50 protein-coding genes, 1 tRNA gene and 1 pseudogene (1 of these 52 running past the window's edge) are annotated in these 57,671 nt (G+C 34.9%); 35 read left to right on the plus strand and 17 right to left on the minus strand.

What is annotated here, in order from left to right; all coding sequences use genetic code 11:
- Nucleotides 1-601 precede the first annotated feature (601 nt).
- Nucleotides 602-1,294, plus strand: a complete 693-nt coding sequence (locus FS935_RS10555) for a TerC family protein (RefSeq protein WP_146948456.1) — start codon at nt 602-604, stop codon at nt 1,292-1,294.
- Nucleotides 1,295-1,367: 73 nt separating this feature from the next.
- On the opposite strand, the gene FS935_RS10560 is transcribed toward FS935_RS10555, so the two are convergent.
- Nucleotides 1,368-2,510 carry a glycerate kinase gene (locus FS935_RS10560; RefSeq protein ID WP_146948302.1) on the minus strand — a complete coding sequence of 381 codons (1,143 nt, stop codon included), beginning with the start codon at nt 2,508-2,510 and terminating at the stop codon, nt 1,368-1,370.
- 420 nt (nt 2,511-2,930) lie between these two features.
- Here FS935_RS10560 and FS935_RS10565 point away from each other — a divergent pair, with 420 nt between their 5' ends.
- Both FS935_RS10565 and FS935_RS10570 read left to right on the plus strand, forming a co-directional pair.
- Nucleotides 2,931-3,458: a hypothetical protein gene (locus FS935_RS10565; protein ID WP_146948304.1), complete on the plus strand. Its 528-nt coding sequence runs from the start codon at nt 2,931-2,933 to the stop codon at nt 3,456-3,458.
- 368 nt (nt 3,459-3,826) lie between these two features.
- Entirely contained in the window at nt 3,827-4,555 is a 729-nt protein-coding gene (locus FS935_RS10570; RefSeq protein ID WP_158638592.1) for a YwaF family protein, read from the plus strand.
- A gap of 39 nt (nt 4,556-4,594) precedes the next feature.
- Here the strand turns inward: FS935_RS10570 and FS935_RS10575 are convergent, their stop codons facing one another.
- The gene (locus FS935_RS10575; RefSeq protein WP_146948308.1) at nt 4,595-4,780 is read right to left on the minus strand and encodes a hypothetical protein; all 186 of its coding nucleotides are present in this window, start codon (nt 4,778-4,780) and stop codon (nt 4,595-4,597) included.
- Between the two features lie 242 nt (nt 4,781-5,022).
- Between FS935_RS10575 and FS935_RS10580 the strand changes: the two genes are divergently transcribed.
- Entirely contained in the window at nt 5,023-5,649 is a 627-nt protein-coding gene (locus FS935_RS10580; RefSeq protein ID WP_146948310.1) for a metal-dependent hydrolase, read from the plus strand.
- Nucleotides 5,650-5,747: 98 nt separating this feature from the next.
- The gene (locus tag FS935_RS10585; protein ID WP_146948312.1) at nt 5,748-6,602 is read left to right on the plus strand and encodes an AraC family transcriptional regulator; all 855 of its coding nucleotides are present in this window, start codon (nt 5,748-5,750) and stop codon (nt 6,600-6,602) included.
- Nucleotides 6,603-7,003: 401 nt separating this feature from the next.
- On the opposite strand, the gene FS935_RS10590 is transcribed toward FS935_RS10585, so the two are convergent.
- The gene (locus FS935_RS10590; protein ID WP_146948314.1) at nt 7,004-7,729 is read right to left on the minus strand and encodes a 3D domain-containing protein; all 726 of its coding nucleotides are present in this window, start codon (nt 7,727-7,729) and stop codon (nt 7,004-7,006) included.
- A gap of 320 nt (nt 7,730-8,049) precedes the next feature.
- Here FS935_RS10590 and htpG point away from each other — a divergent pair, with 320 nt between their 5' ends.
- The gene (htpG, locus tag FS935_RS10595; protein WP_146948316.1) at nt 8,050-9,930 is read left to right on the plus strand and encodes a molecular chaperone HtpG; all 1,881 of its coding nucleotides are present in this window, start codon (nt 8,050-8,052) and stop codon (nt 9,928-9,930) included.
- A 371-nt stretch (nt 9,931-10,301) separates the two neighbouring features.
- On the opposite strand, the gene FS935_RS10600 is transcribed toward htpG, so the two are convergent.
- The 3 genes from FS935_RS10600 to hxlR all read right to left on the minus strand — a co-directional run bounded on the left by FS935_RS10600 (nt 10,302) and on the right by hxlR (nt 12,618).
- On the minus strand, nt 10,302-10,970 hold the full coding sequence (locus FS935_RS10600) for a GNAT family N-acetyltransferase (RefSeq protein WP_146948319.1): 669 nt from the start codon (nt 10,968-10,970) through the stop codon (nt 10,302-10,304).
- 27 nt (nt 10,971-10,997) lie between these two features.
- Complete coding sequence (locus tag FS935_RS10605) at nt 10,998-11,855, minus strand: carbon-nitrogen hydrolase family protein (protein WP_146948321.1); 858 nt, start codon at nt 11,853-11,855, stop codon at nt 10,998-11,000.
- A gap of 394 nt (nt 11,856-12,249) precedes the next feature.
- A complete protein-coding gene (hxlR, locus tag FS935_RS10610; RefSeq protein ID WP_146948323.1) occupies nt 12,250-12,618 on the minus strand; it encodes a transcriptional activator HxlR in 369 nt (122 codons plus the stop codon).
- Nucleotides 12,619-12,813: 195 nt separating this feature from the next.
- Between hxlR and hxlA the strand changes: the two genes are divergently transcribed.
- Both hxlA and hxlB read left to right on the plus strand, forming a co-directional pair.
- Entirely contained in the window at nt 12,814-13,446 is a 633-nt protein-coding gene (gene hxlA, locus FS935_RS10615) for a 3-hexulose-6-phosphate synthase (protein ID WP_146948325.1), read from the plus strand.
- A 6-nt stretch (nt 13,447-13,452) separates the two neighbouring features.
- Nucleotides 13,453-14,010 carry a 6-phospho-3-hexuloisomerase gene (hxlB, locus tag FS935_RS10620; RefSeq protein WP_146948328.1) on the plus strand — a complete coding sequence of 186 codons (558 nt, stop codon included), beginning with the start codon at nt 13,453-13,455 and terminating at the stop codon, nt 14,008-14,010.
- Between the two features lie 123 nt (nt 14,011-14,133).
- Here the strand turns inward: hxlB and FS935_RS10625 are convergent, their stop codons facing one another.
- Nucleotides 14,134-14,472: a DUF2642 domain-containing protein gene (locus FS935_RS10625; protein WP_240050877.1), complete on the minus strand. Its 339-nt coding sequence runs from the start codon at nt 14,470-14,472 to the stop codon at nt 14,134-14,136.
- Between the two features lie 223 nt (nt 14,473-14,695).
- On the opposite strand from FS935_RS10625, the gene FS935_RS10630 reads away from it, so the two are divergent.
- Nucleotides 14,696-15,064 (plus strand): hypothetical protein, encoded by a 369-nt coding sequence (locus tag FS935_RS10630; protein WP_146948332.1) that lies wholly within the window; start codon nt 14,696-14,698, stop codon nt 15,062-15,064.
- A gap of 114 nt (nt 15,065-15,178) precedes the next feature.
- Here the strand turns inward: FS935_RS10630 and FS935_RS10635 are convergent, their stop codons facing one another.
- The 3 genes from FS935_RS10635 to FS935_RS10645 all read right to left on the minus strand — a co-directional run bounded on the left by FS935_RS10635 (nt 15,179) and on the right by FS935_RS10645 (nt 20,360).
- Nucleotides 15,179-16,735 carry a response regulator transcription factor gene (locus tag FS935_RS10635; protein WP_146948334.1) on the minus strand — a complete coding sequence of 519 codons (1,557 nt, stop codon included), beginning with the start codon at nt 16,733-16,735 and terminating at the stop codon, nt 15,179-15,181.
- Nucleotides 16,736-16,745: 10 nt separating this feature from the next.
- Nucleotides 16,746-18,476, minus strand: a complete 1,731-nt coding sequence (locus tag FS935_RS10640; protein WP_158638593.1) for a sensor histidine kinase — start codon at nt 18,474-18,476, stop codon at nt 16,746-16,748.
- A 201-nt stretch (nt 18,477-18,677) separates the two neighbouring features.
- The gene (locus FS935_RS10645) at nt 18,678-20,360 is read right to left on the minus strand and encodes a methyl-accepting chemotaxis protein (protein ID WP_240050885.1); all 1,683 of its coding nucleotides are present in this window, start codon (nt 20,358-20,360) and stop codon (nt 18,678-18,680) included.
- A 346-nt stretch (nt 20,361-20,706) separates the two neighbouring features.
- On the opposite strand from FS935_RS10645, the gene FS935_RS10650 reads away from it, so the two are divergent.
- The 8 genes from FS935_RS10650 (at nt 20,707) to FS935_RS10685 (ending at nt 41,175) form a co-directional block, all read left to right on the plus strand.
- Nucleotides 20,707-21,726: an ABC transporter substrate-binding protein gene (locus tag FS935_RS10650; protein ID WP_146948340.1), complete on the plus strand. Its 1,020-nt coding sequence runs from the start codon at nt 20,707-20,709 to the stop codon at nt 21,724-21,726.
- 220 nt (nt 21,727-21,946) lie between these two features.
- On the plus strand, nt 21,947-23,470 hold the full coding sequence (locus tag FS935_RS10655; RefSeq protein WP_146948343.1) for a sugar ABC transporter ATP-binding protein: 1,524 nt from the start codon (nt 21,947-21,949) through the stop codon (nt 23,468-23,470).
- 1 nt (nt 23,471) lies between these two features.
- Nucleotides 23,472-24,494, plus strand: coding sequence for an ABC transporter permease (locus tag FS935_RS10660; RefSeq protein ID WP_146948345.1), 1,023 nt, complete (start codon nt 23,472-23,474; stop codon nt 24,492-24,494).
- Nucleotides 24,491-25,486: a galactofuranose ABC transporter, permease protein YjfF gene (gene yjfF, locus FS935_RS10665; protein WP_240050878.1), complete on the plus strand. Its 996-nt coding sequence runs from the start codon at nt 24,491-24,493 to the stop codon at nt 25,484-25,486. Before FS935_RS10660 ends, yjfF begins: the two co-directional genes overlap by 4 nt.
- Nucleotides 25,487-25,529: 43 nt before the next feature.
- Entirely contained in the window at nt 25,530-32,096 is a 6,567-nt protein-coding gene (locus FS935_RS10670) for an immunoglobulin-like domain-containing protein (protein WP_158638594.1), read from the plus strand.
- Between the two features lie 94 nt (nt 32,097-32,190).
- On the plus strand, nt 32,191-35,016 hold the full coding sequence (locus FS935_RS10675) for an immunoglobulin-like domain-containing protein (protein WP_146948349.1): 2,826 nt from the start codon (nt 32,191-32,193) through the stop codon (nt 35,014-35,016).
- A gap of 111 nt (nt 35,017-35,127) precedes the next feature.
- Complete coding sequence (locus FS935_RS10680) at nt 35,128-37,332, plus strand: family 43 glycosylhydrolase (RefSeq protein ID WP_146948351.1); 2,205 nt, start codon at nt 35,128-35,130, stop codon at nt 37,330-37,332.
- 36 nt (nt 37,333-37,368) lie between these two features.
- Nucleotides 37,369-41,175 (plus strand): family 43 glycosylhydrolase, encoded by a 3,807-nt coding sequence (locus tag FS935_RS10685; RefSeq protein ID WP_146948353.1) that lies wholly within the window; start codon nt 37,369-37,371, stop codon nt 41,173-41,175.
- A gap of 409 nt (nt 41,176-41,584) precedes the next feature.
- On the opposite strand, the pseudogene FS935_RS10690 reads toward FS935_RS10685, so the two are convergent.
- A pseudogene (locus tag FS935_RS10690) lies at nt 41,585-42,116 on the minus strand (oxidoreductase dimerization domain-containing protein); the annotation flags it as partial.
- Between the two features lie 317 nt (nt 42,117-42,433).
- Between FS935_RS10690 and FS935_RS10695 the strand changes: the two are divergent.
- From FS935_RS10695 to FS935_RS10715, 5 genes are read left to right on the plus strand one after another with little or no spacing between them, the layout of a single operon-like run.
- Complete coding sequence (locus FS935_RS10695) at nt 42,434-43,006, plus strand: sulfurtransferase TusA family protein (RefSeq protein WP_146948355.1); 573 nt, start codon at nt 42,434-42,436, stop codon at nt 43,004-43,006.
- A gap of 12 nt (nt 43,007-43,018) precedes the next feature.
- A complete protein-coding gene (locus FS935_RS10700) occupies nt 43,019-43,408 on the plus strand; it encodes a DsrE/DsrF/DrsH-like family protein (RefSeq protein WP_146948357.1) in 390 nt (129 codons plus the stop codon).
- A 45-nt stretch (nt 43,409-43,453) separates the two neighbouring features.
- Nucleotides 43,454-44,590, plus strand: coding sequence for an MBL fold metallo-hydrolase (locus tag FS935_RS10705; protein ID WP_146948359.1), 1,137 nt, complete (start codon nt 43,454-43,456; stop codon nt 44,588-44,590).
- Between the two features lie 14 nt (nt 44,591-44,604).
- Nucleotides 44,605-44,832, plus strand: coding sequence for a sulfurtransferase TusA family protein (locus tag FS935_RS10710; protein WP_146948361.1), 228 nt, complete (start codon nt 44,605-44,607; stop codon nt 44,830-44,832).
- Between the two features lie 58 nt (nt 44,833-44,890).
- Nucleotides 44,891-45,673, plus strand: coding sequence for a sulfite exporter TauE/SafE family protein (locus FS935_RS10715; RefSeq protein WP_146948363.1), 783 nt, complete (start codon nt 44,891-44,893; stop codon nt 45,671-45,673).
- Here the strand turns inward: FS935_RS10715 and FS935_RS10720 are convergent.
- The gene (locus FS935_RS10720) at nt 45,666-45,842 is read right to left on the minus strand and encodes a hypothetical protein (RefSeq protein ID WP_193559360.1); all 177 of its coding nucleotides are present in this window, start codon (nt 45,840-45,842) and stop codon (nt 45,666-45,668) included. The two genes, FS935_RS10715 and FS935_RS10720, sit on opposite strands and share 8 nt — an antisense overlap.
- Nucleotides 45,843-46,035: 193 nt before the next feature.
- On the opposite strand from FS935_RS10720, the gene FS935_RS10725 reads away from it, so the two are divergent.
- The 10 genes from FS935_RS10725 to FS935_RS10770 all read left to right on the plus strand — a co-directional run bounded on the left by FS935_RS10725 (nt 46,036) and on the right by FS935_RS10770 (nt 51,296).
- A complete protein-coding gene (locus FS935_RS10725; RefSeq protein WP_146948366.1) occupies nt 46,036-46,416 on the plus strand; it encodes a rhodanese-like domain-containing protein in 381 nt (126 codons plus the stop codon).
- A gap of 13 nt (nt 46,417-46,429) precedes the next feature.
- The gene (locus FS935_RS10730) at nt 46,430-46,693 is read left to right on the plus strand and encodes a metal-sensitive transcriptional regulator (protein ID WP_146948368.1); all 264 of its coding nucleotides are present in this window, start codon (nt 46,430-46,432) and stop codon (nt 46,691-46,693) included.
- A gap of 85 nt (nt 46,694-46,778) precedes the next feature.
- A complete protein-coding gene (locus tag FS935_RS10735) occupies nt 46,779-47,006 on the plus strand; it encodes a sulfurtransferase TusA family protein (RefSeq protein ID WP_146948370.1) in 228 nt (75 codons plus the stop codon).
- 47 nt (nt 47,007-47,053) lie between these two features.
- Complete coding sequence (locus FS935_RS10740) at nt 47,054-47,533, plus strand: DsrE/DsrF/DrsH-like family protein (RefSeq protein WP_146948372.1); 480 nt, start codon at nt 47,054-47,056, stop codon at nt 47,531-47,533.
- A 45-nt stretch (nt 47,534-47,578) separates the two neighbouring features.
- Entirely contained in the window at nt 47,579-47,941 is a 363-nt protein-coding gene (locus FS935_RS10745) for a rhodanese-like domain-containing protein (RefSeq protein ID WP_146948374.1), read from the plus strand.
- 15 nt (nt 47,942-47,956) lie between these two features.
- Nucleotides 47,957-48,253 (plus strand): rhodanese-like domain-containing protein, encoded by a 297-nt coding sequence (locus FS935_RS10750; protein ID WP_146948376.1) that lies wholly within the window; start codon nt 47,957-47,959, stop codon nt 48,251-48,253.
- A gap of 49 nt (nt 48,254-48,302) precedes the next feature.
- Complete coding sequence (locus FS935_RS10755; protein WP_146948378.1) at nt 48,303-48,878, plus strand: sulfurtransferase TusA family protein; 576 nt, start codon at nt 48,303-48,305, stop codon at nt 48,876-48,878.
- 200 nt (nt 48,879-49,078) lie between these two features.
- Nucleotides 49,079-50,206: an MBL fold metallo-hydrolase gene (locus tag FS935_RS10760; protein ID WP_146948380.1), complete on the plus strand. Its 1,128-nt coding sequence runs from the start codon at nt 49,079-49,081 to the stop codon at nt 50,204-50,206.
- Between the two features lie 32 nt (nt 50,207-50,238).
- Entirely contained in the window at nt 50,239-50,466 is a 228-nt protein-coding gene (locus tag FS935_RS10765) for a sulfurtransferase TusA family protein (protein ID WP_146948382.1), read from the plus strand.
- A 53-nt stretch (nt 50,467-50,519) separates the two neighbouring features.
- Nucleotides 50,520-51,296, plus strand: coding sequence for a sulfite exporter TauE/SafE family protein (locus FS935_RS10770; protein ID WP_146948384.1), 777 nt, complete (start codon nt 50,520-50,522; stop codon nt 51,294-51,296).
- 161 nt (nt 51,297-51,457) lie between these two features.
- On the opposite strand, the gene FS935_RS10775 is transcribed toward FS935_RS10770, so the two are convergent.
- A tRNA-Ala gene (locus FS935_RS10775) sits at nt 51,458-51,530 on the minus strand.
- Nucleotides 51,531-51,723: 193 nt separating this feature from the next.
- On the opposite strand from FS935_RS10775, the gene FS935_RS10780 reads away from it, so the two are divergent.
- The gene (locus FS935_RS10780) at nt 51,724-52,857 is read left to right on the plus strand and encodes a restriction endonuclease (RefSeq protein ID WP_146948386.1); all 1,134 of its coding nucleotides are present in this window, start codon (nt 51,724-51,726) and stop codon (nt 52,855-52,857) included.
- Nucleotides 52,858-53,140: 283 nt separating this feature from the next.
- Here the strand turns inward: FS935_RS10780 and FS935_RS10785 are convergent, their stop codons facing one another.
- The 4 genes from FS935_RS10785 to FS935_RS10800 form a co-directional block, all read right to left on the minus strand.
- Nucleotides 53,141-53,659 carry a CarD family transcriptional regulator gene (locus FS935_RS10785; protein ID WP_439116633.1) on the minus strand — a complete coding sequence of 173 codons (519 nt, stop codon included), beginning with the start codon at nt 53,657-53,659 and terminating at the stop codon, nt 53,141-53,143.
- Between the two features lie 192 nt (nt 53,660-53,851).
- Complete coding sequence (locus tag FS935_RS10790; protein WP_146948390.1) at nt 53,852-54,214, minus strand: DUF2188 domain-containing protein; 363 nt, start codon at nt 54,212-54,214, stop codon at nt 53,852-53,854.
- A 14-nt stretch (nt 54,215-54,228) separates the two neighbouring features.
- The gene (locus FS935_RS10795; RefSeq protein ID WP_146948392.1) at nt 54,229-55,125 is read right to left on the minus strand and encodes a mechanosensitive ion channel family protein; all 897 of its coding nucleotides are present in this window, start codon (nt 55,123-55,125) and stop codon (nt 54,229-54,231) included.
- A 25-nt stretch (nt 55,126-55,150) separates the two neighbouring features.
- Nucleotides 55,151-55,438, minus strand: coding sequence for a thiamine-binding protein (locus FS935_RS10800; protein WP_146948394.1), 288 nt, complete (start codon nt 55,436-55,438; stop codon nt 55,151-55,153).
- Nucleotides 55,439-55,665: 227 nt separating this feature from the next.
- Between FS935_RS10800 and FS935_RS10805 the strand changes: the two genes are divergently transcribed.
- Nucleotides 55,666-57,393, plus strand: coding sequence for an ABC transporter ATP-binding protein (locus FS935_RS10805; RefSeq protein WP_146948460.1), 1,728 nt, complete (start codon nt 55,666-55,668; stop codon nt 57,391-57,393).
- A protein-coding gene (locus FS935_RS10810) for an ABC transporter ATP-binding protein (protein ID WP_146948396.1) crosses the window boundary here: on the plus strand, nt 57,390-57,671 show its 5' end (the start). 1,545 nt of this gene lie beyond the right edge of the window; 282 of the gene's 1,827 nt are visible here — the first part of the coding sequence; the start codon lies at nt 57,390-57,392; its stop codon lies beyond the right edge, outside the window. The genes FS935_RS10805 and FS935_RS10810 overlap by 4 nt, the downstream gene beginning before the upstream one ends.

Genomic DNA, 57,671 nt, shown 5'->3' on the forward strand with positions numbered 1-57,671 from the left:
TAAAAAGGGTGACGATAAATCATAAAACATAGATTCGATGAAAAAATACCTATATATTCATTTTAATACTAAATCTGATTAAATAGACTTCTTTTTTGAAAATTCATTTGTTTAGGGTGTTTTGTATAATGTTGTAGTTTCTAAGGTGTGGGCTAATTATTAATCATTTCGTTTTTTCGCTCCATAGTGGAATGTAGCAGTCGATAATTGATTTCGATGGGTGCTAGGAAGGGTGCGATGGGGCAGGCGAATTCTGTGTCTGGCAATGAAACGAACTCGGTACATCTAAAAATTCAAAGATCCTAAAAAGACCTTCCAAAACTTTTAATCTAAGAAAATATACTAACTAGATATAATAGACATATACTAGGCAGTTGCAGTATAATAAAAAACATCATAAACAATCCTAAAGTATCTTCCAACGTAAAGGGGAGTAGCGTCAGGTAATTACCTGAAACAACGTCGTCATCACATGAACAGTAGTTCATCGGCTTTGTTGGCATATTTTGTGCTCAGCGAGACCTTTGCCTATATGGCAAAGGTCTCTTTTGTGGGATTTTTGAAAATTTGATATAGGTTATAGGGGGCATATATTTTGGAAATGGAATTTCTGAGTGCGCTTTTGGCAATTGTCGTAATTGATTTAGTTTTAGCAGGAGATAATGCGATCTTAATTGGACTAGCTGCAAGAAACTTGCCAAAGCATCAACAAAAGAAAGTAATCTTATGGGGATCAATCGGAGCAATCGTTATACGTATTATTGCAACATTAGCAGTTGTATGGCTGTTGGAAATACCAGGTTTACATTTAGTAGGTGGTCTTTTATTAGTTGTTATCGCTTATAAGCTACTTGTTGATGATTCAGATCATGGTGATGTTAAAGCGGGAGATAACTTTTGGGCAGCAATTCGAACTGTTATTATAGCAGATGCTTTAATGGGTCTAGATAATGTACTAGCAGTAGCAGGTGCATCACATGGTAATATGACTTTGGTTGTTATCGGATTATTAATTTCGGTACCAGTTGTAATGTGGGGAAGTACGCTTATTCTTAAGTGGATTGATCGTTACCCTATCATTGTTACAATTGGATCGGCTGTACTTGCATGGACAGCATCTAAGATGATTGTTGGAGAACATTTCTTAAGTGGATTCTTTGCAAACAGCTTTGTAAAGTACGGTTTTGAAGTACTAGTTGTTGCCGGAGTTATTTTAGGAGCTCGATATGTGAAGTCTAAAGCAGCTGCAAAAAAAGAAGAAGCGGTTCTCTTAAAAACTGGTTCATCTAACTAAAAATATATAGTTAAAGGATCAAATCCAGCTTAATAGTGGATTTGATCCTTTTTTATTACGTGTCTATAAAATCTTACTTAAGAAGATCCAACTTTATGATGGAAGCAATATTTCTTGCTGTGATTGTTGTATATATTTCTGCTTGATCTAAAGCCTGAGCTATTGTCACGGCACCTGGAACAATACTAAATAAGGCATCAATTCCATAATCCTTCACTACTTCACTTTCATTTGATAATGCCCCTGCAATAGCAATAACAGGAATATTGTATTTCTTAGCAGCTCTTGCCACCCCAATCGGCGTTTTGCCGTGTATTGTTTGAGAATCAATTTTCCCTTCGCCTGTTATAACAAATGTTGCATTCTTTACATGTTTATCAAAATCAACCTTCTCTAATACAATATCAACACCACTTTTTAATTTCGCTGATGAAAAAGCTGCCAATACTCCAAATCCAAGGCCTCCAGCAGCACCGGCACCAGGTGTATTTCTTAACTTTAATTTTAGTGTTGTTTCAATAAGATCTGCAAAATGTTCTAAGTTTTTATCGAGAATCTTTATCGTTTCAGCTGTTGCTCCTTTTTGAGGACCAAAGATTGCTGAAGCACCTGAAGGTCCAGTCAGAGGATTATCTACATCACAAGCAACTTCTATTTTAGTTTTGTGTATCCTTTCGTCGATCATTGTTAAATCTATTGTTGATAAATCAAGTAAACTAGCTCCACCAAACTCGATTTGCTGGCCTTTAGAATTTAGTAGTTTTCCCCCTAATGCTTGAATCATACCAGCACCTCCATCGTTTGTGGCACTTCCACCAATTCCAAGAATAATGTGTTTTGCTCCACAATCTAAGGCAGCAGAGATAAGCTCACCTGTTCCATAGCTGGTTGTTAAAAGTGGGTTTCTTCGTTCAGGGGGAACATGGTGCAGACCAGATGCGGCAGCCATTTCAACAACGGCTGTTTGACCATCACCAGATAAACCAAAAAAAGCTGGTACTTTATTACCTAACGGATCAGTAACTTGGCACTCAATGATATTACCGTTTAATGCATCTACAATTGATTGAACAGTTCCTTCACCACCGTCAGCCATTGGTATTTTAATGTATTCCGCATCAGGAAGAACTTCTTTAAAACCCTTCTCAATTAAGCTAGCCACTTCTAAAGCAGTTAAACTTTCTTTGAAAGAGTCAGGGGCAATAACAATTTTCATTATTAGTCACTCCTATTCCTCATTAATTTATGTGATAAATGAAATGATAATATTTTTCTTGAAAAATTTTTAAAGAAAACTTGAAACCTTTTGTGATCGGCAATCGACTAATACATGTAGAACAAATTTATTAAGCTAACTATCATAATAATCTGAAAAATCCATCTATTTAATTGGCTTCCCAAGATGAAATATAAATAATATTATAAGATAAAATGATGCTAAATTGCTGTAATATTGTTAAAGAGCTTATATGCTATGAACCTATTAAATTTTTCTAAAATAATAGTTGAAATTCCTTAAAGTAAAATCTATAATACTATAGATGAACCGACATTTCTATTATTTACTATAAATGGTTTTGTTTGTAAATAACGAATGTCTTCATACATACATAACAAAAAAACGGAGGATTATTACATGAAAAAGATTTGGTTTTTAATTTCCACTTTGGTATTATCTATTGCTCTAACAGCTTGCTCAGAAGAAAGTAATGGTGCAAAGGATGAAAAGGATTCAACAAATGAAGAAGCTGAAGCCGAAACAGAGGATGCTGCAAAGAATGCTAAGAGTGCAATGATGCAATTTTATATGAGTGTGTCAAAAGCAATTAATTCACAAGATGGGGATCTAAATACTTATGAAGCTTCAGAAGAAGAGCCAACAGCAGAAATGAAAACAAGTGCTGAGGCATCAGCTACAGCTGTAGTTGCTGAATTAGAAAAGGTAGAAATTCCGGAACAACTTAAAGATCAAAAAGCTGATCTTGAAGCAGCTTTAAAGGATCTAACAAATTCTTATCAAGCAAAAGCTGATGAACTAAAAAAAGACACACCTTCACTAGAAGCTGCTAATGAAACATTTACAAAAGCAGAAGATCAAATTGGTAAAGCATTTGAAAGTGTAGGATTGAATGCTTCAAGCTTAGGTACAGAGGTTAACGGATAATAATTATATGAAAAAGCCAGTCTTGTGTTTTGAGACTGGCTTTTATTTAGGCTCTTTTCTGAAAATTGTTGCTTTTAGACGTCATTATCTGTTGTAACCAGTGTGTTACGTATAAAAGGGTGCAATTTGTAGAAGAAAAGATGCCACTAGATTTTATACAGAGTTGTTTCCTCCATGATTCTAAAAACAACAAAGTTTACGAAAATAGCTTTTATTTATCATGAAAAGGTAGGATTAGGGAAGAATGATCTTGAATAGGTTACTATAAGGGACAATGAAAAAGAATATTGTTTTACAATTTCTCTTTTCTATTAATATAATTATTCTAAATAAACGATAAGAGTATGCAGGAATTATGGGGGGTACTTATGGAAGAGCTTTTTTTGCCACAAGGTAATAATGAGTTCACTTTATTTTCTCTTGAGCATTTGCTTACTTTATCTGTATTTATAATCTTAGGAGCTTGTATATTTTTATATCGAAAAACACTCAGAAAAAAACGGTATAACTTTACTGTTCGACTTTTAATATTTATTATCATGATAATCTCGGAGATTAGCCTTCATATATGGTTGTATTGGTATGATTCTTGGACGTATAGACATTCCCTTCCATTACATTTGAGCAGTATTACACTTTTGCTATCAGCAATTATGTTGCTAACAAAACGGTATTCCTTATTTGAATTCACATATTTCGCTGGAGTTGGTAGTGCATTACAAGCGATGATCACACCAGATATCAGTCACTACACATTTCCCCATTACCGCTATGTTCACTTTTTTATCGCCCATGGACTCACAATTATTGCGAATCTCTTTATGGTTTTTGTAAATGGATTTCTTCCAACATTTAAATCAATTTGGAAGGCCTTGCTATGGTTAAACGCTTATGCAACTCTTATTTTTATCATTAATCTTTGGGTTGGTGGAAATTATATGTATATTTCACGAAAACCTCTTAATCCTACAATGATCGATTTTTTTGGCCCATGGCCATGGTATATAATTCCATTAGAATTTGTGGCAATAGCAACGTTTCTGCTATTATATCTTCCTTTTGCCTTTAAAAATTCAAGACGAAAAAAGTCCTTGTAATGTCCTGTTCATAGGTTTACAAGGACGTCTTTACTTAATTTAAGAACGTTGAATGGTACTTGATGAAAACCCCTTTACTAATTTTTGTAAATTCCGATGACCTTCTCTTAACTTTATTGTTTCTTCAATTATTTGTTGAAATCCTTCTAAATCTTTATCAGATGCATTTAATACTGATTTAGGTATACCTTCTGCAATTTGCTGTAATGTTAAATCATCTCTCATAGTAAAACACCCTTTCTTTCGTTTCGAATCTCTACCTATAGTTTTTTAGAAAGGTGCTTCAATATCCTGCTCTTTGTGGGTAAAATTTATCTACATTTCTCGGCAATTTTTCGAATATCTACATAGAATTCTCCATCATCATCAAAAATATGACATAAACTGCTAGAACACATCATTTTTCTCCCTTTTAATCGTGTATACTTAAAATCTAAATTTATATAAAAATAGAAAAAGGTGAAAAAATGAAAGGAACAACACATGCTATTTTAGGCGGTGTAGGAGGCTTAGTTGTTAGTCAGGCGCTATTAACAGATCCAACACAAGCAACAATATTGATAGGAATTGGTTGTGTGGCAGGTCTTGTACCAGATATGGATATTGACGGTAAGTTAAGCAACAGAATTACGTTTTCCCATAAATTAGTTCGAACCATTGTCCAGTTAATAGGGTGTTTTCTTGTCTTTCAAGGATTATTTTTTGAGGCAAAAGATGAGCAGATCATCAGTGTACTCATTGGAATTAGTTTATTTGTACTTTCAACATTTATTAAACAAAGGCATATGTTAACTGTTACAGGAATTGGAGTTTTTGTAGCAGGGGCTTCAATAGAAGAATTATGGTTGACTTTGCTTGGAATCTACATATTAATAGCTTCAGTTGTTTCTCACAGAAGCTATACGCATTCACTTATAGGTCTTTTATATTTTGCTTTCATTGCATACTATTTGGAAGAAGCATATAAAATAGACGGAATTTTTTGGACCTGCATGTTAGGATATAGCAGTCATTTAATAGCTGATATGAAGCTTTTACCTTTAAATAAAAGGGGAGTAAAGTTATTTTTGCCATTTTCAAAAAGAGAAATTTAATGAATATTTTTACTTATATAAACCTGTCACACTTGTGCAGAAAATGACAGGGAATTCTTTTCATTGATTGATATTGTATATATGGGAGGTGGAAGCTTATGGAAGGGCTGCAAAGAATGAATGATTCTCTTCAATTTATTGAGGAGAATTTAGATTCTACACTTCAAATTGAAGAAATTGCTAAAGTTGCTTGTATGTCAAAATATCATTTTCAACGTATGTTCCAAATGATAACAGGGGTATCAGTAGCTGAATATATTAGAAAGAGGAAATTGACATTAGCTGCTCAAGAATTAAGTCACTCAAGAGCACGTGTACTAGATATCGCTTTAAAGTATGGCTATGAAAGTCCAGAATCTTTTTCAAAAGCATTTCGTAAAGCACATGGAATTAGCCCAGTGGAAGTAAGAAGAACTGGAATAAATATAAAGGCCTTTCCAAAGTTATCCTTTCAAATTCAATTAAAGGGAGAACAAGAAATGAATTACAAGATCATTCAAAAGGATGAATTTAAGGTGGTTGGTAAGGGGATTGAAATTTCGATGGGTGAGAACAACAAAGAAGTTCCATTGTTTTGGGAGCAGTCAAATAAAAGTGGATGGACTAAAGTTTTAGCTGCTCAAGCTGGTGTAATGGGATTAATGGGTATTTGTTTAGATCATAATCACAAACAGGAAAATATGACTTATTTTATTGGGATAGAAAAGAACAGTGAAAAAATCATTCAAGATTGCGAAGAGAGAATCATACCAGCATCTACATGGGCAGTGTTTGAAGTAGTTGGTCCAATGCCGCATTCGATACAAAACATATGGAAGAGAATCTTCTCAGAGTGGTTTCCTTCAACTGGCTACGAGCATGGAAATGCACCTGAAATAGAGGTATACCCAGATGGTGATCCAAATGCTGAAGACTACCGATCTGAAGTATGGGTTCCGATTATCAAGAGATAATTTTATTTCAGGTTTTTTGAGATGTATGGTGTTTTGTTAGTTTTTTGAGGAAAGTCTTCATCGAGATGATGGAGACTTTTTTTGGGTAGGAAAAATGAACCCCTTTAGTGAAGGAGATTAAGAATGTTAAAGGGTGTAATGAAGGACATTAGAAAAGCAGAACCGATATGAAATGTCCATCATAGAGCGGATGAATGACATTAGAGAAGCAGAACCGATATGAAATGTCCATCATAGAGCGGATGAAGGACATTAGAGAAACAGAACGGGTATATAAAGGTCCTCATCAAGCAGATGAAAGACATTAGAGATGAAAAAGGGTCTTCATTCAATAATGAAGACCCACACGATCTATTAAAATATTAATTGGTTAACTAGTTACTATACTCTAGCACTTCAACCTAGTCCAACACCTTTATTCTAACTTCTTTCCTACCCCAATCCAATGCTGCAGATTTACTAGGAATGAATAGATCAATTTTATTTCCTTTAATCGCACCGCCTGTATCTCCTGCGATTGCCTCACCATAGCCTTCTACATAAACTTTTGAGCCAAGTGGAATAACGGAAGGATCAACTGCAATCACTTTCGCATTTGGATTTTTATGTAAATTTATACCTGTAGCAGTTGTCCCAGAACATCCTTCACAATTTGCTGTATAGGCCGTTGCTGTGACAGTTAGTTCTTTACTGTTAGATTTTGGTGATGTTGTTGTCTGCTTTACCTTTGTATCTACTACTTGTTTTTTTGAAGATGATTTCGAGCTATCTATATTTTTTGCATTTTGAACGATTAGTTCTTCACCAGGTTGAATAGTCGTGGAATCTAATTTATTCCAATTTTGCAGCTCATCTATAGTAACATTATATTCTTTTGCAATATCCCAAAGAGACTCACCTGCTTGTACTACATGTGTATGATGTACAATTAATTTATCATTTGGACGAATTAGGTCACCTGATAAATTGTTTAACTCAATCAAAGAATCAACTGTGACATTTTCTCTTTCTGCAATTGTCCAAAGGGTATCACCTGCAATTACCTCTACTTCATGTGCTGAGGCACTTGTCGCAAATCCAGCACTAATTGCTGCAGCAGCGACGAAACCTAGTATTCTTCTTTTCATAAAAATTACCTCCTTGTTAGCTTGTTGCTAATCAATGCACCAATCTTAACACGAAAAACTAGCTTTAAAAGAACAAGCAGTTAACAGTTTGTTTACGTTGTTACGATCATGTAATAGAAACATTACAATCTGTTCCGGTTATTTGAATAATAGTGATATAATGGTTTTGTTTACATAAAAAGGAATTTAAATGATAGTTTTTTGTTAAATTATTGACAGTTCTTTTTCTATATGATATTTAAAATATAGTGTTAGCACTTGAAAGAGTTGAGTGCTAAAATTAAAGAATAAGCAGTTAATATTGAAAGGAGAAATTGATCATGGCAAAGCAACAATTTAAAGCAGAATCCAAAAGACTATTAGAAATGATGATTAACTCTATCTATTCTCAAAGAGAAGTATTTTTAAGAGAGCTCATCTCAAATGCAAGTGATGCAATTGATAAAATTTACTACAAAGCATTAACAGATGAATCATTAACCTTTGATCAAGAAAACTATTACATAAAAGTAACACCTAATAAGGAAAACAGAACATTAACAATTACAGACACTGGAATTGGGATGACGAAAGAAGAGTTAGAGAATAATCTTGGTGTGATTGCTAAGAGTGGTTCTTTAGCTTTTAAAACGGAAAATGAACTGAAAGATGGACATGATATTATTGGTCAATTTGGCGTAGGTTTTTATGCAGCATTTATGGTAGCGGATGTTGTAACTGTTGTAAGTAGAGCATTAGGCAGTGATGAAGCATATAAGTGGCAATCAGAGGGAGCAGAGGGCTATACAATTGAACCTCATGAAAAGGACACTGTTGGTACAGAAATTATTTTACAAATAAAAGAAAATGCTGAAGAAGAAAACTATGATGAGTTTTTAGAAGAATATTCTCTAAAAACTATTATCAAAAAGTACTCTGATTTTATTCGTTATCCAATTAAGATGGATGTTTCTGGTCAAAGACCTAAAGAAGATAGTGATGATGAGTTAGAGTCATATGTTGAAGAACAAACAATAAATAGTATGGTCCCAATTTGGCGCAAAAATAAAAGTGAATTAACAGATGAAGATTATGAAAAGTTTTATCAAGAAAAGCATTATGGATTTGATAAGCCATTAAAGCATATTCATATTAGCGTAGATGGAACGATAAGATATCAATCGATTTTATATATTCCAGAAAATATGCCATTTGATTATTATTCAAAAGAATATGAAAAAGGTCTAGAGCTTTACTCTAATGGTGTATTAATTATGAATAAATCTGCGGATCTTCTTCCTGATTATTTTAGTTTTGTCAAAGGTATGGTAGATTCTGAGGATTTATCATTAAACATTTCTCGTGAAATGCTACAGCATGATCGCCAGTTAAAATTAATTGCAAAAAATATAAATAAAAAAATCAAAAATGAACTCCAAAGCCTTATGAAAAATGATCGTGAAAAATACGAAACATTTTATAAAGCCTTTGGTAGACAGTTAAAATATGGAGTTTATAGTGACTTTGGTAGCAATAAAGAAGTGTTACAGGATTTATTATTATTCCACTCATCAAAAGAAAATAAGCTTGTTTCACTAGATGAGTATGTATCAAGCATGCCTGAAGATCAAAAATATATTTATTATGCTTCTGGTGAGTCGATTGATCGAATTGAAAAATTACCACAAACAGAGTTAGTATCTGAAAAAGGCTATGAAATTTTATACTTTACTGAGGATATTGATGAATTTGCTATCAAAATGCTTATGAATTATAAAGAGAAGGAATTTAAGTCTGTTTCAAGTGGTGATCTTGGCATAGAATCAGATGAAAATGAAGCTCAAACAGAAACAGAGAGAGCTGAAAACAAAGATCTTTTTGACTTTATGAAAAATGTTCTTTCTAGCAAAGTTAAGGACGTAAGAATTTCAAAACGTTTAAAATCGCATCCTGTATGTTTAACAACTGAAGGTGATGTGACAATTGAAATGGAGAAAATTTTGAGTGCTATGCCTGATAATCAAAATGTGAAGGCAGATAAGGTACTTGAAATTAATAGTAGCCATGAAGTATTCCAGTCATTGAAAAATGCGTTTGAAAATGATAAAGACAAAGTGACTCTTTATACAAATCTTTTATATAACCAAGCTCTGTTAATTGAAGGATTACCAATTCAAGATCCTGTTGAGTTTACAAATGATATGTGTAAGGTCATGGTTTAAAAATATAATCCATATAAAACAGGTTGGGACATAAGGAGTTTTGCTAATGATAAACCCGAATAATTAGGTGATACTTCAATTAATCATTCGCCTAATAGTTCGGGTTTTTATTTGCTGTCTTCAATAGATTTTTTGATTTTATATAATATTTTTAAGAACTAGTGGAATGTAGCGGAAGACATTTGACTCCTGCGGGTGCAGAGGAAAGGCTGAGACCCCACAGGCGCTTGCGCCGAGGAGGCTTAGCTTCCTCCCCGCGGAAAGCAAATGTCTGCAGCGCAATGGAACGAACTTGTTTCTTTCAACTTTACTGGATTTAAATTTATTCGTCTATTTGTATGACATCTTTAATTTGTCCCAGCCTCTTCACTTTAAAATGCAACAAGCTGAAGTTTGTCCTTACCTGCCAATTCATTAATCATCTTAATCCAAGATTGAGGCTTATTTGGTAAAACTGTGTAATATCTTTCTAAAAATACCTTAACTAATTCAGCTTGAATCTCTGTTCTTCCGTCCATAGGTAAAAAGCAAAGATCTAAACCAGTTACCTCTTCTCCGTCATTGTTCCAAGAAGGATGAACATATGTGAAATCAATGCGCTTGTAGCCAAGGTGCGCCAGTACTTCACGACGTACGAAAGGGTCCATTGGTTTTATGCCACCAAACTCATGATTTTTTACTTTATATGGATCATAAATTTCCGCAAACATTCCAGATAGTTCCTGACCATTTGCTTTAGCTAATTCGTTTAAATCTTGTTGTCTTTTATTAGCTAAAAATGGACCAACTCCCAAGCCAGCTTTGCCAATGATCGTAAAATCTGTCATCGCAACGTTAAAATCTTCGTAATAACGATATTCTGTTGCTCCAACAACTTTACCATCATGTACTGCAACAAAAACGCGAATACCTGGATCTTCAAGAGGTTCTTTCCACAAATCAAACTCTAGAACTTCCTCAGGTGGAAATATATCCTGCATTAACTGGTGCATTTGTGTAAAAAGTGGATCTTTAATGTTTGATATTCTTGTATAGTTCATCGTTTTAATCTCCTTTTGCAGTGTATTTTACGACCAATCTGGATATAAATCTGTTCGTCGATCACGCCATGTTGTAACAGAGCCATTTTGACGGACTTTATAGAGAGGTTCTAAATCAAGATCTGCAGTAACAACCATATCTTGATTTATTTCACCTTCAACAAGTATTCCACGAGGAGGAAATGGAATATCATTTGGTGTAATAATGGCTGCTTGTCCAAAATTAGAACGCATAAAATCAACAGTTTGAAGAGAGCCAACTGTACTTGCTGAAACTACATATAGTTGATTTTCTATTGCTCTTGCATGACTCGTATAACGGACACGATAATACCCATGACGATCATCCGTACATGTTGGACAGAAAATAACATCGGCACCTTTTGCTTTTGCAATACGTACAATTTCCGGAAATTCAATATCATAGCAAGTTAACATAGCTACTGTTCCCTTTTCTGTTTCAAACACTTTCAGATTTTCCCCTGGAGTCATATTCCATTCTTCAATTTCCGTTGGAGTTAAATGCAATTTAGCTTGCTCAACTACACGACCATCAGGATAAAACATATGAGCCACATTATATAGTTTTCCATGTTTTTGAATAACATGTGTACCACCAATAATATGCATCTTTGTTTTCATAGCCAAATTTATAAACAAAGAACGATATTGTTCTGTAAAATCCGGTAGATCCTGTATTGATAATGTTTTACCATCCGAGTCACCGATTGACATTAATTGTGTTGTTAAAAACTCTGGAAATAACACAAATTCTGCATCAAATTCTTGAGCGGTTTTTATATAATGTTCCACTTGATCTGCAAATTCATCAAAGGATTGGATAGTATGGAGGTGATATTGTACGGCAGAAACTCTTAGCTTCATCCAAAAAACCTTCTTTCTTATGGAAATTTAATAAATGTGAATTAAGGTGAAGAAATGTAACAATCCTTTTCTTAATAATGACATTATTGGTTAGTATGAGAGATTTAACAAGTAGACACTTTGAAGTTACTAAGTGTCCAAAAGTATACTGTGATACATGAAAATGTTAGTTTTTTAAACTTTGAGTTTAACACACTCATTTTAAAAAAGTGCCTTTTTGATGCGCTTAGCTAAGGAGAAGTCTCATATTTTTCTACCGATTAAACACATTCACAAAAAGCCAACACTGAGCATTAATATAGCCAAAATTTCAAAAATTAACATAGAAAAAAACCACAAATTCGTGGTTTCTATTGATTGAATATAGGAAAAATAAATGAATTGGTAAGTATACCTATTGATTAGAGGATGATTTATTTTCATCTAAGTTTGGAATTACATTTGCCATATAATTTTTTCCCCATTCATACATCGAATCGAGAATCGGCATCAAGCTTTCTCCTTCTACTGTTAAAGAATATTCCACTTTTGGAGGTACAACAGGATATACCTTTCTTTTTACAATCATATCTTCTTCTAATTCACGTAATTGATTAACGAGCATTCTTTGTGTGATACCAGGGATAAGTGATTTTAATTCACTAAAACGCTTTGTACCTTCTTTCCCCAAGTGCCATAGGATAATCATTTTCCACTTTCCACCAATCACAGAAAGAGTTAGCTCTTTTTCACAATTAAATGTTTTTTCTTCAAAACGTGACATATCTTTCACCTCAATTTTTATGTTCTTCACTTTCACTTAGTATACTTTTAGACACTATGTAAAGAAAAAGTGCGTACTTTCAGTCGATGAATATACAAAGTATACTACACATAACACATGATTTGTGTATGTTTGTGTTGTGAAACATTTATTTTTAATTAAATAGTTGGATTATAAAAATAGGAGGGAATATTAATGGAATTACAGTTAGCGCTAGATTTAGTGAATATCCCAGAAGCAATTGAGTTAGTTAAAGAGGTTGAAGAGCATATTGATATAGTTGAAATAGGGACACCAGTAGTAATAAATGAAGGACTTCGAGCTGTAAAAGAAGTGAAAGCTGCATTTCCTAACTTAAAAGTATTAGCTGATCTTAAAATTATGGATGCTGCAGGATATGAAGTGATGAAAGCATCTGAAGCAGGTGCAGATATCGTAACAATCCTTGGAGCAGCAGAAGATATGTCTATTAAAGGTGCGGTAGAAGAGGCACGCAAACAAGGAAAAAAAATCCTTGTTGATATGATTGCTGTAAAAGACTTAGCTGGCAGAGCGAAAGAGCTAGATTCATTAGGAGTAGATTATATTTGTGTTCACACGGGTTATGATCTTCAAGCTGTTGGTAAAAACTCTTTCGAAGACTTACAAACAATTAAAAGTGTTGTTAAAAATGCAAAAACGGCTATCGCAGGTGGCATTAAATTAGAGACTTTAGCAGAAGTTATCAAAGTCCAACCAGATCTTGTTATTGTTGGTGGAGGAATCACTGGTCAAGAAGATAAAAAAGCAGCAGCTGCTAAAATGCAAGAAATGGTAAAGCAAGGTTAAGATTATATGAAAACTACTCAATTATTAGCTGAAATTCTGAAAGAACTTGAGAATAGCAGTCAATTAATTTCTGATGAAGAAGCTGAAAGATTAGTAGAAGAAATTCTTGAATCCAAGAAGGTATTTGTAGCTGGAGCAGGTCGTTCTGGTTTTATGGCAAAGTCGTTTGCTATGCGTATGATGCATATGGGTTTTGATGCCTATGTAATCGGTGAAACGGTAACACCTACCTTTGAAAAAGATGATATTCTTATAATTGGCTCTGGCTCTGGGGAAACAAAGAGCTTAGTAATGATTGCTGAAAAGGCTAAGACCATTTCCGGAAAAATTGCCGCAATAACTATTTTTCCAGATTCTACAATAGGTCAGTTAGCAGATTTTACGATTAAATTACCTGGAGCACCAAAGGATAAAACAGAGAATGATTATAAAACAATTCAGCCAATGGGATCACTTTTTGAACAAACACTTTTACTCTTATATGATGCAATTATATTAAGATTAATGGAAAAAAGAGGTCTTGATTCAACAAAAATGTATGGAAAACATGCAAACCTTGAGTAATGGATTCTTATAAAGAATTTCAGAAACCTACATATCTGAAATGGGATTCTTAAATTAACTGATGGTTTTACATGATTATAATGTCGAGAAAAGGGTTCGGAATGAAATCATTCCGAACCCTTTTTAAGCATAAGTGGCTTTTGGACCTTCAAACCATATAATTTGTGATAGCCGAATATGTAAAGAACGATCTTCTGTATTAAGCTGAAGATGATCGACGGCGACTCCGGCTAGTTCACCTTCAACTCTTCCAACTGTTGTTACAAGTGCAATACTTTGTCCCTGGTGTCTACTAAGGTGCTGAATAAAAACTGGATCTAAATTAGTTGAATAATATGTAGGCTGAGGGAGACCAGCAAATGAGTGAATTACAGAATGAGTTGCAGGCTGATTATTCATGTATACCGGCTGAACTATTGGGTTTTGGATATATGGAACTTTTTTAGGGAGATTGATTTTCACCACTCCTATATGAAGATTTTTGTCCATAATAAATATGCGACATACACAAAAACTATTCCGACCACTAATCGAATATAGAAGTTTATAAGCTATACAAGGTAAAAATTAGACTCTTCTCAATTCAAGAATCTCCACTAAAAGTGATTATTTATTTCGATATAGAGTTGATAAAATCATTTTTTGACCGATATATATAGAAGAATACGTTTAAAGGGGCCTCAAGATGAGCATCGTTGAATTGATAAATAATATAAATAAAAAAGTTGAAGAATTGGATTTAGTTACTGCCAGAAAATTAATTGAAGAAAATATTGAACCATTAAAAGAAAATCGCACAAAATTAAAGAAGAATGCAAGAGAGTTATTTGAATTTATAACTCAAGCAATGGATTCTGGATATAAGTCTCCAACAAAGCAGGAGCTTTTCATTATAAGTGCGATCAATTCGCAAGCAACTAAATTTGACCTAAGAGGACTCAAACAAACCATTAAAGGAAACGAACATTTACTACTAAATAAGGTAGCAAGAGAATTCCTAAATTCTGATGCAAAAGTTTTATTAGAAGGCATGGGTGCAATAACTAAGGAATAATAGAGAAGATAAAAGGATGTAGTTTTAATCTTCTTTTTTTAACTTGTTGTGGTGAATATAAATTAGAATGACTCATGCACTTTGTTAAGTTCGATCTAGAACAACATTATTGTTCTAGATTGAAATGTTACTACTACTTTGATTTTTATATTGTCGTGTTGTCATTCCAGTTACTTTTTTAAACGTTCTGCAGAAATAGTGTGAATCAGTATATCCAACTTTATTTGCTATTTCATATGTTTTGTCGTTAGTGGTTTTTAATAGCTCCTTTGCACAATTAATTCGTGTTGTTGTTAAATATTCGATGAATGTATGACCGGTTTCCTGACTAAATAAATGACTTAAATAAGATGCGTTTACATTTACCTCATCAGCTGCATACTGAAGTGATAGTTGCTGGTTATTATAGTTTTCGTGGATATATTCCTTTACCTTCTGAATGACTGATCCGTTTTTGCCAATCAGTTTTTCCCTAGAAATAATCGTTATTTTTAGCAAATCAGCCATATATGTGAGTACATCTTGGTATTTCCTAATCCAGCTTGCTTTCATTTCTAATGTGTTAATTTCCTGCATAATTTCTAGTTTAGCAATTTCATATTCCTTTAAATAATGTGTGACGGTAATTGTGAAATCCATTAAAAAATAATAAGTGATAAATGGAGACTTATTATTTTCTTTCTCAAGGTATGAGGAATAAGAACGTGAGAATGTATGAATATCACAAAGCTGACCCGTCTTGAGAAAATGAATTAAGTCTTTTCGTTTAAATTGGTATAATGCTTTCTTCGATTCAATGTCTCTATCAGTTTCTTTTGAATTATATTTATGAATAACACTTGAATAGTTTTTCTCTTCATCAGCTTCTGCAAATGATAGGGCTATTCCTCGAATGCGACTCTCAACGCCTCCGATACCAAAAATGATAGAATTCTCTAAGGTATTTTCTTCATGAGAAATTAATCGTTTTCTAATAAGCTCTGATTCTTTTTCAAGTAACTCCTTTGTTTCTCCTATCATAATAAAGATAGATTCTTTTAATTTTCTACTAAATCTTACACAATCGAATTCATTTTCAATCCAATCCATAGAATAAGATTCAGATGTGGCTTCCACAACAACAATATAGTAATAGCTTGAGATTATACTAAGATTTAAGATAGATGCTTTTTTAATTGCATCTGAGGAGTTGTATTCACCTTCACAAAGTTCATATAAAAACTTATCGCGCGAATCAGTTTTATTCTGAATTGCTCGACTTTCTAAATCAATAAGTCTTTTATTCTCTAATTCTTCAATTTTAATTTGTGAAACCACTCTTGCTAATATTTCTTGTAAATCTTGGGAACTAACAGGCTTTAAGCAATATTCCGTAATTTGTATTCGCATAGCTTCTCTTGCATATTCAAATTCGTCATGACCACTAAGAATAATGATTTTTATCGAAGGAAATCTTTCTTTGAGAATGCGACTAAGCTCAAGGCCATCCATAAAGGGCATTTTTATATCAGTAATTACAATGTCTGGTTGATGTTTCTCAATGAGAGGAAGAGCGACTTCACCATCTGAAGCACTTCCGCAAAATACTAATCCTTGATTACCCCAATTAATACTGTTCATTATTCCCTCTCGGATATTCACTTCGTCATCTACTAAAAATACTTTTTTCATACTTTATTTATCACCTTTCAGCAGGAATAATTAAACTAACACGTGTTCCAGATCCATACCAGCTATTTATCGTTAATCCAAACGGCTCCCCATAATGAAGTGATATTCGCTGATGTACATTGACCATACCGAAGCCTCCTTGGTCTTTTTCAAAAGGAACACCTTTAGCTAATTGTATACGGATGTTTTCAAGCTTTTCTTCCTTAATACCTATCCCATTATCTATCACATCGATACAAATATAACCCTCAGGAGTAAAGTCAGCTTTAATCCTCACAAATCCTTTACCTCTTTTATTTTTGACTCCATGATAGATCGCATTTTCAACAAGAGGCTGGAGCGTTAGTTTAACAATTGAATAGTTTAAAATATCGTTATTTAAGTGAAAAGTTACATCCAAAATGTCTTGATATCTCATTTTTTGGATAATAAGATAATTTCGTATATGATCGATCTCATCCTCTAAAGAAATCACATCTTTTCCTTTACTTAAAGAAATTCTGAAAAAGTGAGACAGGGACTTTGTAATGTCTATTACCTGAGGAGTTTTTTTGGCTTCTGCCATCCAAATGATCGTTTCAAGTGTGTTGTATAAGAAATGTGGATTAATTTGGGCCTGCATTGTTCTTAATTCAGCCATTTTGAGTTGTTTTTGTTCGTTAACACTTTTGTAGACAAGTGTTTTAATTTTTGTGATCATACTATTAAAGCTTTGACCTAATTCTGCAATTTCATCTGTTCCTTCATTGATAATTTTCGTATCAAGATCTCCTAGGGAAGCCTCTTTCATTTTATCTGTCAAATTACGAAGCGGACGAATCAATTTGGATGTAATAAAGTAGTATAGCCCGATGGTGAAAATAATACTTGATGCTACACTTAGGAAGATTAAGCTTTTAATTTCATTTGCTTCTTTTGTCATTTCAGCTAATGGAACAGATCTTATTACTTTCCAGCCTGTGATTTTAGAGGTTTGAAACACATAAAATGTAGATGACTTTGTAAAGAAACCAGAGCTTTTTTCTTTCATTGCCTCATCTTGTGATATAGAAGGCATTTTTGTGCCTTCTGGTGACGTGAATAAAATATCACCTCGTTCATTTTCAATTTGGAAAATCCCAGATGAATTGGTAGCAGCGTCTAGAAGAATTTCCTCAAAAATTCTAGCTTTAATGATAATATTAATAAACCCAATTACTTCTTTTGATGAATCTGATATGATTGAACTCGTCATTGAAAGAGCAGGATTGCTATTTTTGTATACGGGTTCAATAAATGTTTTTCCTGGGCTAGAAAGGAGCTTAAACGAAACAATGTTTGTTGCCTGGTTATTGAGCTGGTGCACACCGCGATCTTCACTAACAGCTTTTCCATCTCGATCGATAATTCTAATGTTCATTATGCTATCACTATACTGATAACTTTCTCTATATAGTCCGATCATACCTAATATATTATTAGCTTCCTCAGCAGTGTTCACATGATCAATTAAAAATTGGACGGTACTTTCTTGTTTCCCAATTTCGGTAAATCTCTTTATATCTTGAACAACAGAATCAAATTCTCTTCCAAGCTGGTCGACCTGAATTTGTGCCAATGTATAAGACTTTTCAGATACAATATTATAAGATTTTACATAGGAAACGATTCCGACAAAAATGAGTGGAAGAACTGTTAATATAATAAACATGACAAGTAGCTTAATTCTTAAACTGGAATTCAACCATTTCTTAAACTTCATGAGTAACCCAACCATTCAATAGTGTTTAGTATAATTATTAACGACTCTTTTTTGAAAGATAGTTGCTATACTCGAGATACTACTTCAAGATCTAATTAAAAGGCTCTGTTAAACTTGCTGTTGATTTCCGTTCCCAAGCATTCGCTTTCCCAGGAAAAAGAAGACCCTTTTTCTCGAGGGAACAATAATAGAAGTAGTGAATTATATAGTAAACTGCCTTATATTATCTTTCATTTTCTGAATCCGTTCCACAAGCTTATATGAAGCATCTGACACTTCTTCAAGTGTTGTTAGCTGTTCCTCTCCCATTGCAGCAATGGCGATCACCTCTGATTTACTCAGTTTTGAACTATATTCAATCTCAGAAATAATCTGGCGAACAGATTCCATTTGTTTAAAAGCTTCTTGCATATGTGATGATATACGTTGATATTCAATTTCTTCATTTCTCGTGATTGTATGCTTTTTCAAAAAAGTAGATTTGAGTTGCTCAGTGATATTTATACTTTCATGAATGTCATTTAAATAAAAGCTAATTTGATCTTTAATGGAAGAAATCCTTTGATGAGTTTGAAGCGTCTCTTTCTCTGTTAGGTGAGAACGTTTATATAATTCATTGAATAGTTCGCTTGCTCTATTTATTTCCGTTTTGTTTTTAATTTCTTCTTCATCATTATGAAGTTGTCGTGACAGTAAATTAGGCTCTTTGGCGATAAGTCTTATAAGTCGATACATTTCATTAAAATGGTTTGTGGAGCGATAAATATACTCTAGATCAACATTTATTTGCTGTAACTTCTTATCATAATTGATAAATTTTTGCTCGAAGCTTTTAATTTGCTGTTGAATTTCTTCGTTCGTTTGAAGTGCTTCACTAGAGTGAGAATAGATTTTATTCGTTTTTAATAATATTTCGTTAAATGTTTGAAAAACAAGATCAAATGTAGAAGCTGACTTTCTAATAAGTTCATCCTGTTTATGTAGATTAATAGATATTGTTTGAGTTGCTTCTGCAACCTCTTCACCAGCAAGTCTGTTTTCAAGAATACTTTGGTGAATATCTTTAGAAGTTAGAACAACGAGGTCATTTGTATTTCTGACATTCACAATGATATCTTTCAGATTATAAAACATACGGTTATAAGAACGACATAAATCTCCAATCTCATTTTTGGATGGAATGGCTATTGCACCGATTGTTAAATTACCTTCTGCAATTTCATTTGTTTTCTTACCTAGAGCTCGGATTGGTTTGACAAAACTCCCAGAAATATACCATGCAAATAAAAAGGATAAAATAATTACACCTATAAACGAAGCTATATATATAGTAATATCTCTTTTTAAACTGGTGACAATACTCTTTTGTGATAACTCACTTGCGTTCAGTGTTGATTGTAAAAGTGTTTGAACCTGGTTATCAATAAGATCTGTTATGATTGTTATGTATTCATAGGTAGTATTTTTCTCGTCTGCGGGAGCATTACGTTGAATCTGTTCACCTAGCTTGTCAATATAGTCATTTGCAGATGATAAATTTTCTCTCACAGCACTAATTTCTTGGACAAATCGCCCTTTTTTATCATCTTTCTCAATTTGGTTTAAATTTTCTCTCATATTAGCAAGAAACTCATATTGATTGCCTTCTCCAAAAGGAACTCTTCCATATGCGATATCGCGTATTTCATTATCGAGCTGCTGCTTTAATTCTCCATTAATAGTATTCGTTAATGTAATAGTCTCCATCATTGCGTTATATTGCTTAACATACCCAACAAACAAATAAATCTGAACACAATTAATCGCAGCAAGCGATAGAAGGATAACGATAAATACTAGGATTAATCTTGTGCGTAATGAGAGGTCAGACAATTTTACATTCATTTTCACTATATCTCCCCCTATTATTTATCTCTTTTTCTTTTACAATCTTCATTTTTAAATAAATGTCTAAGGTAAGGTAGTTTTTCTTCTTATTAATATATGTGAAATTAAAACTCATATTATCAGAAAGTAGCAAGAAAATACTGAATAATAAAAATATTATACTTTCACATAAAAATAATGCAATAAAATGTGTTGTGGCATTTTATTGCTAAATAATTTGAAATTTATTCAAAAGTTTATCCATTTCAATCTATTGTGGAAGCGCTTTATAATTAGGATATACCAATTCTGGTAAAAATGCTATTTAAATCAAGGAATTGGAAGAAAAGGGGAGGAAATACTTATGCGAAAGTTATTCAAAGGAAAAGTACTACTATTTATGATGATGTCACTCATGCTTTTACTAGCTGCATGTAGCTCATCTGGTACTGGGGGAAATACAGATAACTCAGATACTAGTTCAGGAGATTCAAAATCTAGTGATAAGCTAGTGATTGGTTTTTCACAGGTTGGTGCTGAAAGTGAATGGAGAACAGCTAATACAAAATCAATGCAGGATGCAATCAAGGCTGCAGGACATGAATTGAAGTTCTCTGATGCGCAACAAAAACAAGAAAATCAAATAAAAGCAATACGTTCATTTATTGCTCAGAAAGTAGATGCAATTGTCTTTTCACCAGTTGTTGAAACTGGATTTGAAACTGTTTTACAAGAAGCTAAAGATGCAGGAATTCCAGTTTTTCTTTCAGATCGAGCTGTTGACATTGAAGATGACTCATTATGGGTAACATTCTTAGGATCTGACTTTGTAGAAGAGGGAAGAAAAGCTGCTAACTGGTTAGTGGAAGAAACAGCTGATGTAGAAGGTGATGTAAATATTGTTGAATTGCAAGGAACTGTAGGTTCAGCACCTGCAATTGATCGTAAAGAAGGATTTGAAGAAGTTATAGCAGATCATCCTAATCTGAAAATCACTAAATCTCAGACAGGAGACTTTACACGTGCAAAAGGTAAAGAAGTTATGGAAGCGTTCTTAAAGTCAGATGGAGATAACATTGATGTTCTTTATGCTCATAACGATGACATGGCAATAGGTGCTATTCAGGCAATTGAAGAATATGGGTTAAAACCAGGTGAAGATATCAAGATTATCGGTGTAGATGCAGTTAAAGGAGCTTTTGAGGCTATGGCTGCCGGAAAGATGAATGTAACTGTAGAGTGTAACCCGTTATTTGGTCCGCAAATGGTTGATTTAATTGAGGCACATCTAGCTGGTGAAACAATTGAAAAGCGTGTAGCTGTTGAAGAAAGCATGTACACAATGGATCAAGCTGAAGAGCTACTTCCAACACGTGAATATTAAGGCTCTTTTCTGAAAGATTTTTGCTAAGAAAAGATGCTACTAGACTTAATACACTGCTGTTTTCTTTAAGTACTGATCAACAAAATTTCCGAAAACAGCCTTATTAAAATTTTAGCAAACCTAGAGCCACTAAGTCATAGCGAAGTCATCTTTAAAGAGACTTAAAGCTAATTCTTATGTGGCTTTATATATCAGAAGATCTCTGTGAGGAGGAAATATTATGCAGCAGAAGCATACTCCGATGCTTGTTATGGAAGGGATAACAAAGGAGTTTCCAGGAGTAAAAGCTTTGTCAAATGTACATTTGAATTTATATCCGGGCGAAGTTCATGCCTTGATGGGTGAAAATGGCGCTGGTAAGTCAACATTAATCAAAGTGCTAACAGGTGTATATACAATTGATGAAGGTACCGTAACTCTTGAAGGTAAAAACATTAAAGTATCAAATCCCTTAGATGCTCAGGATTTAGGTATTAGTACGGTTTATCAAGAGGTTAATCTCTGTACAAACTTATCTGTCGTCGAAAACATATTTATCGGCCGTGAAATCATGAAAAGAGGTCGGATCAATTGGAAAGAAATGAATCGCCAAGCAAAAGATCTATTAAAAACAAGGCTTAACTTAGATATTGATGTGACAAAATTATTATCCTCCTATTCAGTAGCTATTCAGCAAATGATTGCTATTGCACGTGCTCTTAATGTCTCAGCAAAAGTATTAATTTTAGATGAACCAACTTCAAGTCTTGATAAAAATGAAGTAAATCACTTATTTAATGTAATTCGAAAATTGAAAAGTGAAGGCTTGGCGATTGTTTTTGTTAGTCATTTCCTTGATCAAATTTATGAAATTACCGATCGTTTAACTGTTTTGCGAAATGGTCAATGGATTGGTGAATATATGACAAAAGAGATCACAAGATTTGATCTTGTCACAAAGATGATAGGCAAGGAATTAACTGAGCTTGGTCAAAAAGCGAAAAGTATTGGTGGGGCAAAAGGAATGAATAATAATCTTTTCTTGGAAGGGAAAAATGTATCAAAACAAGGTAATATAGATGCATTTGATCTTAGTATTTACGAGGGTGAAATAGTTGGTCTTGCAGGTCTTCTTGGTTCAGGAAGAACAGAGTTAGCAAGATTATTATTTGGTGCCGATAAAGCAGATACTGGAGAGATTTTTATACAAGGTAAGAAGACAAAGTTGAGCTCACCTAAACAGGCTATTTCAAAAGGGATCGCTTTTTGCTCTGAAAACAGGAAAACAGAGGGCATTATACCAGATTTGACGATTCGTGAAAATATGATTCTTGCCATTCAAGGGATACAAGGTTGGTTTAATTATATTCCAAAGAAAAAGCAAATCGAAATAGCTGATGAATATGTGAAGCTACTAAATATAAATCCACCAAATCCAGAGCAATTAATTAAAAATTTGAGCGGTGGAAATCAGCAAAAGGTCATGTTAGCAAGATGGTTAATAACAAACCCTAAACTTCTAATCCTTGATGAACCAACAAGAGGAATCGATATTGGGGCAAAAGCTGAAATCCAAAAACTTATGCTTTCTTTAAGTGAAGAAGGAATGTCTATTTTATTTGTTTCTTCAGAATTAGAAGAAGTAATTAGAACGTGTAGAAAGATTGCCGTTTTGAGAGATCACAAGAAGGTTTCAGAAATTGAAAATAATCAACATGTTACCCAAAAAGACATAATGAAGGCAATGGCTGGAGGAATGGTATGACATGATGAAATCTAAACTATTTTGGCCAATCATTGTATTGGTATTAATCCTTTTAATCAATCTATTTTTTGATAAAAGCTTCTTTTCTATTGAAGTAAGAAACGGACATTTAGCAGGTAGTTTAATAGATATCTTAAATAGGGGTGCACCTCTTATTCTCATTTCTATTGGAATGACATTAGTTATTGCAACAAAAGGAATTGATCTTGGTGTTGGTTCAGTCATTGCAATGGCTGGTGCAGTTGGAGCTATGACAGTAAGTGGAGCAAGTGGTGACAGCTTAGTCCCACTATTTATGGCAATTGCTTTTGTGATTGGAATTTCATTATTAACAGGTGTCTGGAATGGTGTTCTCGTATCACATATAGGAGTACAACCAATTGTGGCTACTCTCATATTAATGGTTGCTGGTAGAGGGGTCGCACAGCTAATTACAGACGGACAAATCATGACTGTTTATTATGATCCTTACACGTTTATCGGTGGAGGTTATCTTTTCATGATTCCCTTTTCCATTTTTATTGTAGCGGCAGTTTTAGCAATTGCGTCTTTTTTAACGAGAAAAACAGCAATTGGTTTATTTATTGAATCTGTTGGTGCAAATCCTGAGGCAAGTCGTTTGTCAGGTATAAACTCTAAAAACATTCTTTTAATGGTTTATATGTTTTCTGGTCTTTGTGCTGGTATTGCCGGGTTAATTTTAAGTTCTAATGTTGCAAGTGCTGATGGAAATAATGCTGGTCTTTGGTATGAGCTTGATGCAATTTTAGCAGTAGTAATAGGTGGTACTTCGTTAAATGGCGGAAGATTTTATTTAATGGGAACCGTCATTGGCGCTCTTATTATTCAAAGCTTAACAACAACAATTTATTCAATTGGGATAGCACCTGAGATAAATCTTGTTGTTAAAGCGGTTGTTGTATTAATTGTTTGTTTATTACAATCACCAGAGTTTAGAAAGAAATTGACAAATTATTTTCCTGCAAGAAAAACAGCGAAAAAAAGTGAGGGGGTTACTTTATGATGAACAAACTTCATTTAGACTCAAAACAACTTCCCTTAATTGCGACAATTTCGCTATTTATTTTGATGTATTTATTCGGATCTTTAAGATATACAGGCTTCTTTTCAACACAAGTATTTTTAAATCTTTTCATTGATAATGCATTTTTGATCGTTGTTGCAGTCGGAATGACATTTGTCATTTTATCGGGTGGAATCGACCTTTCAGTAGGCTCTGTTATTGCATTAACTAGTATGGTAGCAGCAAGTTTAACGATGAATGCTCAGCTATCTCCATGGTTAGTCGTTCCTATTAGTTTACTAGTTGGGACAATACTTGGGTTTGGTATGGGCTGTCTTATCCATTTCTTCAATTTACAGCCATTTATTGTCACACTTGCCGGGATGTTTCTAGCAAGAGGATTAAGTTACTTAATCAGTGTAGAAACAATTTCAATAGATAGTCCGTTTTTCAGCTTTATGGCGAGTACACGAATACCAATTGGTGGAGGGAATTTCATTTCGATTAGTGTAATCATTGCTTTAATCGTCGTGTTAGCAGCGATCTATATTGCTCATTTTTCCAAATATGGACGTAATATCTATGCTATAGGTGGAAATGAACAATCTGCACTATTAATGGGATTACCTGTTGGACGAACAAAAATCATGATTTATACAGTGAGTGGTTTTTGTGCTTCTCTTGCTGGGTTAATATTTACCTTTTATATGCTATCTGGTTATGGGTTGCATGCAAATGGACTTGAATTAGATACGATTGCTGCTGTTGTTATTGGAGGAACATTGCTTACTGGTGGTGCTGGTTATGTAGCCGGAAGTGTTGTAGGTGTACTTATTTTAGGTATTATTCAGACGGTTATTGTTTTTGAAGGAACATTAAGCTCATGGTGGACTAAAATCGCCATTGGTGTATTGCTATTATTGTTCATTGTACTGCAGCGAGTGATCGTAATTAGAAGCAAAACGAACAAGTCCGCAGTATCTACGCATTAATAAGTAGATGAAAAAATGAAAAATTCCTATTGGAGAGTGAATGATGAGAACGAGTAAAAAGAAATATATTTCTATTTTCGTACTATCTATCATGTTATTTAGCACCCTTTTAGGATCGTTTCAACCAGTTGCTTCTGCAGAAGAAGGAAATACTTTGATTTTACATTATGATATGAAAACATTTGCTGAGGATCCGAATGGTGCAATTAAAGTAAAAGATCTCTCAGATAAAGGATTGGATGGAACTTTCAAAAATCCTGAAAATGGTCAAATGGTCAATAATTCAGAAGCAGGTTATATCTCTTTTAATGGAGGTAATTCAAATTCAAAAAGTGGCTATATTGAAATTCCGAAATTTAATGATGGAACTGATCTATTAACTGGAGTAGAGGATGTCACAATATCCTCTCTTGTTAACTGGAATAATGATGGACAAAACCGTTGGATCTTTGGTTTAGGAAAAGTCTCAAGTGATATCGAAAACGGTAACAGCTATTTTTTTGCTACGCCCAGACATGGGATAGACAATAGTAATGTTGCTGCAACTGGAATTTCTCAGGCTGGTTGGCGAAATGAAGCACTTATCCGAGGAAAAGAGGGATTAAAAGCTAATTCATGGGAAGTTGTAACCGTTGTATTTTCAGGCTCTACAGATACATTATCACTATATGTAAATGGTGTGAAAGTAGCATCTGGTTCGGCTAAAGGGAAAAAGCTAGCTGACATTATTGATTCAACTGCAAGCTTTTCTGGGTTTATTGGTAAATCAATTTTTCAAAATGATCCTTATTATAAAGGGATGATTGGAGATTTCCAAGTACATAGTAAAGCTTTTACAGATGACGAAGTAAAAGTGCTAGCTACTGAAACTGCTAGTAAAATTAACGAAATTGATCAGCTTGTTATTGAAGACGCGGAGAATTCTTTGGATGTAGCGAATTATTTAACAAATGGAGATAGTGATAAAGATCAAATAAAACATACTATTAATCTTCCGAAAAAGGGAAAACATGATGTTGATCTTACTTGGAAATCAAATAATACAGAAGTACTTACAAATGAAGGGGTGGTAACAAGACCATCTGCTGATAGTCCTGATGCTGTAGTTGAGCTTACAGCAACACTTTCTTATAAAGAACTAACAGTAGAAAAGACATTTAGTGTAACAGTGATAAGTGATTTTTCCAATCAACAACGAGCTGAATTAGATGCTCAAAAGTTAAAGATTGTTAATCAAAATAATGTGAAAGGAAATATGAGTTTACCATCAACGGGAGAAAATGGTTCAACAATTAAATGGGAATCCTCTGATCCTGCAGTCATCAAGGGATCTCTGCAAGCTTCAGAAAATCCAAAATTACTTGGATGGGTAACACGACAGGAAAATGATACCGTCGTTACATTAACAGCAACTGTTACGAATGGTACAGCAGAAATGAAAAAGAACTTTGAGGTTGAAGTTAAAAAGAACCCAGGAAAAAAAGAATATGATGCTTATTTCTTTTCTTACTTCACAGGAGAGTATGAAGGTGGAGAGGAAATCTCCTTTGCAACAGCTGAGGACCCATTAAAGTGGAGAGCATTAAATAATGGACAATCAGTTATTCAATCAACAATGGGTGAAAAAGGTTTAAGAGATCCATTTATTATGAGATCACCAGAGGGTGATAAATTCTACATGATTGCAACAGATTTGAAGATGGGAGAAAGTACAAATTTTGACCAAGCTCAAATAACTGGAAGTCATGCAATTATGATCTGGGAATCAGAGGATCTAGTCAATTGGAGCGAACAACGAATGGTGGAGGTTGCTCCAAAAACAGGAGGAAACACGTGGGCACCTGAGGCTTATTATGATAAAAAAGCAGGCGAATATGTTGTATTTTGGGCATCATCAATGAAGAACGAAGAAACATATGGAGATTTTCCTAACGGAAGACCTGCTGGTCAGTATAATGTGATGTACTATGCAACAACAAGAGATTTTCATTCATTTTCAGAGCCAAAGGTGTTTATAGACGAGGGGTTCCCTACGATTGATACAAGCTTTATAGAAAATGAAGGATCACTATATCGTTTTACGAAATCAGAAGTTGGCTATAAAGTTTATTACGAAAAAGCAACTGATATTTTTTATGATAAAGATGGAATAGAGGAAAACGGTTATCAATTTGATCCAATTGCAGGAACGAAAAATGGCAATCGTGGATTAATTGGTCATGGTGGTAATAATGAAGGTCAAACTGTATTCAAAGATATTCATGAAGACAAGTGGTATTTGTTTTTAGATTCGTGGCCTTATCATGTTCGATGGACAAACGATTTAGATGATGGTCAGCAATTAGTGAATAATGTGCTAGATGATTCAGAATATGCCCTTCCACCAGGTCCTCGACATGGAACAGTTATCCCAATAACAAGGGATGAATACAATGCTCTACAAGAGAAGTATGGAATGGAAGATCAAGAGCCTTCTAAAGAGCCAGTTGTTCATTATTCATTTGATTCAATAGATGGTGCAACTGTAAAGGATGATTCAGGTAATGGTCATGACGCTCAATTAGTAGGTGGTGCAGAAGTAGATTCAGATGATACAGTAGGACACTCTTCAGGTTCAATAAATCTTGATGGAACAACTGGATATGTTGAATTACCAGAAAACATCATTAAGAATTTGAACTTAAAAGGAATGACAATGTCCAGCTGGGTGAAAGTGAAAGATAATCAAACAAATCAGCGAATCTTTGATTTTTCCTCTGATACAGGAAGAACAGCAAACAGAAACACGATGTATTTAAGTACACAAGGTGATTCAGGGAATTTAGAGTTTGCAACAGTTACACCTTTCACTGAGAAATTTAGTAGTGCTTCAGCTACTTTAGCAGACAATTATAAATATGCCATCACAGCACCAAAATTATCCACAACAGAATGGCATCATGTGGCTGTTACAATTGAAGATTTTGATGCTGTCATTTATGTAGATGGTAAAGAGGTAGCAAGAAACTCTACTTTTAATGTAGAACCTAGAATGCTTTTAGAAACATCAATGAACTATTTAGGAAAGTCTAGTAAAGATGAGCATCATTTGTTTAATGGTAAATTTGATGAATTTAAGATCTTTAATCATGCACTTTCTGATGAGGAAATTTCAGAGCTAGCACAAGATGACGTTACTGAACCACCAGATGAAGAACCATCAACTCCAGAGTTAATCCTTGATTATGACATGAAAGATATTGAAGGTATAACAGTGGAAGATCGTACTGGAAAGTTTAATGGTACGTTCGTTAATCCTGAAAATGCTGAATTAATCTCAATTGGAAATTCAGGTGTTGTTCAGTTTAAGGGTGGTACAACAGATTCGTATATTGAGCTACCAGAGGGTGTATTAGAAACCCTTGAAAGTGTAACCGTTTCCTCTTTAATTAATTGGAACGGAAATGCATCAGCTGAATGGCTATATTCACTTGGGCAGAACAATAGCAAATATTTATATTTTACGCCTAAATATAATGCTGATAGCAGCATGCGTTTCGGAATAGCAACAGATGGTTGGAGAAATGAAGTATCTGCAAAAGCATCAACTTTATCGGCAAATGAATGGAAATTAGTGACAACAGTCTTTAATGGTCAAGAAGATTCACTGAAAGTCTATATTGATGGTGAATTAATTGCCTCTGGTCAAAATAATGGAATTTCAATAGAAGATATAAAAAATGCAGCTGGAAAAAGTGGTTATATAGGTAAGTCAATGTATAACAATGATCCTTATTTCGGTGGAATGATAGCCGACTTTGAAATTTATAATGGGGCATTATCAGATACAGAAGTAAGTAATCTGACAAAAGCAGCTGAGGAAGAAATAAAGGAAATGGAGTCGTATTTATTGGAAGACGCAGCAGCTCAATTAGATTATTCTGACTTCCTTGGTAAAAATGAAAGTAATGAAGAAATTAAAACTGATTTATCGTTCCCAAATAAGGGTGAAAACGGAACAACCATCACATGGCAATCAAAAAGTGAGAATATCATTACAAACAATGGAAAAGTGAATAGACCTGCTTATGATGATGGAAATAAAGCTGTTGTGCTTGTTGCCACTTTATCAGATGGAACAAACTCAGTCACAAAGGAATTTACAGTAACTGTTATCAGAAAACCGATAGATCTTGAAACAGTTATAGAAGCAGCAAAAGCATTAAACGTTCATAATATCGATGATGTTCGTGGGAATTTAACTTTACCAACAAAAGGTTTAGATAACACAACGATCTCATGGAATTCACAGGATCCTAAGATCGTCACAGAAACTGGTGAAGTTAACCGTCCGGTCCATGGTGATGGAGATAAGTTTGTTAAGTTAACAGCAACAATTTCTCTAAATAACCAAAAAATTACGAAGTCATTTATGGCGAATGTAAAAGAGCTACCTGAACAAAAAGATTATAAAGGATATGTGTTCAGTTATTTTACAGGTGAAGGTTATGAAAATGGTGAACAAATTTATTTTGGATTAAGTGAAGGTAATGATCCGCTTCATTGGCAAGAACTGAATAATGGAGATCCAGTGTTTACTTCAGAATTAGGAGAAAAGGGACTACGAGATCCGTTTATTATTCGTTCCCCTGAAGGAGATAAATTTTATCTAATCGCGACTGACTTAAAGATTCATGGTAATGGAGATTGGGGTGCAGCCCAGACAACTGGAAGTAGATCAATCATGGTATGGGAATCAACAGATTTAGTTAATTGGTCTAAGCAAAGAATGGCTGAAGTTGCTCCTCCAGAAGCGGGTAATACGTGGGCTCCAGAAATTTTTTATGATGATTCAATTGGTGAGTATGTGATTTTCTGGGCATCAAAGCTATATGAAAATGAAAATGACCGAAATAGTGGTAACAGCTATCAAAGAATGATGTATACAACAACGAGAGATTTTCATACTTTCAGTGAACCTAAAGTGTATATGGATTATGGTTATTCAATTATTGATACAACCATGATTGAGCATGAAGGAAAAATCTATCGTTTTACAAAAGATGAAAGAGGAACTACTTCCTCATCACCTAATGGAAAATTCATTTTCCAAGAGGTAGGGAATTCTGTTCTAGATCCTAACTTCCAATCTATTAAAGAAGGAATTGGGAAAGGAGATATAAGTCGTGGAGAAGGACCAGCTATTTTTAAATCAAATACTGAAGATAAATGGTATTTATTTATTGATGAGTTTGGTGGAAGAGGTTATGTGCCATTCGAAACAACTGATTTAGCTTCAGGTGAATGGACGGTTCCAGAAGATTATGATTTACCTTCAAGACCACGACATGGCACCGTTTTACCTGTTACTCAAGAAGAGTACGATGCGTTATTAGAAAATGTGCCTGTAGAAATAGAAGAACCGAGTAGCGATAAAAAAGTTACAGGTGTAACGATCCAACAGGAAACGATGAAATTAAATGTTGGTGATGAAACAAAGCTAGCAGCAACAATTACTCCAGAAAATGCTACAAATAAGGATGTTGTATGGTCAAGCAATGATGAAAACATCGTTGCTGTTGACGAGAATGGCACACTTACAGCGAAGCAAAAAGGCACAGTGTTTATAAGTGTAACAACCATTGATGGTGGTTATATGGATGTCATTGAGGTTGCTGTTGAAGAGAAACCACCGGGTGATGGAGAAGAACCGCCAGGAAATGGAGAAGAGCCTCCAGGTGATGGAGAGGAACCGCCAGGTGATGGAGAGGAACCGCCAGGTGATGGAGAGGAACCGCCAGGTGATGGAGAGGAACCGCCAGGTGATGGAGAGGAACCGCCAGGAGATGGAGAGGAACCGCCAGGTGATGGAGAGGAACCGCCAGGTGATGGAGAGGAACCGCCAGGTGATGGAGAGGAACCGCCAGGTGATGGAGAGGAACCGCCAGGTGATGGAGAGGAACCGCCAGGAGATGGAGAGGAACCGCCAGGTGATGGAGAGGAACCGCCAGGTGATGGAGAGGAACCGCCAGGTGATGGAGAGGAACCGCCAGGTGATGGAGAGGAACCGCCAGGTGATGGAGAGGAACCGCCAGGAGATGGAGAGGAACCGCCAGGTGATGGAGAGGAACCGCCAGGTGATGGAGAGGAACCGCCAGGTGATGGAGAGGAACCGCCAGGTGATGGAGAGGAACCGCCAGGTGATGGAGAGGAACCGCCAGGTGATGGAGAGGAACCGCCAGGTGATGGAGAGGAACCGCCAGGTGATGGAGAGGAACCGCCAGGAAATGGAGAAGAGCCTCCAGGTGATGGAGAGGAACCGCCAGGAAATGGAGAAGAGCCACCGGGTGATGGAGAGGAACCGCCAGGGAATGGAGAAGAGCCACCGGGTGATGGAGAGGAACCGCCAGGAAATGGAGAAGAGCCACGGGGTGATGGAGAAAAACCACCAGGTAATGAAGATAAGACACCGAGTGATGGTAAACAAACAGGAAACAAGGAAAAAAATACTCATGACAATGAGTTACCAAGTACGGCTACTAATCTATATAACTATGTGATCTTAGGTATTTTCTTACTAATTGTGGGTGGATCCCTACTTGTTGCTAAAAAAAGAAAAATGAAGCATTAAAGAAGAACTGGCCTTCAAAGCTAGTGAAAGCTTTGAAGGCCAGATTTTTGGATGACTAAAACAAACTAATCAAATAAATATAGAGGAGAAAACGATGAAAAAACAAAGAAAAAGAAAATTTCTACCATTGATTACAAGCTTAGTTATGGTATGTGCTGTATTACCTGGAACAACAACCATTACAAAGGTAAATGCAGCATCAAATGCCGAAAAGATTTTAGACTATGATATGAGTAACATCAACGGTACAACTGTTGTTGATAGTGCAGGTCAATTCGACGGCACTCTTGTGAATCCTGATGGTGTTGATTTAATTACAAATGAAGATACAAAAGTCGTTAATTTTGAAGGTGGAGACACAGCATCATATATTGAAATTCCTAATGGTGTATTAGATGGATTAGATAGTGTCACTGTATCCTCTTTAGTGAATTGGGAAGGCTCTGGTGGTGCTCAATGGTTATATGGTTTAGGGCAAGATGATACACATTATGTGTACTATACGCCATCTTATATTGGTGGAGCTACAGATCGCCTCGGAATCGCAACAGACGCATGGAGAAATGAAACATTTGCAGCATCTCCTAAATTACCTGCGACAGAATGGAAATTAGTAACAACTGTTATAAATGGTGCAGAGGAAAAATTAGAAACCTATATAGATGGAAAGCTTGTTGCAACAGGTTCAACAAACGGTTTTACATTGGATGATATAAAAAATACAGAAGGAATTAGTGGATTTATTGCAAAATCATTTTATGCACCTGATCCTTATTTTGGTGGAATGGTTGCAGATTTTGAAATCTTCGGAGGAGCTTTAACTGCACAGGATGTAAGCGTTTTATATTCTGAAGCGGAAAAGAAGATTGACGCGATTGGCGGTTTAGATGGGTACTTTGTAAATTTTGCGATAAATCAACTTGATGCAAGTTCTTTTCTAAAGTACAACGAAAATGAAAGTGGAATTATAACAGATTTACAATTACCTGAAAAAGGTGCATATGAAACGACGATTACTTGGCAATCGAATAATCAAGACATCATTAGCAATGAGGGAAAAGTAACAAGACCTTTGTATAGTGAAGGAGATCAAACTGTTGTGTTAACAGCAACTGTAACTGATGGAAAAACATTACAAACAAAGGAGTTTACATTAAAAGTTTTAAAAGGACTTGAAGAATCAGTGGCATTACAAGAAGATGCTGATGCTTTAAAGATTCACCATGCAAGCGATGTTCGAGGAAACCTACCTTTACCTAATAAAGGTGAAAATGGCTCAACAATTTCATGGGAAACAAGTGATTCTAATGTTGTGACAACAACAGGAGAAGTGAATAGACCTGAACATGGTAAAGGTGATGTAACAGTGGAGCTAAAAGCAACACTTAGTCTTAATGGACAATCTGTTGTGAAGAACTTTACTGTTTCTGTTACAGAAATGCCAGTGAAGGATGAAGATTATGCAGCATATTTAATGACTTATTTTAATGGAGAAGCGTATGCAGATGGAGAACAGGTTCGTTTTGCATTAAGTGATGGTAATGATGTAACAGAGTGGAATGAAATAAATAATGGTGATCCTGTTCTTACTAGTAATTTAGGTGAGAAAGGTTTAAGAGATCCTTCGATTATCAGATCACCTGAAGGAGACAAGTTCTATTTACTTGCAACAGATTTAAAAGTTTATGGAACAAATGGAAATTGGGGGAGAACAGTGAGAGAAGGTAGTAATTCTCTCATGATTTGGGAATCTACAGATTTAGTTAATTGGTCTGAACAAAGAATGGTTGAAATTACTTCACCAGAAACAGGAAATACATGGGCACCAGAGGTTTATTATGACGATTCTACAGGTGAGTATATCGTTTACTGGTCTTCATTTGTTTATGATAGTGTAGCTGATCGCTATGGAAATGGAGCAAGTCACAACCGAATCATGTACGCAAAAACACGAGACTTCTACACATTTACTGAACCAGAAACATTATTAGATTTAGGTCATGACATTTTAGACACCGTTGCTATTGATTATAAAGACAAAGTCTACCGTATTACGAAAGGAACGTATTATACAGAAAAAGAGTTAGCCGGAGAAGAAATTAGAGAACATGTTTTTCAAGAAGTTGGTGATTCATTCTTTGGAGATTTTGAATTAACAAAAGAAGGAATTGGTATGGATGTTCTTGATCATGGTGAGGGAGCAGAAATTTTCCAATCCAATACAGATGAAGATAAATTCTACCTGTTAATTGACGAATATGGAAATGGGAGAGGCTATACACTTTTTGAAACAAATGATATCGCATCAGCAGATTGGAAGCTTTCAGAGGATATTAATTTGCCAGATCGACCTAGACATGGTGATGTTCTTTCACTAACAAAAAAGGAATTTGAGCGATTGAAAATTAATATTCCAGGTGTTGGTGTTGAAGTAATCGAGCCAGGGGATGGAGAAGAACCACCGACTGATGGAGAAGAACCACCGACTGATGGAGAAGAACCACCGACTGATGGAGAAGAACCACCGACTGATGGAGAAGAACCACCGACTGATGGGGAAGAGCCACCAACAGATGGAGAAGAACCACCGACAAATGGTGAAGAGCCACCAACAGATGGGGAAGAACCACCGACTGATGGAGAGGAACCACCAACAGATGGAGAAGAGCCGCCAACAGACGGTGAAGAACCGCCAACAGATGGAGAGGAACCACCGACAGATGGTGAAGAACCGCCAACAGACGGAGTGGAGAAACCAAGTAATGGTGAAGAATCACCAAGTAAGGAAGAGAAACCACAATCAGGAAATCTATTACCAGCAACAGCAACATCACTATATAACTATTTAGTTATCGGACTAGTGTTATTAGTAATTGGAGGATTCACTGCCTTTAGAGCAAGAAGAAAGTTGAACTTGTAGATTACTATGGGGAGCTGACTCAATAGATTTGTAATAGTCAGTTCCCCTCTAGTTAATAAAGATTTAAAAAGTAAAAGTAAGAGAAACGACATTAAATGTGGGAGGAAAACCATGAAAAAAACAATCATAATGCTTCTCATGGTGTTATTAATGATCGGATCGTTCGTTCCAATTTCTAAAGCGGACAATCCTGTTATTAAGGATCAATTTAGTGCTGATCCAGCAGCAATTGTACATGATGGGAAAGCTTATCTGTATACAGGTCATGATGAAGCGGCTACTAATGGAGATTTCTTTGTGTTGAAAAAATGGAGTATCTATTCTTCTAGTGATCTATCAAATTGGAAGCTAGAAGGATATATGCCACGTACAGAATTTGAGTGGGCAACAGGTGATTCTGCTTGGGCTTCACAAGCAATTGAAAGAGACGGTAAATTTTATTGGTATGTAACAGTTGATAATAGTGACCAAAATGCACCAGGTTTTGCACTCGGAGTGGCTGTATCTGATAACCCAGCAGGTGGATTTAAAGATGCGATAGGTGGTCCACTTGTTATTAGTACGGATACTGAAAACCCAGAAAATATGGGATCAGATTCTTGGGATGATATTGATCCAACAGTGTATATCGATGATGATGGTCAAGCCTATTTATATTGGGGAAATACTCATCTTTATTATGCAAAATTAAAAGAAAATATGATTGAGCTTGATGGTGATATCCACAAGGTAGATATTGAGAATATGCCTGGTACGTTTACTGAAGCACCTTTTCTTCATAAATATGATGGAAAGTATTATTTAACATATGCAATGAATTATCCAGAAGAGTTAGTTTATGCAATGAGTGATAGCCCAACAGGTCCATGGGAGTATAAAGGAAAGCTTATGGATACGCTTGATAGCAGTGGAACAAGTCATCAAGCTGTTTTAGAGTTTGAAGATGAATGGTACTTCATTTATCATACGGCAGCTCTTCCTACTGGTGGAAATTATCGTAGATCAGTAGCAATTGAGAAATTGAATTACAACCATGATGGCACAATTCAAAAGATCACTCCTACGGCATCTGGAATTAGTGATTCTAGTTTTTCTTTGAAGTCATATCACGATCAAAACAGATATGTTCGTCATTTAAATGGTGCGCTTAGAGTTGATCCTGTTGATAAAAACAGCTTAGATTCTAGATGGCATACTGTAGAAGGTCTAGCAAATGATGCAGAGGACTTTATTTCCTTTCAATCAGAGAATAAGCCAGGCTTTTATTTAGTAAGAAATGGCTCAAATATAGAACTGAAAAAACATGATGGAACAGATAGCTTTAAAGAAGCAGCAACGTTTAAAAAGGTTCCAGGATTAGCAGATAAGAACTGGGTATCTTTCCAAACTCTCAATGATGAAGATTTATATTTATATCAACGAGATAATTTTACATTTGGTGTAAATACAGTTGATTCAGCTGAACAAAATGGTCGAGCTACATTTGAATTATCTGAAGCAGATGTTACAGAAGTTGTGTTGAACAAGACTTCACTAACATTAGAAGAAGGAACATCATCTACTATCCATGCAAAAGTAACACCTAACACAGCTCTTAATAAAAAAGTATCCTTTTATTCTAGTAATTCAGATGTTGCGACAATCTCTGAATCTACTTATGACGCTAAAACAGGTGAAACGTCAATCACTCTAAAGGGAAAAACAGCGGGATCAACAGAGATTATTGCTGTGTCAGAGGATGGTAACTACTCTGCAAAAACAACTGTTGAGGTCAAAAAGCATGAAGAAAATCCGATTGAGATTAAGGATGTTGTGATATCTAGCCATTCAAAATCAAAAGAAATCAATATTGAAGGAATTCTGAAAAATCAATCTGGAAGAGACGTTACGGTGAAAGTAGAAGATCCAAACGGGAATTTCGCATATCTAGATCAAACAACTACGAATGCTCATGGCAGCTTTGCTTTTGATTTTAAACTAAATGATGAGGTAAATGGAGTATTTCAGGTGAGTATCGGTGCTGCTGATTTGGAAAAATTGTATAAATCTAGCTTTACCTATACAGTAGGTGCTCCAGATTCAGGAGGTAAAGATGGTCCTGGTAAGGGTAATGGTGATTCTCCTAATAAGGATAAAGAAAATCCAGGTGATAAAGCTGAATCGCCAACTGATAAAAATGATGATTCAAAGAACAAAGATGGAAAAGGTCTTCCTAGTACTGCTACTAGCATGTTTAACTATCTAGTTATTGGTGCTCTTTTAATAGTAGGTGGAGTATTTACGATTTTTATGAGAAAGAGAAAAATACAAGAATAATAGAATTGAGAAGTAGAAAGTGAGGGAGGATATAGTATGAGAAAGATGGTTTCAGTTTTATCTGTTTTAGCCATTTTGTTTAGTATTTTTCCAGTAAGTGTGGTACCAACCATTTCTGCAGCAACAAATGACTTGGAAGATAATCTTATTCTTTGGTACAACTTTGAACAATCACCAGATTCTAAAACAGTGAAAGATCAATCAGGTCATAATCATGATGGTGTACTAAATAATAATGCTACACTTGTAACTGCTGAAAAGGGTGGAGCAGTTCAACTAGATGGTGATCAGGACTTTGTGACAATGCCTTCAGGAATACTTGACGAAACGAAGAATGTAACAATTAGTACATGGGTAAACGTGGAGTCGGCAAAGGATTGGGCAACATTGTATAGCATTGGTGATTTTACTGCAAATGCGGATTATGCGATTAATTATGCATTAAAATCTGCTGGTGAAAATGGAATGCTAGAATTATTTGGACCTTCGCCATTTCCATCGATTGAAACAGCAGGTATTTCAGTAAATGAATGGGTTCATGTAGCAACTGTTATTTCAGAGCAAACGATGCATCATTATATTAATGGTGTACTACAAGGCTCAGAGCCGATCGGAATTGATTCAGGTGATATCGTCTCAGCAACGAATTATATTGGATATCATGCGATGGCACATGAGCAAGTTGAAAATAAAGGATTACATGGCAAAGTTTCTGATTTCAGAATTTATAACAAAGCACTTAGTCTTAATGACATCAGAGAATTAGCTGATTTTTCATTTGATATTAAAGAAGTGGAAGAAGTGAATGTAACAACTGTTGTTGGTACTGAACCAAATCTACCAGCAGAAGTGAATGTAACTTATTCTAATAACACTACTGAAAAGCGCCCAGTAGTATGGGATGAGATTTCTTCAGACAAATATGCATCTGCAGGTTCTTTTATGGTAGAAGGAACAATTGAAGGTTCAACAATTAAAGCAAAAGCAAATATAACGGTTACTACGGATAAAGAAATTACTTCAGTTGAAACTATATCTGTTTCAACAACTGAAGGATCTTTACCGAATCTCCCAGCTACTATTAAAGTATTTTATGCTGACAATTCAAGTGATGAGGTAAATGTGACATGGGATGCAATAAAGGAAGATCAATACCGTACAGCAGGAACAAGCTTTACGATTAATGGAACAGTAGAAGGAATGACTGAAAAAGTAGAGGCGTTTGTTTATGTGACAACAAATGTTTCTGGAGATTTAGTAGCATGGTACAAATTTGATCGATTACAAGGAAATCTTGTTCCAGATTTATCAGGTTCTGGGATGCATGGTACATCTGTGAATGGTGGTACCTTACAAACAGTTGAATCTAAACCAGCGATTGACTTAGATCACAATAATAAGCAGCATGTTACTCTTCCATCAGGAATTGTTAATAATGTCGATGATTTCACTTTATCAACATGGGTGTACTTAGATTCAAAAACTGGAGATTGGGCAAGAATTTTCGATTTTGGAAATGGAGCAAATCAATCAACCGTTTTCCTAACACCTAATCTTCGCTTAGATATGAGAGGATCGATTACAACAGCAACATCAGGAGCACCTAAGGTTGGAGAATGGACACATCTAGCAATTTCAAAAATTGGTGATCAATATACGATGTATAGTAATGGACTACCAGTAAGCAAATTAACAGATGATCGCGCTCCTGGCCTTACAACTCGTAATTTTATCGGAAGATCAAATTATGCAGCAGATCCTTATCTTGACGGGAAAATTAGTGATTTTAGAATATACAATGAAGGATTAAATGAAGAAGAAATTAGTCAAGTGATAGCAGAATCATTTTCAGACGAAGATGCTGTTAATAAAGCGAAAGAAACTCTTAGCTTAGGAGATACATCAGCTATTGTAAGTAACATGGATTTACCAAGTGCAGCAGGTAATGGTGTCACAGTTTCATGGACATCAAATAATCAGGATATTATTTCAAATGAAGGAAATGTTAAGAGACCTTCACTGAAAGAAGAAAATGCAACAATTACATTAACAGCTACACTTAGCCGAAATGGTTATACAGACACAAAGGACTATAGAGTAACAGTTCTAGCTGATAACATTGTTTCTGTAGAAGAGCTAAATGTGATGACACCAGAAAATTTCCCACCAAAGCTTCCTGAAAAAGTCGTTGTAAACTATTATGATGACTCTCAAGGAGAGATGAGTGTAGAATGGGAAGATTATTCTTTAGATAAGCTTGCAAAATCAAACTCATTTAAAGTAAACGGCACAGTTTATGGCACAGATATTAAAGCTGTCGCAAATATACATGTAGCAGATCTAGTAAGTGTTGACGATGTGCATGTAACAACTGCTCAAAACGTTGAACCGAATTTACCTGATACGGTAACAGCACATTATAGTAATGGCATGACAGATCAGTTAGCAGTTGATTGGAATGAAGTAAATAAAAATCAATACGCAAAAACAGGTAGCTTTACAATAGAGGGAGCTGCTGCAAAATATAATTACACAAACCCTCTTATTGAGCAAAGAGCTGATCCAAATATTTATAAGCATACTGATGGCTACTACTATTTCACAGCATCAGTACCAGAATACAATCGAATTGTGATGAGACGTGCAAAAACAATTCAAGGTTTAGCAAATGCAGAGGAAGTAACAATATGGGAAGCACACGAATCAGGAGAAATGGCTGTTCACATCTGGGCTCCAGAAGTTCACTTTGTTGATGGAAAGTGGTATATCCACTTCGCTGCAGGCCATTCTGATGATATTTGGAAAATTAGACCTTATGTTCTTGAATCAGGTGATGAAAATCCGTTAACTGGTACTTGGGTTGAAAAGGGAATGGTTCAAAAATCAGAAGATGATGCTTTTTCTTTCACTGACTTCTCTTTAGATGCAACAATCTTTGAGCATAACGGTAAAAGATATTTCATTTGGGCACAAAAAGAAGAAGGCATATCAAATCTATACATGGCAGAAATGGAAAATGCATGGACAATCAAAGGAAAACCAATGCTTCTTGCAACTCCTGATTACGAATGGGAAAGACGAGGATTCTGGGTAAATGAAGGACCAGATGTGATCAAAAGAAATGGAAAGATATTTGTTTCATTTAGTGCAAGTGCAACAGACTCTAACTATGCTATTGGATTACTAACAGCTTCTGATGATAGTGATTTAATGGATCCAAAATCTTGGTATAAATCACCAAAACCTGTTATGGAAAGTAATGACGCAACTGGTCAATATGGTCCAGGACATAGTACATTTACTGTAGCAGAAGATGGTGTAACAGATATCCTTGTTTACCATTCTCGATCGTATAAAGAAATCGACGGCGATCCTTTATACGATCCTAACCGCCATACTAGAGTAAAAAAATTAACTTGGAATGCTGATGGTACACCAAACTTTGGTATACCTAATGCAGATGGACTTGTTGAAGGACCAACAATCGAGGTAAAAGCACATGTTACAGTTATCGAAAATACTGGATATCAAACAAAAAATAAATTTAGCTTAGATAAACTAGAAGCTAACAAACAATTATATGTAACGACATCTGTAACAAATAATTCAGATGCCAAAGAGTCAATTATGGTTGTTATGGCATTATATGATGCTGAAAACAAAATGGTAGATATGAAATCCACATCGAAACAAATCTCAAAAGGTAAGGAAGAAGCCTATAAATTGGGGTTAAAGCTTCCTAAGAGTGTGGAAGGACATAAAGTAAAAGTGTTTGTTTGGAAAGGTGAAAGTTTAGAAGAGACGAGTATGATGCCTGTTTCTAAGGGATTTGTTTTAGAGTAAATAATCATATTATAAATAGCAGTAAAAAGCTTCCTCCAACAATTAGTGGAGGAAGCTTTTTTGTCAGTTTTAATTATTTCCAACTTAGCTCGAATGTATTTATGGCGTTATCTGGAGCTTCATTATTGAGTTTAGTTCTTGTTATTTGGATGTATGATCAAGATAAGCTTTGTAATTTAAATGATTAATGGGAAATACAAGTTTTATAAAACAATAACTTATTACTTTCTAATGAAAGTTGGGTAAATTACTTAGGAAATATCTAAAAAGAAAGGTGTAAATCAATGTTTGATTATACTGAAATGGAGTGTCTGCAGCGCAATGGAACTGAACTTGTTTCTTTAAGCTTACTGAATATAGATTTATTCGTCTTTTTGTATGACTTCATTATAATTATGTCACAGCCTCATTAGATGTATACAGAGCTTTGCGTTTCCCAGCCACCATCCAGATTCATTACTTTATAACCGTTCTTCATAAAAATTCGTGTAGCCGCGTAACCTCGTAGGCCAACCTGACATATTACATAAATTGTTAAATTGTCTTTTGGAATTTTGTCCATTCGTTTTCTTATATGACCTAGAGGGATATTGATTGAACCGTAATACCACTCTCATCAATCATATTAGAAGCAACATAAGCAGCCATATTAACGGGATTTTTGGCTGAAGAAAATGGTGGTGCATATGATAATTCCAGTTCGGTTAAATCATAGACAATAAGGTTTCCTCTAATAGCAGCAGCTATTACATCAATGCGTTTATCTACACCATCTTTTCCAATGGCTTGAGCTCTGAAGATTTTACCGTTCGTATTATCAAAAATTAATTTAATTGAAATTGGTTTAGCTCCAGTATATACCCTGCATGTGAGCTAGGATGAATATGAACAACATCATAACCAATCCCAATATATTTAAGTGTTTTTTCATTGTTGCCTGTCCAAAAGGATAATGGTTGACGTTTCATCTAATCTTCTCAAGATTGCAGCTGTGGTTGCACCTCCTGCAACTCCGCCTATTATGACTATTTTTTTATTCATTAAAATCATCTCCTTTTCTTAATACCTATACCGGTATAACTATAATAATGAATAAAAAAAAGAATTTATGTGATAAATGTCACAGAAAATGATGGTGTTAAATGGATAAAAGTAAAAGACATATTTATATGTTTAAAACAAACTATAATATTGACTTACATGCTTTACCAGAATGATAAGTCAATCAAAATAAGATAGCTGAATAGGAGGGACTTTGATGCAAGTAACAGTCAATAAGATCTTGGATGCTAAAGGATTAGCATGTCCTATGCCTATTGTAAAAACAAAGAAAGAAATGACTGCACTTGACCCTGGACAGGTTATGGAGATACAAGCCACTGATAAAGGATCTACAGCTGATCTTAGAGCTTGGGCAGATAGCACGGGTCACCAATATTTAGGTACAGTTGAAGAAGGGGATGTTCTTAAACACTACCTAAGGAAGGCTAGTGCTGAGGAAGAAAAGTCCGAATTGAAGCACCCTGATGTGGTCAATTTAGAAGAATTGCTAAATGGACTAAATGGGAATGAAAAGATAACGGTTTTAGATGTCAGAGAACCAGCTGAATATGCTTTTGGTCATATTCCAGGATCAATTAATATACCTCTTGGAGAACTAGAAGAGCGATTTGAGGAATTAAGTGACGCCGAAGACCTCCATATTATCTGTAGAACTGGTAGCCGTAGTGATTTTGCTGCCCAAAAGCTTACAGAAAAAGGTTTTAAAAACGTGAAAAATGTAGAACCAGGTATGAAGGATTGGCATGGATCTATTGATAAAGCTCATTGAGGAGGAAGAAGAATGAAAGTAGCAATTATTGCAGCAAATGGTGGCATGTTTGACGCATATAAAGTTTTCAATATCGCAACTGCGGCAGCTGCTACAGATGCGGAAGTAGGGATCTTTTTTACTTTTGAAGGTTTAAATTTAATTCATAAAGAAGCACATAAAAACTTATCAATGCCAGCTGGTAAAGAACATTTTCAAGAAGGTTTTAAAAAAGCAAATGTACCACCTGTTGAAGAGCTTGTTTCAATGGCAAGTGAAATGGGTGTGAAAATGATTGCATGTCAAATGACAATGGATGTTATGAGCTTAGAAAAAGAACAATTTGTAGAAGGCATTGATGTAGGTGGAGCTGTAACCTTTTTAACTTTTGCGAAAGATGCAGATGTTACATTAACTTTTTAATCAATATGAAATCAACAAGTTGTTTTAAAAGGTGGGAGGTTAACAATGGCAAGTGAAACTGATGTTAAAATTATTACGGTTAAAGAGTTAGTAAAAAAGATCTTCAATCATGAGGATGTATTTATTATAGACGCCCGTAATACCGATGATTTTGACGATTGGAAGATCGAAGGGAAAAACGTTGAAATCATTAATGCTCCTTATTTTGAATTATTAGAGGGAGTTGACTCTATAGTAGATAAATTGCCAAAGGATAAGGAAATTTATGTTGTATGTGCAAAAGGTGGGTCCTCTGTGTTTGTTGCACAACAAATAGCAGAGGCTGGATTTACAAATGTCTATTCTGTTGAAGGTGGTATGAAAGCTTGGAGTGAGCATTTGGAGCCTATCAAGATTGGTGAGCTGAAAAATGGGGGAGACCTTTACCAGTTTGTACGTATAGGTAAAGGATGTTTATCTTATTTGGTTATATCAAACGGAGAGGGAGCGATGATTGATACGAGTCGTATGCTAGATCCGTACGAGCCGTTTCTTAAAAAACAAGATCTTAAGCTGACTCATGTACTCGATACACATCTACATGCGGACCATATTTCAGGGGGAAGAAAGCTTGCAGATAAATTTGATGCAAAGTATTACCTTCCACCAAAAGATGCAAACGAAGTTACATTCAACTATGAAGAAATAAATGATGGGGATGAATACACAGTTGGTCAGACAACGATTAAAGCCATCTATTCTCCAGGACATACGATTGGAAGTACATCTTTTATCATTGATGATCAGTATTTATTAACGGGCGATATCTTATTCATTGATTCAATTGGTCGCCCAGATTTAGCAGGGAAAGCTGAGGATTGGGTTGGTGATTTAAGAACGACATTATATAAGCGGTACAAAGAGCTTGCAGATGACTTATTAGTATTACCGGCACATTACATGGGTATAGAAGAGATGAACAATGATGGAAGTGTTTCAAAAAAACTAAGTGCGTTATTTCAACAAAACCATGGTCTAAATATTACAGATGAAAATGAATTTAGAAAAACGGTAACCGAGAATCTTCCTCCGCAGCCTAATTCATATCAAGAAATAAGAGAAACAAATATGGGGAAAATTGCCCCAGAAGAGGAGCAGCAACGCGAGATGGAGATAGGACCAAATCGTTGTGCAGTGCGTTAAGGAGGACCCTGTTAATGGATGCAAATAAAGTTTTAGATTGTAAAGGACTGGCATGTCCAATGCCAATCGTTAAAACAAAAAAAGAAATGGATACCTTAAGTTCAGGAGAAATCCTTGAAGTTCATACAACAGATAAAGGTGCAAAGAACGATTTTACAGCATGGGCAGAATCGGGTGGACATCAAATAGTAAAAGATGAAGAAGATAATGGTGTCTTCAAATTTTGGTTGAAAAAAGGGTGATTTATAGAGGAAGGATACTTTAGGGTTATCCTTCTTCATTGAATGGAGGAGAATGGCTATGGATTTTTTCTTTATAATCATTATTTTTTTAATAGGATTTGTTGGCTCCTTTATTTCAGGAATGGTAGGTGTAGGTGGTTCAATCATTAATTTCCCGATGCTATTATACATTCCACCGTTATTTGGAATTATTGCTTTTACTGCACACGAAGTTTCCGGCATTACTGCCTTTCAAGTTTTTTTTGCCTCAATTAGTGGTGTGTGGACCTACCGGAAAGGTGGATACTTAAATAAACAGTTAATTTTGTTTATGGGAGGAGCTATTTTAATTGGAAGCTTTGTTGGAAGCTTTGGATCAAGACTTATGACAGAAGGTGGAATAAATATAGTATATGGGGTATTGGCTCTAATTGCTGTTGTGATGATGTTTATCCCTAAAAAAGGTGTAGATGACATCCCATTTGATCAAGTGACCTTCAACAAATGGCTGGCTGCATCTCTGGCACTAGTAGTTGGAATTGGTGCAGGGATTGTTGGAGCGGCAGGTGCATTTATTCTTGTCCCAATCATGCTTGTTGTATTGAAAATTCCAACGAGAATGACGATTGCTACTTCCTTAGCGATCACATTCATTTCCTCTATCGGAGCAACAGTTGGAAAAATTACAACGGGTCAGGTTCAGTATTTTCCAGCATTCATTATGGTCATTGCTAGCTTAATCGCGTCACCTCTTGGCGCTAATATTGGGAAAAAAATAAATACCAAAATCCTACAATGGATCTTGGCATTATTAATATTAGGTACATCTATTAAAATTTGGTCAGATATTTTATTTAACTAATTCTTTTACTTTCTATATATGTTTCAAGAGCAGGATGAAACTCTTTTTTGAAATGATTTTCTGGACATGTTTTTATAACAATATTGCTTAAGAAGTTTGTTTTGCTCGTAATCAACTGTTTATGGCATGTTGGACATTTTTCAGTAAATAATGATTTAATAAAACTCAATATAAGTTCCTCCTATTCTAAGTCGTAAATCCCTATTGATATACTTGGTATTATACAGGGGTATTTAAAAAAACTCAATAAAGTTAAACTAAGGTAAAAACATTATTAATCAGTTGTTGACAACATACCCCGTGTGGTATATTATGAATCTTGTAAGTTGTTCCTTGCTACAAATTAGGAAGGAGCCTGATATATGATTTTTTTAAGTATATGTGTGTTAATATGTATCATCAATTTCTTATTATCGAGGTATTATCCTGTTTATGGATTACATGATATTGATAAGAAAGAGATTGAGATAAATAATCAGTTTGTTATAGATATAAGGGATTATAACGAAGCCTATAAAGATCCAGTATATCCAGGTATAAATATTCCAACTGCATACCTTAAAAGATACTACAGCGAAATTCCAAATAAGGATCTAGTAGTCGTTGCCTCAAATTGTATGGAAAGAAATGTAGGGGTTCGAATTCTTCGTAAAAAGGGCTTTAACGTTATTGGGTATACCATTCCTTTCCAAAAGGAAAAAAGAGTAAAGGAAAAACAAATAAGCAAAGAAAGGTATTGTTAAAGGAGGTAAGAAGATGGAGTATAATGATCAAATGAAAAATAGAGTAAAGCGAATTGAGGGACAACTTAGAGGTATTTTAAGAATGATGGAAGATGGAAAAGATTGTAAGGAGGTTATCACGCAATTGTCTGCAGCAAGAACGGCAATTGATCGAACTATAGGCGTAGTTGTGAGTTCAAATTTAGTAGAATGTGTTCGTAAAGCTGAAGAAACTGGAGAGCACAGTACAGAAGAATTAGTGAAAGAAGCAGTAAATCTACTGGTTAAAAGTCGATAATAAAAAATGGGTTGACACCCACTTTTATTTGCATTAATGTATACCTATAGGGGTAATGGTAATTAAAAATTAGGAGGAGTAATCAATGAATATAGATAAAGTGTTAGATGCAAAAGGTTTAGCATGTCCAATGCCAATCGTAAAAACAAAAAAGGCAATGAATGAGTTAGAAGCTGGTCAAGTATTAGAGATTCATGTAACAGATAAAGGTGCCAAAAATGATTTAACTGCATGGGCTAAATCAGGTGGGCATGAGTTTTTAAAGCATGAGGAAGAAGATCAAGTTTTTAAATTTTGGATTAAAAAAGGATAAAAAAATTTAGATAATTAGATACCCGCAGGGGTAGAGGAGGAACTACTATGACAGAAAAGAAAAAGACAACGATTGTATTATTTAGTGGTGATTATGACAAGGCAATGGCAGCTTATATTATTGCGAACGGTGCAGCTGCCTATGATCATGAAGTAACAATCTTTCATACATTTTGGGGATTAAATGCTTTACGAAAAGATGAAAATATACAAGTGAAGAAAAGTTTTATGGAAAAGATGTTTGGGAAGATGATGCCTAGAGGCCCAGAAAATATGGGATTGTCAAAGATGAACTTTGCTGGCTTCGGTCCAAAAATGATCAAAGATGTGATGAAGAAGCACAATGCAATGCCTCTTTCAAATTTAATTGAAATGGCACAAGAACAAGATGTGAAACTAGTAGCATGTACGATGACAATGGATTTATTAGGTCTTCAACAAGAAGAATTATTGAACAACATTGAGTATGCAGGAGTTGCAGCATACCTTGCAGATGCTGAAGATGGAAACGTGAATTTATTCATTTAAGATTAGTAGGGGAATATTCCCCTAAATAAGTAGGGAGGAAATACAATGGAATACATTAACTATATCGTCATCGCTCTTTTCGTATTTTTTATCCTGAACAGGATCATCCCAGCAACAGGAGTAAATCATATCTCAACAGCTGAACTTAAGAATGAATTAAAAGATAAAAATAAGCAGTTTGTTGATGTTAGAACCCCAGGTGAGTTTAATGGGAATCGTATTAAAGAATTTAAAAATATTCCACTACATGAACTTGGTCAGAAAGCTGAGAAGGAATTATCAAAAGATAAAGAAGTTATTGTGATTTGTCAAAGTGGTATGCGTAGTCAAAAGGCTAGTAAAACGTTGAAAAAATTAGGGTTTACCAATGTAACAAATGTAAAGGGCGGTATGAGCGCCTGGAGATAAAAGGAGGATATTAAGATGAATCAATTTACAGCAAAAGAAGTAGAAAACATGTTAACTCAAGGTCAAAGTGTAAACATCATTGATGTGAGAGAAGTAGAAGAGGTGGAGGCAGGAAAAATCCCGAGTGCCATTCACATTCCATTGGGATTATTAGAATTTCGTATGAATGAACTAGATAAATCAAAAGAATATATCATGGTATGTCGTTCTGGTGCAAGAAGTGGTCGTGCTTATCAATTTCTTGAAAGTCATGGGTATAATGTAATCAATATGACTGGTGGAATGCTTGATTGGGAAGGCGAAACAAACTAATTTTTTTAATGAAAAATATACCCTGTTGGGTAACTAGGAGGAGTTATATATGAACTCAATAAAAACAGATTTATTAGTAGATGCAAAAGGTTTAGCATGTCCTATGCCAATTGTGAGAACAAAAAAATCGATGAATGAGATAGAAGCAGGGCAAGTCCTAGAGATTCAAGCAACAGATAAAGGTTCAAAGGCTGATATGCAAGCATGGGCAAAAAGCTCTGGTCATCAATATTTGGGTACAATTGAAGAAGGAGATGTTCTTAAACACTATCTGCGTAAATCTTCAAATGAAGAAACTATTGAAAGAAAACACCCACATGTAACAAGCAACGAAGAACTTGTGAAAAAATTAGAAGCAAGAGAAAACATTGTTGTATTAGATGTAAGGGAATCGGCTGAATACGCTTTTAATCATATTCCAAATGCAATCTCTATTCCGTTAGGCGAATTAGATGAGCGTATAAGTGAATTAGATAAAGATGATGAAATTTATGTAGTGTGTCGAACTGGTAGCAGAAGTGATCTTGCGTCCCAAAAATTAGCTGAAAAGGATTTCACTAAAGTGAATAATGTTGTACCTGGTATGAGTGCATGGTCAGGCATAACGTCTACTTTAAATAAATAACAAATATATCAGTATTAGGAAGACTTAAAACGAGTAAAAAAGTAGCAATTATCGCAAGTAATGGTGGCTTATTTGACGCATACAAAATCTTTAATATTGTAACTGCAGTTTAGAATTACAAGTGATGCGGAAGTAACACTTACTTTCTAAATAAAAATTATTTTTTTTAAACTTAAATATACCTTAGGGGGTAATTGAAAATGACAGTGAAAGCGATGAATTCTAAAGAAGTAACAAAAAAGGTTTTTAACAAAGAAGGATTATTTATTTTAGATGTTCGTAATGAAGGTGATTTTCAAGATTGGAAAATAGAAGGAGAAAATTTTGATTATCTAAACATCCCATATTTTGAATTACTAGATGGTGTTGAAGAAATTTTAGAAAAGCTTCCTTCTGATAAAGAATTATTAGTGGTGTGTGCAAAAGAAGGCTCTTCTATCATGGTAGCAGAAATGATTTCAGAACAAGGTTTAGAAGTTTCTTACTTAGAAGGAGGTATGAAGGCTTGGAGTGAACACTTAGAGCCAGTGAAAATTGGCGATCTAAGAGATGGTGGGGAGATTTATCAGTTTGTTCGCATTGGCAAAGGTTGCTTATCATATATGGTTGTTTCAAATGGAGAAGCTGCAATTATTGATTCAACTAGAATGACTTCAACTTATCTGAACTTTGCACAAGAAATTGGTGCAACTATTACTCACGTATTTGATACTCATCTTCATGCTGATCATATTTCAGGTGGAAGAGTGATTGCTGCTCATACTGGTGCAACATATTGGTTACCACCAAAGGATGCAACAGAGGTGACATTCGAGTATAGTCCACTAGAAGGTGGCAATACAGTGACAATCGGAAACACAGCTATTGATATTCATGCATTATATTCACCAGGTCATACAATTGGTTCAACATCATTTGTTGTTGACTCATCATACTTGTTATCAGGAGATATTCTCTTTATCGATTCGATTGGAAGACCAGATTTAGCAGGAATGGCAGAAGATTGGGTAGCAGATTTAAGAGAAAGTTTATATTTACGCTATCGTGAGCTTTCAGAAGACCTAATTGTTTTACCCGCACATTTTATGATTATTGATGAGTTAAATGAAGATGGAAGTGTATCAGAAAAATTAGGAACTTTGTTTGCAGAAAATCATGGTTTAAACATTGAAGATGAGAGTGAATTTAGAAAACTTGTTACAGAAAACTTACCACCACAACCAAATGCATATCAAGAAATTCGTGAAACAAATATGGGGAAAATCACTCCAGATGAAGAAAAGCAACGTGAAATGGAAATTGGACCTAACCGTTGTGCAGTTCGTTAATCTATATTTAAATTTTAGGAGGTTATTAAGACATGGAAGCAACAAAAGTATTAGACGCAAAAGGATTAGCATGCCCAATGCCAATCGTAAGAACAAAAAAGGCAATGAATGATTTAGCCTCAGGTGAGATTCTAGAAATCCATGCAACTGATAAAGGAGCTAAAAATGATCTAGCTGCTTGGGCAAAATCTGGTGGTCACGAATTAATTAAAAACGAAGAAGCTGGTGATGTCCTAAAGTTTTGGATAAAAAAAGGCTGAAAAATAAAGGGAACCTTATGTAGGTTCCCTTTTCTAAATAGGGGGTAAGAGACATGGAAATAGGGTTTATTATTACAATCTTCTTAATCGGATTTATAGGTTCATATATTTCAGGTATGTTAGGAATTGGCGGTTCTATTATTAAATATCCAATGCTCTTATATATTCCACCATTATTTGGATTAGCAGCATTTAGTGCTCATGAAGTTTCGGGTATCAGTGCTGTCCAAGTATTTTTTGCGACTATCGGTGGTGTTTGGGCATATCGAAAAGGCGGATATTTAAATAAAACACTTATTACTTATATGGGAGCAAGTATATTAGTAGGCAGCTTTATAGGAGGATATGGATCCAAATTAATGTCTGAAGGAGGCATTAATCTTACTTATGGAGTGTTAGCTTTAATTGCTGCAGTGATGATGTTTATTCCTAAAAAGGGAATTGATGATATTCCACTGGATCAAGTGAAATTTAACAAGTGGCTCGCAGCTATTTTAGCGCTAATTGTTGGGGTAGGTGCAGGAATTGTGGGTGCAGCAGGAGCTTTTTTACTAGTACCAATCATGTTAGTTGTATTAAAAATTCCCACTCGTATGACGATTGCTTCATCTTTAGCTATCACTTTTATCTCTTCAATTGGAGCAACTGTAGGGAAAGTCACGACTGGGCAAGTAGATTATGCTCCAGCAGCAATTATGGTTATTGCGAGTTTAATTGCATCACCGCTAGGAGCAATGGCAGGGAAAAAGGTAAATACAAAAGTTTTACAAGGTATTCTAGCTCTATTAATTTTTGCAACGGCTATTAAAATCTGGTTGGATATTATTTAAACTTCATATTATATGCAGTTGAAGATATTAAATAAAAAACCTAACGATACGGTTCATATGCTATTGAACCGTATTTTTATGGGCTAATTACACTGGCGGATGCCCAGAGTACAACGACGAAAACCCTTGATTTATCAAGGGTTTTCGTCGTTGTGTAAGTATGGAGCATAGCGGGATCGAACCGCTGACCTCTACGCTGCCAGCGTAGCGCTCTCCCAGCTGAGCTAATACCCCGTAAAATAAAGATTTACCATTTTGAACTTTGATAAGATCATATGTTTATTTTAATTTCTTAGTGTGGATTGGTCAAGGGTAACATGAAATGTATATCGTTCAAGAAGTTTACACTCTACTATTCACTAATAATATAATTCTCAATCTCTAGATGGTAAAATATAACGACATACCTAGAAAATGGAGTTGTATTATGAAAAGAACTTATATGACACAAAAAGCTTTGTCTAACAGAGTAGGTTGGTCTGAAGCAAATGGTAGAAGATGGATTAAGATATTTAAAGAATTTATTCCTGTTAAGAATGAAGGTAGTACAAAATTATTTACTGAAGAGTCGTATGAAATTCTCTCCATAATTAAAGAGATGAGTGAACGTGGTTATACAAGTAATGAAATACTAGAGATTATTAAAAAGAATGGTGTACCTAAAAATTCGCAAATTCTACAAGACCTGATGAAGAATAACAATGTAGTTAAAATTGAAGATAAAATTCTTGCTAACTCGTTACCAAATCAAAAAGAACTCGTCATTGGATTGTTAAATTTTATTAAAGATAAAAAGCCATATACTACTACAATGATTAATGAAGGAGTTGCACAACACTTCTCTCTAACAGATGAACAAAAAAGCTTGAACTACCCGGATAGTAAGGAATTTATTTTCTCACATAGGATGAGATTGGCGAGGTATTCATTAAAGAAAGAAGAGTATATTGAAGAAGTAAGTAAATACACTTATCAAATTACTGATGATGGATTACAACTTCTATCTGATGATTTGGATGACGTTAAGGAAGAAATTGATGAGCTGGAAAACGTAGTGGATCCCTTTGATATCATCCAGGAAAAAGTTGAAGAAATTGAAAATGACTTAGTTATAGACTTAATTGATCATTTAAAACAAGCGCACTGGAGAAGGTTAGAAACAATAGTGGTAGAACTCTTAACTGCTATGGGATATGGTGACGGTCAAGTGACTGAGAAAACGAATGATGGTGGCTTAGATGGTGTGATTAAAGAGGATAAACTGGGTCTTGATAATATTTATGTCCAAGCAAAAAAATGGGAAAATACTGTTGGGAGACCAGAAGTGATGAGCTTTTCTGGAGCGTTAGATGGAAAGGGTGCTAGAAAAGGTATATTTATCACAACATCCAGCTTTACAAGAGGTGCTATAGATTATGTTGAACGATTGGAAAGTAAAAAAATTATCCTTATAGATGGTAAGCGACTTGCAAAATTAATGATAGAGAACAATATTGGCGTAAGTCTTAAGAAAAGATTTATCGTAAAAGAAGTTGATTTTTCATACTTTGAAGGTGAATGATCGGCTGTTGAAATTCTTTACTAGTAAAAGGAATCTGCGAAAAAGTGCGGAGCGAACAGGATTAGATACCATGGTAGCGCAGGTCAGGATAAAACCATATTAATTTGCATTCAAAAAACCCCTACAAACTAATTAAAGTCCATAGGGATCCAAATATTCATCTATAAGAATGTAAAATACACTGTGAAAAAGAAAAACTGGTTCATTGGGTAATACATGGTGAGGAAAAGTACTTTTAAAAATAAGCGGAGAATGAACAAAGTTGAGGAAAGCTAACTTTGAATTAAATAGCAGCCGCTGCTACTGGATCTTTCAATAAGTTACTTGCTTGAACTTCAGAAATGCCTCTTATGATGCCTAATTCACTTACTAGCATTTTCTTTGCGTTGTCTAGCATTTGTTTTTCACTTGAATTTAGGGCTTTGTCATTTTGAATTCGCATTAAGTCACGTACCACTTCAGCACTTTCCTGAAATTTTCCTGTTTTCATTTTATCTGAGTTAATTTTATATCTTTGTTTCCAAGTTAGTGATGAATCTGATTCGCCATTGTGGAAAATATCCAAAATGTTTTTTATCGCTTGATCATCTGCAACAGACCGTATGTGTGAATTTTTGATTTTCTTTAAAGGGATGAGTACCTGCATGTTGTTCATTGGAATTTTGATAACGAAATATTGCTGAATTTCTCCTTGGATCTCTTTATCTTCAATTCCTTCAATGATTCCTGCGCCATGCATAGGGTACATAATATGATCACCAATTTTAAACAAATAATCCACCTCCGTGTAATGTATTATCATCATAACACGATTGTGAAATTTTATCAAATTTTTAATAATATCATTTATTGTAAAGCGGTGTCAACAGTTTTGTGCTACCTTTTAAAAAGTATTTTCAAAGGTAGCAATTATATAGAAAAAACTCAATAATATTGGAAAAAAATAGCGGATTCCATGAAAGGAAAACCGCTTTTGGTGGAAATATCTATATTTCTAATTTGCATATTGAACTCGTTCAAATGTACCGTCACGCCTGTGGATGGTTAATTGAACATTTTTGTCTTTAATAAGATCACGCGCTTTATTCATTGCCTTTTCTTTTGTTGAAAATACCTCAGTTACACGTGTTGCATTTTCTCTTTTAATTGCCCACTCATCATTATGAGGCACAATGTGGTATGGAAGGTCTTCGCTAGAATCGTTCATTTTTTCAGCTTGAGAAATGGCAATAGCAATAGCACGTCCTTCTGCATAATCATCATCTAGTAGTGCATTTGCAATTTCAATTGCTTTGTTTCTTGTTTCTGGAGTCAAATTTTTCATCGATTCTGGATAATCTTCTTTTGTCCAACTCATCATAATCCTCTCCTTTATTTTAGATTAACATCAACAGTAGGAGCACCTACTAAGTCAAATGTAGCTGAAGCAAATTCAATATTATTTGGACTATTATCTATTTCTTCAAGGATTCTTGTGTATAGGAGATCCTTTGTTGTTCTTCGTGAACGATATTCTGAAACATAACGAAGTGTATATTCAACCCAATTGTCATTTGCGGCTATAGTGACCATCGATTGTGTGCTAGCATCTTCAATAAGGAATTTCTTCAACATTTCTTCCCAATCCTGTCTAGCTTTATTAGCATAATCACCAGTAACTTCTTGACCTATGGTAGAGATTATCTTCTTTGCTTGTTGATAATCACTACCATATTTAATAGGTATTTTAATTTCATCCCATAAAAACGGGAAATCATTTGAATAGTTATAAACAGGTTCTTTAAAGACAAAGCTATTTGCTACTCTTACAATCCGTCCATTATATAAATCACCATCAACCCATTCATTGACTTCCATGATCGTTGTTCTTAAAACACCAAGGTCTATAACATCGCCTTTAATGCCACCCATCTTCACTCGGTCACCTGTTTTGAAGATGTTTCCGACTAAAATCGATATCCACCCTGCGATACTGATGATTACTTCTTGTAGAGCAAATGCGATACCAGCACTTGCTACACCAAGCACAACAGTTATCCCGCCGAGCTGATCACTATAAACTATTGCAATAAATATTAAAGCTACAACATATCCAATGATATTAATGAGCTTTCTTGTTTTATACCGGTTATCATAATCTTTTACATATTTGCTTACACTTTTTTGTAGCAATCTGAAGATAACCACGATAATTGTTATACCGATTATTACGATCGCGATTTTTGTTAATAACATATTAGAAAGTAATGATTTAATGCTTTCTTCCATAAAATTCTCCTACTCTATCAGTAAATTATGATAGATGTGTTAGTTTATTAGCAATTGAAATTCCATCTGGTTTATAGTGAAGTTTAATATTTGTTAAAACTTCTGTTGCTCCCATTTCAATTCCAACCTGTTGTGTGGTTTTAATCAATAACATAATGTCATCAAAATTACCTTCAACAACGGTTTCCATTGGACCAACTTCATATTTTAAGCCGGATGCTTTAATCACGTCGACCATTTGAGGAATAACACCATCTGTATTCATATCCTTGCCATTTGGTAGAACTTGAAATCCTGCAGTTACAGTTGCCATTATCATTCTCCTTTCTGATCATTTATTTATCCTTTACCTTTAATAGAAACATAATAAACATAGATAATAGAAAGAAGAGAGGAATCGTGTAGGAAAAATTAAACAATATTGATGATTGAATTCGTCATACACATTTCACTTATCTTAGATAACATTTCATTAGGTGAAAGAAGTTGAAATGGACTATAATGAGAAAAGTGATAATGATAAATAAGAAGGTGAAAAAAATGATAGAAATGCTAAAACATCTTAAACCATATCGAACAAAGCTTATATTTGTTTTGGTATTCTCGTTAGCGGCCATATTATTTGAATTGTATTTACCAACATTAATGGCTGATATCGTTGATGTAGGTATTGTGAATCAAGATGTGCCCTTTATTTTAAGAACAGGTGCCTTGATGCTTTTTTGTTCATTTATGGCGATCGTATTAATGGTTGGAGTTAGTTATTTTGCTTCAAAAGTTTCATTAGGCTTTGGAAGAGATATGAGAAGAAAAATTTTCGTGCACGTTGAGCATTTTTCATTGCAGGAGTATGAAAAATTCGGCTCAGCATCACTTATTACAAGAACAACAAATGATGTAAAAGTTGTTCAAGATGTGATTAATATGATGCAGCGTATGATGACAAGAGCTCCTTTAATGTTAGTCGGAGGGGTATTGCTTGCGGTATCAAGAGATCGGTATTTATCTCTTATCTTCCTTGCTGCATTACCCGTTTTGGCACTTGTGATTTTTGTTGTTGCTCGAAAAGCGATTCCGCTTTTTTCTTCTTTACAGAAAAAAACAGATCGCTTAACACTCATTCTTAGAGAGGCATTAACAGGGATACGTGTTGTAAGAGCTTTTAACCGAGTTGATTATGAAAAAAATCGCTTCAATATAGCAAATGAGGATTTTCGTGATACTGGTATTAAAGTTGGAAAGTTAATGGCATTTATGTTTCCGATCATGCTTATTATTATGAACTTTACAAATATCGCGATTGTATGGTTTGGTGCGATCCGCATTGAACAAGGTGATATGCAGGTTGGAAACTTATTGGCTTTTATTCAATATGCAGCGATGATATTAATGTCTTTAATCATGCTTTCAATGGCGTTTATTATGATTCCTCGAGCACAAGTTTCCGCAAAACGATTAAATGAGGTTTTAATGACGAAACCTTTGATAAAAGATCCAATAAATGAAGAATTTGCAGAGGATGAGGCAGGTCTCATTGAATTTAACTCAGTGATATTTCGTTATGAAGGAGCGGAAAAACCTGTTCTTGAGGATATTTCCTTTGTAGCGAAACCTGGTGAAACAACAGCGATCATTGGTAGCACTGGTGCTGGTAAATCAACACTTCTCCAATTAATTCCTCGTTTTTATGATGTGGAAAGTGGATCAATCACAATTGATGGCGTGAATATCCAAAACATGCTACAAAGCACACTTCGAGGGAAAATTGGTTATGTCCCACAAAAGGCGACATTATTTAGTGGGACCATTGCTGAAAATATGCGCTATGGAAACGATCAAGCTGGTGAGGGAGAAATACGTGAAGCACTTAAAACGGCTCAGGCGCTTGATTTTGTTGAAAAAAGAGAAAAAGGGATGCATAGCAAGCTAGAGCAAGCTGGCTCTAATCTTTCTGGAGGTCAAAAACAGCGTTTATCCATTGCTCGTTCACTCGTAAGAAAGCCAAAGATTTATCTTTTTGATGATAGCTTTTCTGCACTAGATTATCAAACAGATCGTAAATTACGTGATGCTTTAAAACAAGAAACAGCTAGTGCAACGATTCTTATTGTTGCACAAAGAGTAAATACGGTTAAGAATGCGGAAAAGATTATTGTGTTGAATGACGGGAAAATTGCTGGAATAGGAACACATACAGAGCTATTAAACGATAATACCATCTACCAGGAAATTGTTGCTTCACAGCAAAATGGGGAGGTGGGCGCATGAGTGAAAGAAGATCAGGCCCAATGATGAGACATGGTCAGGGAATGACAGTTGAAAAACCTAAGGACTTTAAGAAAGCTTTTAAAAGACTTTTGAGTTATTTAAAACCATGGAAAAATAAGATGATCCTTGTTACACTAGCTGCAATTTTATCAACACTATTTAATGTCATTAGTCCTAAACTATTAGGAGATGCGACATCATCTATTTTTGATAGCTTTACATCTGGACGTTCTATTGATTTTGATTTTATATCTAGAATTCTTTTTCTATTAATTGGT

The organism is Metabacillus litoralis (genome assembly GCF_007994985.1).
In the GTDB taxonomy this organism is placed as follows: Bacteria; Bacillota; Bacilli; order Bacillales; family Bacillaceae; genus Metabacillus; species Metabacillus litoralis.

Excerpts from the sequence above, each read along its gene's own strand:
- FS935_RS10555 (WP_146948456.1), top strand. The coding sequence starts at position 602 with ATGGAATTTCTGAGTGCGCTTTTGGCAATTGTCGTAATTGATTTAGTT.
- FS935_RS10725 (WP_146948366.1), top strand. The coding sequence starts at position 46,036 with ATGATTTTTTTAAGTATATGTGTGTTAATATGTATCATCAATTTCTTA.
- FS935_RS10805 (WP_146948460.1), top strand. The coding sequence starts at position 55,666 with ATGATAGAAATGCTAAAACATCTTAAACCATATCGAACAAAGCTTATA.
- FS935_RS10655 (WP_146948343.1), top strand. The coding sequence starts at position 21,947 with ATGCAGCAGAAGCATACTCCGATGCTTGTTATGGAAGGGATAACAAAG.
- FS935_RS10710 (WP_146948361.1), top strand. The coding sequence starts at position 44,605 with ATGGATGCAAATAAAGTTTTAGATTGTAAAGGACTGGCATGTCCAATG.
- FS935_RS10685 (WP_146948353.1), top strand. The coding sequence starts at position 37,369 with ATGAGAAAGATGGTTTCAGTTTTATCTGTTTTAGCCATTTTGTTTAGT.
- FS935_RS10795 (WP_146948392.1), bottom strand. The coding sequence starts at position 55,125 with ATGGAAGAAAGCATTAAATCATTACTTTCTAATATGTTATTAACAAAA.
- FS935_RS10755 (WP_146948378.1), top strand. The coding sequence starts at position 48,303 with ATGAACTCAATAAAAACAGATTTATTAGTAGATGCAAAAGGTTTAGCA.
- FS935_RS10650 (WP_146948340.1), top strand. The coding sequence starts at position 20,707 with ATGCGAAAGTTATTCAAAGGAAAAGTACTACTATTTATGATGATGTCA.
- FS935_RS10740 (WP_146948372.1), top strand. The coding sequence starts at position 47,054 with ATGACAGAAAAGAAAAAGACAACGATTGTATTATTTAGTGGTGATTAT.
- yjfF (WP_240050878.1), top strand. The coding sequence starts at position 24,491 with ATGATGAACAAACTTCATTTAGACTCAAAACAACTTCCCTTAATTGCG.
- FS935_RS10600 (WP_146948319.1), bottom strand. The coding sequence starts at position 10,970 with ATGAACTATACAAGAATATCAAACATTAAAGATCCACTTTTTACACAA.
- htpG (WP_146948316.1), top strand. The coding sequence starts at position 8,050 with ATGGCAAAGCAACAATTTAAAGCAGAATCCAAAAGACTATTAGAAATG.
- FS935_RS10645 (WP_240050885.1), bottom strand. The coding sequence starts at position 20,360 with ATGAATGTAAAATTGTCTGACCTCTCATTACGCACAAGATTAATCCTA.
- FS935_RS10660 (WP_146948345.1), top strand. The coding sequence starts at position 23,472 with ATGATGAAATCTAAACTATTTTGGCCAATCATTGTATTGGTATTAATC.
- FS935_RS10750 (WP_146948376.1), top strand. The coding sequence starts at position 47,957 with ATGAATCAATTTACAGCAAAAGAAGTAGAAAACATGTTAACTCAAGGT.
- FS935_RS10640 (WP_158638593.1), bottom strand. The coding sequence starts at position 18,476 with ATGAAGTTTAAGAAATGGTTGAATTCCAGTTTAAGAATTAAGCTACTT.
- hxlR (WP_146948323.1), bottom strand. The coding sequence starts at position 12,618 with ATGTCACGTTTTGAAGAAAAAACATTTAATTGTGAAAAAGAGCTAACT.
- FS935_RS10700 (WP_146948357.1), top strand. The coding sequence starts at position 43,019 with ATGAAAGTAGCAATTATTGCAGCAAATGGTGGCATGTTTGACGCATAT.
- FS935_RS10785 (WP_439116633.1), bottom strand. The coding sequence starts at position 53,659 with ATGATAATACATTACACGGAGGTGGATTATTTGTTTAAAATTGGTGAT.
- FS935_RS10565 (WP_146948304.1), top strand. The coding sequence starts at position 2,931 with ATGAAAAAGATTTGGTTTTTAATTTCCACTTTGGTATTATCTATTGCT.
- FS935_RS10760 (WP_146948380.1), top strand. The coding sequence starts at position 49,079 with ATGACAGTGAAAGCGATGAATTCTAAAGAAGTAACAAAAAAGGTTTTT.
- FS935_RS10780 (WP_146948386.1), top strand. The coding sequence starts at position 51,724 with ATGAAAAGAACTTATATGACACAAAAAGCTTTGTCTAACAGAGTAGGT.
- FS935_RS10580 (WP_146948310.1), top strand. The coding sequence starts at position 5,023 with ATGAAAGGAACAACACATGCTATTTTAGGCGGTGTAGGAGGCTTAGTT.
- FS935_RS10695 (WP_146948355.1), top strand. The coding sequence starts at position 42,434 with ATGCAAGTAACAGTCAATAAGATCTTGGATGCTAAAGGATTAGCATGT.
- FS935_RS10765 (WP_146948382.1), top strand. The coding sequence starts at position 50,239 with ATGGAAGCAACAAAAGTATTAGACGCAAAAGGATTAGCATGCCCAATG.
- FS935_RS10715 (WP_146948363.1), top strand. The coding sequence starts at position 44,891 with ATGGATTTTTTCTTTATAATCATTATTTTTTTAATAGGATTTGTTGGC.
- hxlB (WP_146948328.1), top strand. The coding sequence starts at position 13,453 with ATGAAAACTACTCAATTATTAGCTGAAATTCTGAAAGAACTTGAGAAT.
- FS935_RS10575 (WP_146948308.1), bottom strand. The coding sequence starts at position 4,780 with ATGAGAGATGATTTAACATTACAGCAAATTGCAGAAGGTATACCTAAA.
- FS935_RS10590 (WP_146948314.1), bottom strand. The coding sequence starts at position 7,729 with ATGAAAAGAAGAATACTAGGTTTCGTCGCTGCTGCAGCAATTAGTGCT.
- FS935_RS10585 (WP_146948312.1), top strand. The coding sequence starts at position 5,748 with ATGGAAGGGCTGCAAAGAATGAATGATTCTCTTCAATTTATTGAGGAG.
- FS935_RS10680 (WP_146948351.1), top strand. The coding sequence starts at position 35,128 with ATGAAAAAAACAATCATAATGCTTCTCATGGTGTTATTAATGATCGGA.
- FS935_RS10630 (WP_146948332.1), top strand. The coding sequence starts at position 14,696 with ATGAGCATCGTTGAATTGATAAATAATATAAATAAAAAAGTTGAAGAA.
- FS935_RS10745 (WP_146948374.1), top strand. The coding sequence starts at position 47,579 with ATGGAATACATTAACTATATCGTCATCGCTCTTTTCGTATTTTTTATC.
- FS935_RS10560 (WP_146948302.1), bottom strand. The coding sequence starts at position 2,510 with ATGAAAATTGTTATTGCCCCTGACTCTTTCAAAGAAAGTTTAACTGCT.
- FS935_RS10735 (WP_146948370.1), top strand. The coding sequence starts at position 46,779 with ATGAATATAGATAAAGTGTTAGATGCAAAAGGTTTAGCATGTCCAATG.
- FS935_RS10800 (WP_146948394.1), bottom strand. The coding sequence starts at position 55,438 with ATGGCAACTGTAACTGCAGGATTTCAAGTTCTACCAAATGGCAAGGAT.
- hxlA (WP_146948325.1), top strand. The coding sequence starts at position 12,814 with ATGGAATTACAGTTAGCGCTAGATTTAGTGAATATCCCAGAAGCAATT.
- FS935_RS10605 (WP_146948321.1), bottom strand. The coding sequence starts at position 11,855 with ATGAAGCTAAGAGTTTCTGCCGTACAATATCACCTCCATACTATCCAA.
- FS935_RS10790 (WP_146948390.1), bottom strand. The coding sequence starts at position 54,214 with ATGAGTTGGACAAAAGAAGATTATCCAGAATCGATGAAAAATTTGACT.
- FS935_RS10705 (WP_146948359.1), top strand. The coding sequence starts at position 43,454 with ATGGCAAGTGAAACTGATGTTAAAATTATTACGGTTAAAGAGTTAGTA.
- FS935_RS10770 (WP_146948384.1), top strand. The coding sequence starts at position 50,520 with ATGGAAATAGGGTTTATTATTACAATCTTCTTAATCGGATTTATAGGT.
- FS935_RS10670 (WP_158638594.1), top strand. The coding sequence starts at position 25,530 with ATGAGAACGAGTAAAAAGAAATATATTTCTATTTTCGTACTATCTATC.
- FS935_RS10570 (WP_158638592.1), top strand. The coding sequence starts at position 3,827 with ATGGAAGAGCTTTTTTTGCCACAAGGTAATAATGAGTTCACTTTATTT.
- FS935_RS10730 (WP_146948368.1), top strand. The coding sequence starts at position 46,430 with ATGGAGTATAATGATCAAATGAAAAATAGAGTAAAGCGAATTGAGGGA.
- FS935_RS10635 (WP_146948334.1), bottom strand. The coding sequence starts at position 16,735 with ATGAAAAAAGTATTTTTAGTAGATGACGAAGTGAATATCCGAGAGGGA.
- FS935_RS10675 (WP_146948349.1), top strand. The coding sequence starts at position 32,191 with ATGAAAAAACAAAGAAAAAGAAAATTTCTACCATTGATTACAAGCTTA.